Source organism: Phreatobacter sp. (genome assembly GCF_022843985.1).
Taxonomy (GTDB): domain Bacteria; phylum Pseudomonadota; class Alphaproteobacteria; order Rhizobiales; family Phreatobacteraceae; genus Phreatobacter.
On sequence record NZ_JALHMP010000015.1, the window covers coordinates 1 to 55921 of the forward strand.

General features: G+C 67.9%; 55 protein-coding genes and 1 pseudogene (1 of these 56 cut by a window edge). 19 read left to right on the forward strand and 37 right to left on the reverse strand.

Annotated elements, in window-relative coordinates:
* A pseudogene (locus Q0C57_RS11875) lies at nt 1-433 on the reverse strand (hypothetical protein); the annotation flags it as partial.
* 197 nt (nt 434-630) lie between these two features.
* Between Q0C57_RS11875 and otnK the strand changes: the two are divergent.
* The 6 genes from otnK (at nt 631) to Q0C57_RS11905 (ending at nt 8685) form a co-directional block, all read left to right on the forward strand.
* Nucleotides 631-1887 (forward strand): 3-oxo-tetronate kinase, encoded by a 1257-nt coding sequence (gene otnK, locus Q0C57_RS11880; RefSeq protein WP_296576637.1) that lies wholly within the window; start codon nt 631-633, stop codon nt 1885-1887.
* Complete coding sequence (locus Q0C57_RS11885) at nt 1884-2528, forward strand: aldolase (RefSeq protein WP_296576639.1); 645 nt, start codon at nt 1884-1886, stop codon at nt 2526-2528. The genes otnK and Q0C57_RS11885 overlap by 4 nt, the downstream gene beginning before the upstream one ends.
* Nucleotides 2529-2535: 7 nt before the next feature.
* Nucleotides 2536-3321, forward strand: coding sequence for a TIM barrel protein (locus Q0C57_RS11890; protein ID WP_296576641.1), 786 nt, complete (start codon nt 2536-2538; stop codon nt 3319-3321).
* A 221-nt stretch (nt 3322-3542) separates the two neighbouring features.
* Nucleotides 3543-7073: an indolepyruvate ferredoxin oxidoreductase family protein gene (locus Q0C57_RS11895; protein WP_296576642.1), complete on the forward strand. Its 3531-nt coding sequence runs from the start codon at nt 3543-3545 to the stop codon at nt 7071-7073.
* Nucleotides 7074-7222: 149 nt separating this feature from the next.
* The gene (locus Q0C57_RS11900; protein ID WP_296576643.1) at nt 7223-8347 is read left to right on the forward strand and encodes a serine hydrolase; all 1125 of its coding nucleotides are present in this window, start codon (nt 7223-7225) and stop codon (nt 8345-8347) included.
* A 104-nt stretch (nt 8348-8451) separates the two neighbouring features.
* The gene (locus tag Q0C57_RS11905; protein WP_296576644.1) at nt 8452-8685 is read left to right on the forward strand and encodes a hypothetical protein; all 234 of its coding nucleotides are present in this window, start codon (nt 8452-8454) and stop codon (nt 8683-8685) included.
* Nucleotides 8686-8700: 15 nt separating this feature from the next.
* Here the strand turns inward: Q0C57_RS11905 and Q0C57_RS11910 are convergent, their stop codons facing one another.
* The 3 genes from Q0C57_RS11910 to Q0C57_RS11920 form a co-directional block, all read right to left on the reverse strand.
* Entirely contained in the window at nt 8701-9849 is a 1149-nt protein-coding gene (locus Q0C57_RS11910) for a GNAT family N-acetyltransferase (protein WP_296576645.1), read from the reverse strand.
* Entirely contained in the window at nt 9846-10697 is an 852-nt protein-coding gene (locus Q0C57_RS11915; RefSeq protein WP_296576646.1) for an isocitrate lyase/phosphoenolpyruvate mutase family protein, read from the reverse strand. The genes Q0C57_RS11910 and Q0C57_RS11915 overlap by 4 nt, the downstream gene beginning before the upstream one ends.
* Before the next feature lie 101 nt (nt 10698-10798).
* Complete coding sequence (locus tag Q0C57_RS11920) at nt 10799-12601, reverse strand: IlvD/Edd family dehydratase (protein WP_296576647.1); 1803 nt, start codon at nt 12599-12601, stop codon at nt 10799-10801.
* 183 nt (nt 12602-12784) lie between these two features.
* On the opposite strand from Q0C57_RS11920, the gene Q0C57_RS11925 reads away from it, so the two are divergent.
* Genes Q0C57_RS11925 through Q0C57_RS11935 form a run of 3 tightly spaced genes read left to right on the forward strand, consistent with a single transcriptional unit; the run spans nt 12785 to nt 14655 of the window.
* On the forward strand, nt 12785-13057 hold the full coding sequence (locus Q0C57_RS11925) for a hypothetical protein (RefSeq protein ID WP_296576648.1): 273 nt from the start codon (nt 12785-12787) through the stop codon (nt 13055-13057).
* On the forward strand, nt 13054-13443 hold the full coding sequence (locus Q0C57_RS11930) for a type II toxin-antitoxin system VapC family toxin (RefSeq protein WP_296576649.1): 390 nt from the start codon (nt 13054-13056) through the stop codon (nt 13441-13443). Before Q0C57_RS11925 ends, Q0C57_RS11930 begins: the two co-directional genes overlap by 4 nt.
* A gap of 30 nt (nt 13444-13473) precedes the next feature.
* A complete protein-coding gene (locus Q0C57_RS11935) occupies nt 13474-14655 on the forward strand; it encodes a pyridoxal phosphate-dependent aminotransferase (protein ID WP_296576650.1) in 1182 nt (393 codons plus the stop codon).
* Between the two features lie 172 nt (nt 14656-14827).
* Here Q0C57_RS11935 and Q0C57_RS11940 read toward each other — a convergent pair whose 3' ends face one another.
* The 5 genes from Q0C57_RS11940 to Q0C57_RS11960 form a co-directional block, all read right to left on the reverse strand.
* Nucleotides 14828-15331, reverse strand: a complete 504-nt coding sequence (locus Q0C57_RS11940; RefSeq protein ID WP_296576651.1) for a hypothetical protein — start codon at nt 15329-15331, stop codon at nt 14828-14830.
* Complete coding sequence (locus Q0C57_RS11945) at nt 15328-15885, reverse strand: permease (RefSeq protein ID WP_296576652.1); 558 nt, start codon at nt 15883-15885, stop codon at nt 15328-15330. The genes Q0C57_RS11940 and Q0C57_RS11945 overlap by 4 nt, the downstream gene beginning before the upstream one ends.
* A gap of 115 nt (nt 15886-16000) precedes the next feature.
* Nucleotides 16001-17059 (reverse strand): DUF533 domain-containing protein, encoded by a 1059-nt coding sequence (locus tag Q0C57_RS11950; RefSeq protein ID WP_296576653.1) that lies wholly within the window; start codon nt 17057-17059, stop codon nt 16001-16003.
* Between the two features lie 91 nt (nt 17060-17150).
* Entirely contained in the window at nt 17151-17780 is a 630-nt protein-coding gene (eda, locus tag Q0C57_RS11955; protein WP_296576654.1) for a bifunctional 4-hydroxy-2-oxoglutarate aldolase/2-dehydro-3-deoxy-phosphogluconate aldolase, read from the reverse strand.
* A 79-nt stretch (nt 17781-17859) separates the two neighbouring features.
* On the reverse strand, nt 17860-18372 hold the full coding sequence (locus Q0C57_RS11960) for an Lrp/AsnC family transcriptional regulator (protein ID WP_296576655.1): 513 nt from the start codon (nt 18370-18372) through the stop codon (nt 17860-17862).
* Nucleotides 18373-18496: 124 nt separating this feature from the next.
* Between Q0C57_RS11960 and hppD the strand changes: the two genes are divergently transcribed.
* Nucleotides 18497-19627: a 4-hydroxyphenylpyruvate dioxygenase gene (gene hppD / locus Q0C57_RS11965; protein ID WP_296576656.1), complete on the forward strand. Its 1131-nt coding sequence runs from the start codon at nt 18497-18499 to the stop codon at nt 19625-19627.
* Nucleotides 19628-19844: 217 nt separating this feature from the next.
* On the opposite strand, the gene Q0C57_RS11970 is transcribed toward hppD, so the two are convergent.
* From Q0C57_RS11970 to leuC, 12 genes are all read right to left on the reverse strand, one after another.
* Complete coding sequence (locus Q0C57_RS11970; protein WP_296576657.1) at nt 19845-20846, reverse strand: oligopeptide/dipeptide ABC transporter ATP-binding protein; 1002 nt, start codon at nt 20844-20846, stop codon at nt 19845-19847.
* Nucleotides 20843-21826, reverse strand: coding sequence for an ABC transporter ATP-binding protein (locus tag Q0C57_RS11975; RefSeq protein WP_296576658.1), 984 nt, complete (start codon nt 21824-21826; stop codon nt 20843-20845). Before Q0C57_RS11975 ends, Q0C57_RS11970 begins: the two co-directional genes overlap by 4 nt.
* Before the next feature lie 6 nt (nt 21827-21832).
* Nucleotides 21833-22789: an ABC transporter permease gene (locus tag Q0C57_RS11980; RefSeq protein ID WP_296576659.1), complete on the reverse strand. Its 957-nt coding sequence runs from the start codon at nt 22787-22789 to the stop codon at nt 21833-21835.
* Nucleotides 22790-22797: 8 nt separating this feature from the next.
* Nucleotides 22798-23781: an ABC transporter permease gene (locus tag Q0C57_RS11985; RefSeq protein WP_296576727.1), complete on the reverse strand. Its 984-nt coding sequence runs from the start codon at nt 23779-23781 to the stop codon at nt 22798-22800.
* Nucleotides 23782-23874: 93 nt separating this feature from the next.
* Complete coding sequence (locus tag Q0C57_RS11990) at nt 23875-25443, reverse strand: ABC transporter substrate-binding protein (protein ID WP_296576660.1); 1569 nt, start codon at nt 25441-25443, stop codon at nt 23875-23877.
* A 174-nt stretch (nt 25444-25617) separates the two neighbouring features.
* Nucleotides 25618-25920, reverse strand: coding sequence for a cupin (locus tag Q0C57_RS11995; protein WP_296576661.1), 303 nt, complete (start codon nt 25918-25920; stop codon nt 25618-25620).
* Nucleotides 25917-26375, reverse strand: coding sequence for a hypothetical protein (locus Q0C57_RS12000; RefSeq protein WP_296576662.1), 459 nt, complete (start codon nt 26373-26375; stop codon nt 25917-25919). Before Q0C57_RS12000 ends, Q0C57_RS11995 begins: the two co-directional genes overlap by 4 nt.
* A 142-nt stretch (nt 26376-26517) precedes the next feature.
* Entirely contained in the window at nt 26518-27906 is a 1389-nt protein-coding gene (locus Q0C57_RS12005) for a serine hydrolase (RefSeq protein ID WP_296576663.1), read from the reverse strand.
* A gap of 137 nt (nt 27907-28043) precedes the next feature.
* The gene (gene rlmN / locus Q0C57_RS12010) at nt 28044-29303 is read right to left on the reverse strand and encodes a 23S rRNA (adenine(2503)-C(2))-methyltransferase RlmN (RefSeq protein WP_296576664.1); all 1260 of its coding nucleotides are present in this window, start codon (nt 29301-29303) and stop codon (nt 28044-28046) included.
* A gap of 77 nt (nt 29304-29380) precedes the next feature.
* On the reverse strand, nt 29381-29911 hold the full coding sequence (locus Q0C57_RS12015; RefSeq protein WP_296576665.1) for an invasion associated locus B family protein: 531 nt from the start codon (nt 29909-29911) through the stop codon (nt 29381-29383).
* Nucleotides 29902-30456: an invasion associated locus B family protein gene (locus Q0C57_RS12020; RefSeq protein ID WP_296576666.1), complete on the reverse strand. Its 555-nt coding sequence runs from the start codon at nt 30454-30456 to the stop codon at nt 29902-29904. Before Q0C57_RS12020 ends, Q0C57_RS12015 begins: the two co-directional genes overlap by 10 nt.
* A gap of 332 nt (nt 30457-30788) precedes the next feature.
* Nucleotides 30789-32198: a 3-isopropylmalate dehydratase large subunit gene (gene leuC / locus Q0C57_RS12025; RefSeq protein WP_296576667.1), complete on the reverse strand. Its 1410-nt coding sequence runs from the start codon at nt 32196-32198 to the stop codon at nt 30789-30791.
* Between the two features lie 142 nt (nt 32199-32340).
* On the opposite strand from leuC, the gene Q0C57_RS12030 reads away from it, so the two are divergent.
* A complete protein-coding gene (locus Q0C57_RS12030; RefSeq protein WP_296576668.1) occupies nt 32341-33159 on the forward strand; it encodes an alpha/beta hydrolase in 819 nt (272 codons plus the stop codon).
* Here Q0C57_RS12030 and argF read toward each other — a convergent pair.
* From argF to Q0C57_RS12060, 6 genes are all read right to left on the reverse strand, one after another.
* On the reverse strand, nt 33156-34073 hold the full coding sequence (gene argF, locus Q0C57_RS12035; protein WP_296576669.1) for an ornithine carbamoyltransferase: 918 nt from the start codon (nt 34071-34073) through the stop codon (nt 33156-33158). The two genes, Q0C57_RS12030 and argF, sit on opposite strands and share 4 nt — an antisense overlap.
* Nucleotides 34070-35266, reverse strand: a complete 1197-nt coding sequence (locus Q0C57_RS12040; protein ID WP_296576670.1) for an aspartate aminotransferase family protein — start codon at nt 35264-35266, stop codon at nt 34070-34072. The genes argF and Q0C57_RS12040 overlap by 4 nt, the downstream gene beginning before the upstream one ends.
* Before the next feature lie 215 nt (nt 35267-35481).
* Nucleotides 35482-36732 carry an organoarsenical effux MFS transporter ArsJ gene (gene arsJ / locus Q0C57_RS12045; protein WP_296576671.1) on the reverse strand — a complete coding sequence of 417 codons (1251 nt, stop codon included), beginning with the start codon at nt 36730-36732 and terminating at the stop codon, nt 35482-35484.
* Nucleotides 36732-37775: an ArsJ-associated glyceraldehyde-3-phosphate dehydrogenase gene (locus tag Q0C57_RS12050; RefSeq protein ID WP_366937827.1), complete on the reverse strand. Its 1044-nt coding sequence runs from the start codon at nt 37773-37775 to the stop codon at nt 36732-36734. Before Q0C57_RS12050 ends, arsJ begins: the two co-directional genes overlap by 1 nt.
* A gap of 29 nt (nt 37776-37804) precedes the next feature.
* Complete coding sequence (locus Q0C57_RS12055; protein WP_296576673.1) at nt 37805-38158, reverse strand: metalloregulator ArsR/SmtB family transcription factor; 354 nt, start codon at nt 38156-38158, stop codon at nt 37805-37807.
* 52 nt (nt 38159-38210) lie between these two features.
* Nucleotides 38211-39185, reverse strand: a complete 975-nt coding sequence (locus tag Q0C57_RS12060; RefSeq protein ID WP_296576674.1) for an alpha/beta hydrolase — start codon at nt 39183-39185, stop codon at nt 38211-38213.
* Nucleotides 39186-39585: 400 nt separating this feature from the next.
* On the opposite strand from Q0C57_RS12060, the gene Q0C57_RS12065 reads away from it, so the two are divergent.
* The gene (locus Q0C57_RS12065) at nt 39586-40119 is read left to right on the forward strand and encodes a GcrA family cell cycle regulator (RefSeq protein WP_296576675.1); all 534 of its coding nucleotides are present in this window, start codon (nt 39586-39588) and stop codon (nt 40117-40119) included.
* A 105-nt stretch (nt 40120-40224) separates the two neighbouring features.
* Here Q0C57_RS12065 and Q0C57_RS12070 read toward each other — a convergent pair whose 3' ends face one another.
* Both Q0C57_RS12070 and Q0C57_RS12075 read right to left on the reverse strand, forming a co-directional pair.
* Nucleotides 40225-41199, reverse strand: a complete 975-nt coding sequence (locus Q0C57_RS12070) for a nickel/cobalt transporter (protein WP_296576676.1) — start codon at nt 41197-41199, stop codon at nt 40225-40227.
* Nucleotides 41196-41843 (reverse strand): DUF1007 family protein, encoded by a 648-nt coding sequence (locus tag Q0C57_RS12075; protein ID WP_296576677.1) that lies wholly within the window; start codon nt 41841-41843, stop codon nt 41196-41198. The genes Q0C57_RS12070 and Q0C57_RS12075 overlap by 4 nt, the downstream gene beginning before the upstream one ends.
* Nucleotides 41844-42035: 192 nt before the next feature.
* On the opposite strand from Q0C57_RS12075, the gene Q0C57_RS12080 reads away from it, so the two are divergent.
* The 3 genes from Q0C57_RS12080 to Q0C57_RS12090 all read left to right on the forward strand — a co-directional run bounded on the left by Q0C57_RS12080 (nt 42036) and on the right by Q0C57_RS12090 (nt 44785).
* The gene (locus Q0C57_RS12080) at nt 42036-43268 is read left to right on the forward strand and encodes a M20 family metallo-hydrolase (protein ID WP_296576678.1); all 1233 of its coding nucleotides are present in this window, start codon (nt 42036-42038) and stop codon (nt 43266-43268) included.
* 65 nt (nt 43269-43333) lie between these two features.
* The gene (gene dapB, locus Q0C57_RS12085; protein WP_296576679.1) at nt 43334-44140 is read left to right on the forward strand and encodes a 4-hydroxy-tetrahydrodipicolinate reductase; all 807 of its coding nucleotides are present in this window, start codon (nt 43334-43336) and stop codon (nt 44138-44140) included.
* Nucleotides 44141-44161: 21 nt separating this feature from the next.
* Nucleotides 44162-44785 carry a 2,3-bisphosphoglycerate-dependent phosphoglycerate mutase gene (locus Q0C57_RS12090; protein ID WP_296576680.1) on the forward strand — a complete coding sequence of 208 codons (624 nt, stop codon included), beginning with the start codon at nt 44162-44164 and terminating at the stop codon, nt 44783-44785.
* Nucleotides 44786-44799: 14 nt separating this feature from the next.
* Here Q0C57_RS12090 and Q0C57_RS12095 read toward each other — a convergent pair whose 3' ends face one another.
* A complete protein-coding gene (locus Q0C57_RS12095; protein WP_296576681.1) occupies nt 44800-45282 on the reverse strand; it encodes a nuclear transport factor 2 family protein in 483 nt (160 codons plus the stop codon).
* Between the two features lie 250 nt (nt 45283-45532).
* Between Q0C57_RS12095 and Q0C57_RS12100 the strand changes: the two genes are divergently transcribed.
* Nucleotides 45533-46387, forward strand: a complete 855-nt coding sequence (locus Q0C57_RS12100) for a transketolase (protein ID WP_296576682.1) — start codon at nt 45533-45535, stop codon at nt 46385-46387.
* A 10-nt stretch (nt 46388-46397) separates the two neighbouring features.
* Nucleotides 46398-47474, forward strand: coding sequence for a transketolase C-terminal domain-containing protein (locus tag Q0C57_RS12105; RefSeq protein WP_296576683.1), 1077 nt, complete (start codon nt 46398-46400; stop codon nt 47472-47474).
* A gap of 204 nt (nt 47475-47678) precedes the next feature.
* On the opposite strand, the gene Q0C57_RS12110 is transcribed toward Q0C57_RS12105, so the two are convergent.
* Complete coding sequence (locus Q0C57_RS12110) at nt 47679-48650, reverse strand: phosphoribosylaminoimidazolesuccinocarboxamide synthase (protein WP_296576684.1); 972 nt, start codon at nt 48648-48650, stop codon at nt 47679-47681.
* A gap of 150 nt (nt 48651-48800) precedes the next feature.
* Between Q0C57_RS12110 and Q0C57_RS12115 the strand changes: the two genes are divergently transcribed.
* Nucleotides 48801-49322: a DedA family protein gene (locus tag Q0C57_RS12115; RefSeq protein WP_296576685.1), complete on the forward strand. Its 522-nt coding sequence runs from the start codon at nt 48801-48803 to the stop codon at nt 49320-49322.
* A gap of 24 nt (nt 49323-49346) precedes the next feature.
* On the opposite strand, the gene Q0C57_RS12120 is transcribed toward Q0C57_RS12115, so the two are convergent.
* The 6 genes from Q0C57_RS12120 to Q0C57_RS12145 all read right to left on the reverse strand — a co-directional run bounded on the left by Q0C57_RS12120 (nt 49347) and on the right by Q0C57_RS12145 (nt 53483).
* Nucleotides 49347-50153 (reverse strand): creatininase family protein, encoded by an 807-nt coding sequence (locus Q0C57_RS12120; RefSeq protein WP_296576686.1) that lies wholly within the window; start codon nt 50151-50153, stop codon nt 49347-49349.
* Nucleotides 50154-50202: 49 nt separating this feature from the next.
* Entirely contained in the window at nt 50203-50592 is a 390-nt protein-coding gene (locus Q0C57_RS12125) for a RidA family protein (RefSeq protein ID WP_296576728.1), read from the reverse strand.
* A gap of 2 nt (nt 50593-50594) precedes the next feature.
* The gene (locus tag Q0C57_RS12130; protein WP_296576687.1) at nt 50595-51059 is read right to left on the reverse strand and encodes an Lrp/AsnC family transcriptional regulator; all 465 of its coding nucleotides are present in this window, start codon (nt 51057-51059) and stop codon (nt 50595-50597) included.
* Nucleotides 51060-51188: 129 nt separating this feature from the next.
* Entirely contained in the window at nt 51189-51521 is a 333-nt protein-coding gene (locus Q0C57_RS12135; RefSeq protein WP_296576688.1) for a hypothetical protein, read from the reverse strand.
* A 104-nt stretch (nt 51522-51625) separates the two neighbouring features.
* Entirely contained in the window at nt 51626-52216 is a 591-nt protein-coding gene (locus tag Q0C57_RS12140; protein WP_296576689.1) for a GNAT family N-acetyltransferase, read from the reverse strand.
* Between the two features lie 121 nt (nt 52217-52337).
* Nucleotides 52338-53483 carry a type III PLP-dependent enzyme gene (locus tag Q0C57_RS12145; protein WP_296576690.1) on the reverse strand — a complete coding sequence of 382 codons (1146 nt, stop codon included), beginning with the start codon at nt 53481-53483 and terminating at the stop codon, nt 52338-52340.
* Nucleotides 53484-54183: 700 nt separating this feature from the next.
* Here Q0C57_RS12145 and Q0C57_RS12150 point away from each other — a divergent pair.
* Nucleotides 54184-55921, forward strand: the 5' portion of a protein-coding gene (locus Q0C57_RS12150) for a cation:proton antiporter (RefSeq protein WP_296576691.1). Its footprint extends 92 nt past the window's final position; 1738 of the gene's 1830 nt are visible here — the first part of the coding sequence; the start codon lies at nt 54184-54186; its stop codon lies off the right edge, out of view.

The window sequence follows — 55921 nt, forward strand, 5'->3', positions numbered from 1 at the left end:
GGGCGGGCGGCGCAGGCGGCGCCGGATCGGCCGTTGCCGGCTGCGGCGCGCCGCCGGCGGTCTCCGGAGTCTCGGTTTTGGCCAGGACTGTTTCGTCCCCGTTCCCCTCGCCCTGTTTCGGCATCGCATCACCTTCGGCCCCGGCCGCCGCCTGTTCCGCCGGTCGCGCCGGTTCGCTGCGTGCGGCCGGCGTGGGCGCCGGCGCGACGGCCGAGGTGATCGCCGCCTCGGCGGCGGGCTTGGTGATGCGCGGGCGCGCCGGCCGGTCGGCACGGTCCGGCTCGCCCGATTGACGCTCCATTGCATCCAACGCCTCGGCGAAGGACGAGGTCGCCACCGGTTGGCGCCCGGACTGGCCGGCACGCAGAGCCGATGCGCTCTGCTGCGTGCTCGTGATGGAAGAAGCCGATGACGCTGCCACGAAATGCCCCATGCGATCGAAAACGACCCGCCTTCGGGATCAGCAAGGCCCGGGCCAGCGGACAGAGCGCGGAAAGGTCAGCGATTCCAATGCCGGAGCGCCGGGACCCGACGACGCGTGCGGGGAAAAGCCTGCCCTGCGCGGCAAGAATTGCCGGGTCGGTTTCAAACGGTTAGAGGTGGGTACAAGAACCGATTCAGGGCGGACCCATGCTTCTCGGCTGTATCGCGGACGACTTCACCGGAGCCAGCGACCTCGCCAACACCCTGGCGAAGGGCGGCATGGCCACCATGCAGTTCGTCGGTATCCCCGCCGGTCCCGCCCCGGCGGACTGCGAGGCCGGGGTCGTCGCCCTGAAGAGCCGCACCATCCCCCCGGCCGAGGCCGTCGCCCAGTCGCTCGCCGCCTGTGACTGGCTGCTGGCGCAAGGCGCGCGGCAGATCCTCTTCAAATATTGCTCGACCTTCGATTCGACGCGAGAAGGCAATATCGGCCCCGTCGCCGAGGCACTGATCGACCGCCTCGGTGCCGATGTGGCGGTGGTCTGCCCGGTCTTTCCGGCCACTGGCAGGACGCTGTTCAACGGCCATCTCTTCGTCGGCGGGGTCCTGCTGAGCGAGAGCGGCATGCAGAACCATCCGCTCACCCCAATGAGCGATCCGGACATCCGCCGCTGGTTGCGCCACCAGACGAAGGGTGACGTCGGGCTCGTTCCCTTCGCCACCGTCCGGAAAGGTTCCGCTGCGATCCAGGCGGCGCTTGCCGCCGAAGCTGCCGCCGGCCGCCGCCTCGCCGTCATCGACGCGGTGGGCGACGAGGACCTCACCGCCATCGGCGCGGCCATCGAAGGCGCGAAGCTCGTCACCGGCGGCTCGGGCATCGCCCTCGGCCTGCCGGAGAACTTCCGCCGGCAAGGCCTGCTCTCCGGCCGCGGCACCGGCTTCACGCCGGGCCATGGCGCCGCCGCGGTGATCTCCGGGTCCTGCTCCAACCAGTCGCGTGCGCAGGTGAAGGCCTATACCGCCCGCCACCCCGGGCTCGCCGTCATGCCCGACGATGTCATGAGCGGCGCCATGACCGTGCAGAAGGCCTTCGACCACCTCATGGCGCGCATCGGCCACGCCCCCATGGTCTATTCCTCCGCCGATCCCGCCGAGGTGAAGGCGGCGCAGGAGCGCTACGGCAAGGACGCGGTTGCCGGCGCCATCGAGGGCTTCTTCGGCGAACTCGCGGTCATGCTGGCCGATGCCGGCGTCGCCCGGCTGGTGGTCGGCGGCGGCGAGACCTCGGGGGCCGTGGTCACCGCCCTGGAAGTCGATCGCTTCCACATCGGCCCGGAAATCGATCCCGGCGTTCCAGCCCTCGCGGCAGAGGGCCCGCGTCCCATCCGCCTCGCCCTGAAGAGCGGCAATTTCGGTGCCCTCGATTTCTATGACAAGGCGCTCGCCGCCCTCGGTGACGCATGAATGCCGGGGAGGCCGCGGCCCGCCAGGGCCTGGTGCGCTGGGGCCGGTCGCTGTTCGACCGCGGCCTGACACCCGGATCCTCCGGAAACCTCAGCGTCCGCCTCGACGACGGCTATCTGTTCACGCCCACCAATTCCTGCCTCGGCTTCCTCGATGCCGAGCGGCTGTCGAAACTCGACGGTGAGGGCCGCCATGTCGGCGGCGATCCGCCGACCAAGGAACTGCCGCTGCATTTCGCCTTCTACGAATCGCGCCCCACGGCCCGTGCGGTGGTTCACCTGCATTCCACCCACGCCACCGCCCTCTCCTGCCTCGCCGACACCGACCCGGACGACGCCATCCCGCCGATCACGCCCTATGTGGTCATGCGCGTCGGCAAGGTGCCGGTCGTGCCCTATACGCGCCCCGGCTCGGCCGATGTCGCGCCGCTCATCCGCGCCAGGGCGTCGGACCATCCCGCCATCCTCCTCGGCAACCATGGCCCGGTGGTCGCCGGAACCAGCCTGGAGGCGGCCGTCTTCGCCATGGAGGAACTGGAGGAGACGGCGCGTCTCGTCCTCCTCACCCGCGGCATGAAGGTTCGCCACCTCGCATTACAAGAGATCGCCGACCTTGAGGCGACGTTCAAACTGAGGGGATAGGACAGACATGCCGCGCTTTTCCGCCAATCTCGGCTTTCTCTGGCAGGGCATGCCGCTCCTCGACCAGATCGAGGCCGCCGCCCGCGCCGGCTTCCGCGCCGTCGAGATGCACTGGCCCTACGACACCGACCCCAGGGCCGTGCGCGCCGCCTGCGAGCGCCTCGGCCTGACCATGCTCGGCGTCAACACCGTGAAGGGCGACACGGCGAAGGGCGAGAATGGCCTCGGTGCCCTCCCCGGCCGCGAGGCGGAATTCCAGGCCGCCATCGACCAGGCCATCGCCTGGCAGGTCGCCGCCGGCGGCACGGCGATCCATGCCATGGCCGGCATGGTGAAACCGGCCGACCGGCCCGCGGCCACCAGCGTGCTCGTCGACAACCTGTCACGCGCCGCCGACAAGGCCGCCGCCCACGGCATCACCCTCCTGCTCGAGCCGCTCAGCCCGCGCGCCGCACCCGGCTATTTCTATGCGACCCTGCGCGGCGCCGGCGAGATCATCGCCCGCGTCGGCAAACCCAACGTCAAGATCATGTTCGACGTCTTCCATGTCGGCTGCGCCGAGGGCGACGTCCTGACCAACCTGTCGGCCTGGTGGCCCCATATCGGCCATGTCCAGATCGCCGCCGTGCCGAGCCGCGCCGAACCGGACGAGGGTGAGATTCACTTCCCCTCCATCTTCAAGGCCCTGGACGACAAGGGCTATGCCGGCTGGGTCGGCGCCGAGTACCGCCCGCGCGGCGACACCGATGCCGGGCTGGCCTGGGTCGAGGCGCTCGGCATGCGGCTGGGCTGAGCCGCTGCCCATCTCGCAGGCGCGAACACATCTTGTGCAACGCAGCAAAATCGCCTTTGGGCTCAAGCCGTTGCGCAATCTCGTTGCGCCCGCACTGACGAGAACGAAATCGACAGAACCATTCTAATGTGACAGCGTTCTTGACCTAAGAAGGGCGGCATCTGCCGCCCTCCCCATCCTGATTGCACGGCGAACAGCCGGCAGATCCAGAGGAGCGCGCGATGGCGAAGGTTCCCCCCACATCCGCCGATCTCGCCAATGCCATCCGGTTCGACGATGTCTCGCTCGACGACAAGTATGATCTGACCAAGGAGCGGGTCTTTCTCACCGGCGTGCAGGCGCTCGTTCGCCTGACGCTGATGCAGAAGGAACGCGATCGCCGCGCCGGGCTCAACACGGCGGGCTTCGTCTCCGGCTATCGCGGCTCGCCGCTCGGCGGGCTCGACCAGGCCTTCTTCAAGGCCCAGCGCAACCTTCTCGCCAGCGATGTGATCTTCACGCCCGGTCTCAACGAGGATCTCGCCGCCACCGCCGTCTGGGGCACCCAGCAGGCGGAGATGCGCGGCGAGGGCAAGTTCGACGGCGTCTTCGGCGTCTGGTACGGCAAGGGACCGGGCGTCGACCGCTCCGGCGACGTCTTCCGCCACGCCAACCTCGCCGGCACCTCGCCGAACGGCGGCGTTCTGGCGCTGATGGGTGACGACCACACGGCGGAATCCTCCACCGTCGCCCACCAGTCGGAATTCCACTTCGTCGATGTGATGATGCCCATCCTGAACCCCGCCGGGGCCCAGGAAATCCTCGATTACGGTCTCTACGGCTGGGCCATGTCGCGCTATGCCGGCGTCTGGACAGCGCTGAAATGCATGAAGGACACGGTCGAATCGACTGGTGTCGTCGACGGTGCGGTGGACCGCGTTAGCATCGTCCTGCCGGGCGACGAGGACTTCGTCATGCCACCCGGCGGCGTCTCCATCCGGCCGAACGACGACCGGCACGAGCAGGAGATGCGCCTGCACATGTACAAGCGGGCCGCCGCCCTCGCCTTCATCAAGGCCAACAGGCTCAACCGCATCATCACCTCCGGCGGTCGCCAGCCGAAGATCGGCATCATCACCACCGGCAAGAGCTATCTCGACGTCCGCCAGGCCTTCGACGAGCTCGGCATCGACGAGGTCAAGGCCAACGATCTCGGCATCCGCCTGTTCAAGATCGCCTGCCCCTGGCCGCTGGACCCGGCCGAGCTGCGTGCCTTCGTCACCGGTCTCGATCTCGTCATCGTCGTCGAGGAAAAGCGCTCGCTCATCGAGGTTCAGGTCCGCGAGGAGCTCTACGGCCACATCCACCAGCCCATCGTCATCGGCAAGAAGGACGAAAAGGGCGAATGGCTCTTCCCGGTTCACGGCGCTCTGGATTCCAATGACGTCGCCATCTGCATCGGCGAGCGTGTGCTGAAACATGTCGGCCACAACGACCAGGTCGCCGCCAATGTCGCGCGCCTGAAGGGGGCCCAGGACATCCTGAAGACCACCCCGGTGATCGCCACCCGCATCCCCTATTTCTGCTCGGGCTGCCCGCACAACACCTCGACCGTGGTCCCCGAGGGCATGCGCGCCTATGCCGGCATCGGCTGCCATTACATGGCCCTTTGGATGGACCGGAACACCGAGGGCTTCACCCAGATGGGCGGCGAAGGCGCCAACTGGGTTGGCGAGGCGCCATTCTCGAAGCGCGGCCACGTCTTCCAGAACATCGGTGACGGCACCTACAACCATTCGGGATCGCTGGCAGTCCGCTTCGCCGTCGCCTCGAAGGTCAACATCACCTACAAGATCCTCTTCAACGATGCCGTCGCCATGACCGGTGGCCAGCGCCACGAGGGCGGCCTGACCATGCCGATGATCGCGGCGCAGATGCGCGCCGAGGGCGTCGAGCGCATCGCCATCGTCACCGACGAGCCCGACAAATATGCCGGCCACGGCATCGCCTTTCCGACCGGGACCTCCATCGACCACCGTGACGACCTCGACCAGGTCCAGCGCGAGCTGTCGGCGGTGCCCGGCGTCTCCGTGCTGATCTATGACCAGACCTGCGCTGCCGAGAAGCGGCGCCGCCGCAAGCGCGGCACTTTCCCCGATCCGGTCAAGCGGGTCATCATCAACGAGGCCGTCTGCGAGGGCTGCGGCGATTGCGGCGTCGTCTCCAACTGCGTCTCGGTCCAGCCGCTGGAGACCGAGTTCGGCCGCAAGCGCACCATCGACCAGTCGTCCTGCAACAAGGACTTCTCCTGTGTGAAGGGCTTCTGCCCGAGCTTCGTGACGGTGCACGGCGCCGAGCCGAAAAAGGGCCGCGCCATGGCGGTGGAGGCCGATATCTCCGCCCTGCCCGAGCCGGTCCTGCCCACCATCGAGCACACCTACAACGTGCTGATCGAGGGAGTCGGCGGCACGGGAATCGTGACGGTTGGAGCCATCCTCGGCATGGCCTGCCACCTGGAGAAGAAGGGCGTCGGCCTCATCGACATGGCCGGCCTCGCCCAGAAGGGCGGCGAGGTCTTCTCGCACATGCGCATCGCCCGCGTGCCCGAGGACATCCACTCCATCCGCGTCCATGCCGGCTCCGCCGATCTGGTCATTTCCGGCGACATCGTCATCGCCGGCGGCAAGAAATCCCTCGCCGGCATGAAGTCCACCACCAAGGTCGTGGTGAACACCGTGGAGAGCATGCCGGGCCAGTTCACCCGCGACGCCAACTTCTCGCTCCCCTCCGAGAGGCTGAAGCGCGCCATCATCTCCCATGCCAGCCGCGAGACCACTCATCTGGTCGATGCCCAGCGCCTCGCCACGGCGCTGATGGGCAATTCCATCGCCACCAACCTCTTCCTCGTCGGTTATGCCTATCAGATCGGTGGCCTGCCGCTGTCCGCCGCCGCCATCGAACGGGCGATCGAGCTCAATGGCGAGGCGGTGAAGATGAACATCACCGCCTTCCGCTGGGGCCGCCTCTGCGCCCATGACCGCGCCGCCGTCGAGGCTCTGGTCGCACCGGTGACCCGGCCGAGCGGCGTGGAGAAGCTGTCAACCTCGCTCGAAGAGGTCATCGCCCGCCGCGTCGAGCAGCTCACCCGCTACCAGAATGCCGCCTATGCCGCGCGCTATGCGGCGCTGGTCGAGACCGTCCGCAAGGCCGAGGCCGAGAAGGCCGCCGGCAAGCAGGGCCTGACCGAAGCCGTCGCCCGCTATCTCTACAAGCTGATGGCCTACAAGGACGAATATGAGGTCGCCCGTCTCTACACCGACGGCAACTTCCTCAAGCAGGTGGCCAAGACCTTCGACGGCCAGAACCTCACCTTCGAGTTCCACCTCGCCCCGCCCTTGCTGGCCAGGCCCGACCCGACCACGGGCGTGCCGCGCAAGATCAGCTTCGGGCCCTGGATGATGACGGCCTACCGCGTGCTCGCCTCCCTCAAGGGCCTGCGCGGCACCGCCTTCGACATCTTCGGCTACACCCACGAGCGCCGCACCGAGCGGCAGCTGATCAAGGACTACGAGGCGTTGGTCACCGAGATCGTCGCGAAGCTGACGCCCGACAACCACGCCCTTGCCGTCGGCCTTGCTGCCATCCCGGAGAAGATCCGCGGCTTCGGCCACGTCAAGGCGCGTCATCTGGACGTGGCCAAGAAGGAGGAGGAGGCCCTGCTCGCCGACTTCCGCGCCGGCCCGAAGCCGGAGGTGAAGCTCGCGGCGGAGTGAGGCCTGGGCCGCCTGACGACCTGCACGAAGGACGCACTTCCCTGATGCAGCCGTCCACCGCAGTGCAAGGCACCACCCCGGCGGGCCGCTACCGCACCTCCCTGTTTCATGGCAAAGACAAAGTTCTGCCCGTCGCATCCGGATCCGCCATGACCCCGACCTTCATCCCCTCACCCGTCGCCGCCGGCTGGGAAAGCGCCACGCCGGCCGAACTCGGCTTCGACGCCGCGAGGCTGACGGCTGCCACCGCCTTCGCTGAAACGGCCGAGAGCCCCTGGCCGATGAGCCTCTACTATCCCGACGGCCGCTATGTCGGGATCGTCGAGTGGAACGAGACCGGCCCGTGGAGCGCCATCGTCGGGCCGGTCATTCCGCGCGGCAAGCCGGCCGGGCTCGTCGTCCGGGGGGGCAAGGTGGCGGCCACCTGGGGGGACGTCTCGCGCGTCGACATGACCTTTTCCATCGCCAAGAGCTATCTCGCCATTCTCGCCGGCATCGCCTCCGACGACGGCCTCATCGCCATCGACGATCCCGTCTCTAAGACGGTCGACGGCCCGCATTTCGCCAGCGCACACAATGCGCGGATCACCTGGCGCCACCTGCTGCACCAGTCCAGCGAATGGGAAGGCGTCATCTTCGACAAGTCCGACCAGGTCGACCACAACCGCCAGATCGGCGCCGGTGCCGACAACAGCCGCAAGGGCGAGAAGCGGGCGCTGCAGGCCCCCGGCAGCCATTACGAATACAACGACGTGCGCGTGAACGTCCTCTCCTACGCCCTGCTGCGCCGTTTCGGCCGCCCCCTGCCCGAGGTGCTGAAGGAGCGGATCATGGATCCGATCGGCGCCTCCGAGACCTGGAAATGGCACGGCTACGAGACATCCTGGGTCGAGATCGACGGCCGCCGGGTCCAGTCGGTCCCCGGCGGCGCCCATTGGGGCGGTGGCATCTTCATCTCCGCCCTGGACCATGCCCGCCTCGGCATGCTGATCGGCCGCAACGGCGCGTGGAACGGCCGCCAGCTCCTGTCCCGGACGTGGATCGCCGACATGCTGACGCCCTCCCCCACCAATGCGGATTACGGCTATCTCTGGTGGCTGAACCGCGGCCGCAGCCGCTTCTCCAACGCGTCGGAGTCCAGCGTCTTCGCGCTCGGCGCCGGCTCCAACATCATCTGGGTCGATGCGGAATCCGACATGGTGGTGGTCGCCCGCTGGATGGACCAGACGAAGTTCAATGCCTTCTTCGGCCATGTCATGGAGGCGCGGTCCTGACCGGCGCGCCCAGGTGCGCGGCATTTTCCCACACCACCGCTTGATCCGCGTCTGATTTCGCGCCACAACATGCGGCGATTGCACGCGCGTCGACAGGACCACCGATGGCCGCAGCCGGGACGACCAACTGGACCAACATCGCCAATGTGCTCGGCGCAACCGTCATTGTCGGCTCCGAGGCGGTCGGCGCCGGCGGCGCGACCGGCTGGGCGATCGCCAGCCTGCTGAAGCTGGGTGACCAGGCGGTCCTGGTTGCAACCCTTATGGGCGTCGCCGTCGGCCTCGTGGCGACCGTGGCGTTCTTCCGCTCGGCCCACCGGGTCGAAAGGTTCCGCTGAGGCCGGCTCTCCGCCTCAGGCGTAATCCTTTCGCATATACTGGACCTTGCGGTCCTCCATCGCCTTCACGGCGGTGGGCACGAAGCCCCGGCGCGCATACCATGCGATCCGCTGCGTCAGCTTGGAGTTGGTGTAGAGCACCACGTAAGACGCTCCCAGATCCCGCAACCGCCGCTCGGAAAAGCGCAGGATGGCGTCGCCGTAGCGCTTGCCGTGATGGCGTGGATGAACCGCCAGTGAGACGATGACAGGATCCTCGGCCATCTCGAGGACAGCGCAGGCGGCGAGCGCGCCGTTCTCCTCGGCCACCCAGATCTCCTGGGTCGCGATGGATGCGGCATAATCCGCCATCCGCGGGAACGAGACATTCCCGGTCAGTTCCTCGTTCGGCAGATAGGCCGCCTCCTTGAGCGCGGTGATGGCCGGCACGTCGCGCAGCGTCGCCCGGCGCAGCCTGAGGCCACCCGCCTCGGCCGTCGTCTCGTTCATCACCGCGAGGCTGATCTTCTGCCGGCCTCCGGCGTCGAAATTGGCGGGCGCGAGCCAGCGCGTGAAGGCGAGCCGCCGCTGCGGCCATTCGCAGTCCAGCATCGCGTACCAGGCCGTATCGCGATTGGCGCCCTTGGCGATCATGTGCTGGCGGAACAGGCCCTCGAAGGTGAAGCCGAAGCGCACAGCCGCCTTTTTCGAGGGCTCGTTGAGGTCGTTGCACTTCCACTCGTAGCGGCGGTAACCGAGCGTCTCGAAGACGTAGGTCATCATCAGGAACTGCGCCTCGGTGGCCGCCGGCGTCCGCTGCAGGGCGGGCGTGTAGAGGATCGAGCCGACCTCGATGACGCGGTGCGTCGTGTCGATGCGCATCAGCGACAGCCAGCCGATGGCCCGGTCGTCCCGGTCGGCGATGGCCCAGTAGACGGGATCCGTGGTGCCGGCAGCGATGGCGGCCACATGCGCGGCGAAGGCCGTCTTGTCGGGATAGGGGCCGGAGAAGAGATAGGCCCATTGCCAGGCCGCTTCCGGTCCATGCGACAGCGCGTAGAGCCCGTCCGTATCGCGCGACGGATCGAGCGGGCGGAGGCGGCAATAGTGACCTTCCATGACCACGGGGGTCGGGCGCGGCGCCGGCGTCGGATCGACGGCGAAGCCGAAGAGGGGGGCGTTCAAGGGCGATCCTCCGGACAGGCCTTGGGGGAATGGGTGCGGAAGAAGCTGTTGAGGGCGCCGAAGGGCTCGGCAGTGGCCAGGGCGTCAAACCTGCCCTCGGCGGCGAGGTCCCGCGCAGCCTTGAGGAAACCGCCCCAGGCGGCGCGCGCCAGCGCCGAGCCGACGGAGATGCGGCGCACGCCGAGCGCGGCGGCATCCGCGACGGTCAGTCCGATGGGCGCGGAGATGAGCAGGTTGACAGGCTTCGGCGCCACCGCCGACACCACCTCGCGGATCTGATCCGGCGTCCGCAGCCCTGGCGCATAGAGCACGTCTGCGCCGGCCTCCGCATAGGCCACCAGCCGCTTCAGCACCGTCGACTGGGCCTCCGGCAGGCCGAAGAGATGGGCCTCGCAGCGCGCCGTCAGCAGCACGCCAGTGCCCTTCAGCGCATCGGCGGCAGCCCGGATCCGCGCCACGGCGAGGTCGAGGGGATAGATGACCTCTTCGGTGCTCTCGCCGTGATCCTCGATCGAGAGACCGGCAACGCCCGTCGCCGCGCAGAGCCGGCAACTCTCTGCGACCCCTTCGGGATCGCGCGCATAGCCGGATTCGAAATCGGCATTCACCGGCAGGTCGGTGGCCGTCACGATCTCGGCGATATGGGCGAGCGCCATGTCGCGCGGCACCGCCCAGTCCGTGTCGGGAAGGCCGCGCGAGAAGGAGAAGCCCGACGAGGTTGTCGCCAGGGCCTTGAAACCGAGATGCTTCAGCATCATGGCCGTGCCGATGTCCCAGGGATTGGGAATGACAAAGCAGCCGCTCTCATGGAGGCGGCGGAAGGCAGTGCGTTGCGGCGCGGCATCCATCGGACGATCTCCCTGGGCCCGGAATGCAAAAGTCGCGCGGACGGCGCCGCGCGACAATCGCGTTTTTCGTGATGGCAGGGATCGCTGGAGGCGATGGGACCTCAGTGATTGTCCCGCGGAATGCCCCGTTTCTGCGCGATCTTCTGGTATTTCACCGCCGGCTTCAGCACCATGCCGTCGGAGAGCTGGCTGACCATCGAGCGCTGGATCTCCTGCCAGGGCGTCTGGCTTTTCGGTACCTTGAACCCGCCATTGGCCTTCAGCTCGGCCATGCGGGCGGCGAACTCCTCCTCGGAAATGAGGATGTTGGCCGAGCGCTTCTTCAGGTCGATGCGCACCCGGTCGCCGGTCTTCAGCACGGCGAGACCACCATTGGCGCCTGCCTCGGGCGAGGCGTTGAGGATGGAGGGCGAGCCCGACGTGCCGGACTGGCGGCCATCGCCGATGCAGGGCAGGTCGCGGATGCCCTTCTTCAGCAGGGCGGCCGGCGGCTGCATGTTCACCACCTCGGCCGAGCCGGGATAGCCGAGCGGCCCGACGCCGCGCACGAAGAGCACGCAGGTCTCGTCGATGGCGAGCGCCGGATCGTCGATCCGGTGGTGATAGTCCTCGGGCCCCTCGAAGACGATGGCCCGGCCCTCGAAGGCATCCTTGTCCTTCGGATTGGACAGGTAGCGCTTGCGGAAGTCTGCCGAGATGACGCTCGTCTTCATGATCGCCGAGTCGAACAGGTTGCCCTTCAGGACGATGAACCCGGCATCCTTCACCAGCGGCTTGTCAAAGGGGCGGATGACATCCTCGTCGGTGATGACGGCGCCCTGGACGTTCTCGGCCATGGTCTTGCCGTTGGCGGTGATCGCGTCACCGTGGATCTTGCCGGCCTTGAGGAGCTGATTCATCACCGCGGGCAGGCCCCCGGCGCGGAAATATTCCTCGCCGAGATAGGCGCCGGCCGGCTGCATGTTGACCAGCAGCGGCACCTCGTGGCCGACCTTCTCCCAATCGTCGATGTCGAGCTTGACGCCGATATGTTTGGCGATGGCGTTGATGTGGATCGGCGCATTGGTCGAGCCGCCAATGGCCGAATTGGCCACGATGCAGTTCTCGAAGGCCTTGCGGGTGAGGATGTCGGAGGGCTTCAGGTCCTCCCAGACCATCTCCACAATCCGCCGTCCCGTCGCGTAGGACATCTGGCCGCGCTCGCGATAGGGCGCGGGAATCGCCGCACAGGAGGGCAGCGACATGCCAAGCGCCTCGGCGAGGCCGTTCATGGTCGAGGCCGTTCCCATGGTGTTGCAATGGCCTATGGAGGGCGCCGACTTGGTGACGACGTCGATGAACTCCTCATAGGTGATCGTCCCGTCGGCCTGCAGCTTGCGCGCCTCCCAGACGACCGTGCCCGAGCCGGCGCGCTTGCCGTTCCACCAGCCGTTGAGCATCGGCCCGCCCGACAGGACGATGGCGGGAATGTTGACCGTCGCCGCCCCCATCACCATGGCCGGCATGGTCTTGTCGCAGCCGGTCAGCAGCACGCAGCCGTCCAGCGGATAGCCATAGAGGATCTCGACCAGCGAGAGATATTGCAGGTTACGGTCGAGTGCGGCGGTCGGGCGCTTCAGCGTTTCCTGGATCTGGTGGACCGGGAACTCCAGCGGAATGCCGCCGGCATCGCGGATGCCGTCCTTCACGCGCTGGGCAAGCTCGATATGGTGGCGGTTGCACGGCGAGATGTCCGAGCCGGTCTGGGCGATGCCGATGATCGGCTTGCCCGAGCGCAGCTCCTCCACCGTCAGGCCCCAGTTGACCGTGCGCTCCAGATAGATCGCGGTCATGCCGGGATTGTCGGGATTGTCGAACCACTGCTTCGACCGCAGGTTCTGGGGCTTCATCTTCCGGCGGGCCATGCCCTTACTCCCATGTTGCGCTGCAAAGCATTCAAATCGATTGAAGTGCTTGCCGCGTCGTCGTTTCACCGGATTTGACCGCGACGCCCGGCGGATTGCAACGGCAAAAGCGGCGGATGGGACATACGGCGAAGGGCAGCATATGATATGCTGCCGAAGCATATGCTTCCGAAGGAGGGCATGATGGCCATTACCCTGCGCAACAAGCCGCTGGAGGAAAGGATCAAGCGGATTGGTCGGCAGCGGGGCCTCGGGCCGTCCGCGGTCATCGCCCGGGCCATCGAGGCTTTCGAAAAGGCACCAGCGGAAAAGCTCTCTCCGGAAGAAATCGCCAGGCGAGAGACGATACTTGACGCCATCATCGCCCGGGCGCGTGCGGAACTGACTGACGAAGACCGCGCGGCCATGAAGGCGGTCGAGGACGACATGTACGACGAATTGGGGCTTCCCAAATGATCGTCTGCGATACGTCGGCGCTTGTCGCGATCTTGCAGGGTGAGCCGGAGGCGGAATCCTTGCGGTCGGTTCTGTCCGTCTCGGGAGACCTTTCGCTCGCCGCAGCATCCTATCTTGAGGGGGCGATGGTGGCACATCGACAGGCATTCGCGCGGGCCAATCTTGATGTTCTCGTAAAGTCTTTCGCCATGACCTTCATCCCCCTGGACGAGGCCGTCGCCCGCCGCGCCGCCGATGCCTTCGCCCGCTACGGCCGCGGCACCGGCCACCCGGCCGCCCTCAACTTCGGCGACTGCATCAGCTATGCGACGGCCAAGCACCTCGATTGCCCGCTGCTGTTCAAGGGCGATGACTTCCGGCATACGGATGTGAAGGTCGCCCTGTAGCGCGGCCGTGACGCCACCCGGAAACGTCCCATGACCCTCAAGACCGTCGCCAATTTCGATCGCATCGGCGAGGAAAACGCCTTCGCCGTCCTCGCCCGCGCCACCGCCCTGATGCGCGCCGGCAAGGATGTCATCAATCTCGGCATCGGCCAGCCGGATTTCGCGACGCCGGAGAACATCACCGACGCCGCCATCAAGGCCATCCGCGACGGCCATCACGGCTACACCCCGGCCAACGGCATTCTGCCGCTGCGCGAGGCGGTGGCCGCCGATCTCGACCGCCGCTTCAAGGTCTCGGTCTCACCCGAGGAGGTGATGATCGTCCCCGGCGGCAAGGTCACCATGTTCATGGCGATCCTGATGTTCGGCGAGCCGGGCGCGGAGATCCTCTATCCCGATCCCGGTTTCCCCATCTACCGCTCGATGATCGAATATACTGGCGCGACGCCGATCCCCGTGCCGATCCGCGAGGAGAACGGCTTCGCCTTCTCCGCCGACGAACTCCTGTCGCTGATCACCCCGAACACCCGGCTCGTCATCGTCAACTCGCCGGCGAACCCCACCGGCGGCGTCACGCCAAAAGTGGAGATCGACAAGCTCGTCGCCGGAATGGCGCGCTTCCCCGACGTCGCCATCATGTCCGACGAGATCTATGACCAGATGGTCTATGACGGCGAGGAGCATGTCTGCCTCCTCTCCTATCCCTCCATCCGCGACCGCACGATCCTGCTCAACGGCTGGTCCAAGACCTATGCCATGACCGGCTGGCGCCTCGGCTATTCGGTCTGGCCGGGCAAGCTTTACGACTATGCGCGCAAGCTGGCGGTGAACTCCTTCTCCTGCGTCAACGCGCCCGCGCAGTTCGCCGCGCTGGAAGCCCTCACAGGCCCGCAGGATGCGGTGGGAAAGATGGTCGCCGAGTTCGATGCCCGCCGGAAGCTCGTCGTCGAGGGGCTGAACAGGCTGCCCGGCGTCTCCTGCATCGTGCCGAAGGGCGCCTTCTACGCCTTCCCCAACATCAAGGAGACCGGCTGGAAGGCGAAGCCGCTGGCCTCGGCCCTGCTCGAGGATGCCGGCGTCGCCACGATCGGCGGGCCGGATTTCGGCGTCCACGGCGAAGGCTATATCCGCCTGTCCTACGCCAATTCGTCGGAGAACATCCTCAAGGCGTTGGACCGCATGAAGGGGTTCCTGGAGCGGCGCAACAGCTGATGTCAGCAGTCCGGACGTGCGGCTCCGCAAGCCGCTGTCCGGCGTCCACCGCCCCATTCGTCATGGCCGGGCTTGTCCCGGCCATCCACGGCTTGAACACCGCAGCTGGAAAAGAAGTCGTGGATGCCCGGCACAAGGCCAGGCAAGACGAGGCACGTGGCCGCGCGGGGCCCTACCCCCGCCCCGTCAGCAGCATCACGCCCCAGGCGGTGAGGATCGGGAGCGGCAGGGAAGCGGCGACCCGCAGCCACACGACCCGCGTCGGCATGACCGGCAGTTCCCAGACGATGAGCCTCTGGAAGGCGAAGAGCGCCCAGGCGGTCACGTAGGTCATCACCGCGAGGTAGCTGGCGCCACTTTTCAGCGCCGAGGCGCCGATGGCAAAGCCGATGACCGGTCCGCCGGGCGTCACCGCCCCGGCGACGGTCGCCAGCAGCAGGCCGGTGAAGCCCGAGTCCGGACCGAGCCAGGAGCGCACCACATCCTGGGGCAGCAGGGCGGCGAGAAACCCCGCCCCGATCACGCCGATGGCGAGGCGCGGGATCAGGTAGAGGAAATCGAGCACACCGCTGCGGCTCGCCTCCTTCAGCACCGGAACCCCCTTGCGCCAGGCGACCAGCGCCAGCACGGCAGTGATCACCCAGAGCGACAGGCTGACGATGAGGGTGGCGCTCATCGCGGCCCTCCGGGAACGAGGCGCGCCAGCCCATGCGCCAGGAGGCCGGCGACGATCGGCAGCGGCAGCGACACCAGCATCCGCGTCGTGACGAAGTCGACGCCGAGGAACGGCGCCTCCCAGATGATCGCCCGGTTGAGGCCGATCAGCGTCCAGCTCGTGACGAAGGCCACGGCCGGGCCGACGCCCGCTCCGACGGCGAGCAGCGCGCCGGCAAGCGGGTAGATGGTGAAGGGCCCGCCCGGCATGATGGCGCCGATGGCGGTGGCGATGACAAGGCCGGTCAGCCCGGAATCCCCGCCGATCCAGCGCGAGACGAATTCGCGCGGCAGCACGGCTGCGACGAAGGCGCCGATGAGGCAGCCGGCGAGCACCTTCGGCAGGATGTCGAGGAAGAGCCAGGAATCCTCGACCAGGATCGCCGTGACCCCGGGCCAGCCGTCGCGCCGGTAGACGAGGACCGCACCGGCCAGCACAAGCGCCAGCACGAACAGCGTCGAGCCGTCGATCAGGTTGCGGGGCTTCTTGGCGGAGGGGTCGGGCTCAGATGACAAATGCGGGGCCGGGCATGGAGGCGGACGAGGCCCGACGGCGGGCCGGGTCCGACCATAGGGCCCGCTCCGATGCGCCGGAACCATCGCTCCGGCGCATCAGGCGTGCATGGTCCGTTCAGACCGCGGCGGCGGCTTTGGCCTCGGCGGCAGCCTGGTCGAGATGGGCGGTGAGCGACGCCTCGAGACCGAGCAACCGTGCGAAGTCGCGGAGGAACTGCGCCTCGGCGGCGGTATCGACATTCATGCCGAGATGGGCGGCAATATAGGCCTGCGCCTTCATCTCGTCCGTGGTGCAGGAGGCCGCGATGATCTTCATGCTCACCGGAGCGGCGAGGACACCGTCAAGGAAGCTCTTCTCGGCCTGGCCGAGGCCCATCGAATCGAGCTGGCCGACGATCATCGCCCGCTCGTCGGGGCTCATCTCACCATCCGCATAGGCCGCCGCCACCATGGCGCGGAGCAGGATCTCGGCCGTGTCCTCGATCGTGCCGCCCGCCTCCGCATAGCCACCCGGCGCCTGGCCCATGCCGAGCAGCGACGTCACATCGTTGATCGTGCCCTGCACGACGGGCTTGCCCTGCTGGAAGTTGCGCAGCGCGACATAGGCGAGGCCACCGATCGCCGCGAGGCCACCGACCTGCACCGCTGTCCCGGCGATCTTGCGGCCGGCCCCGGTTCCCAGCAGCAGCCCGGCCAGCGTCCCCGCCGCCGCACCGCCGGCGAAACCGCCGGCATTCTTCTGCAGCACCTCCGTGGCCTGGCCGAGAAGGCCTCCAAGGCCACCACCGCCGCCACCGCCCTGGCCCTGGGCGCCGCGCAGGGTGCCCATCAGCTGGTCGAGGAGATTGCCGCCGCCGGCACCGCCGGGCGCGGGGGCACCTGGCACGGCATTGGCAGCCGAAGGCGTTCCGCCCGAGCCCTGGGCATTGCCCAGGGCCGCGCCGAGCTGGTCCATCAGGCCACCGCCGCCCTGCCGGCCCGCGGCGGGCGTGCCGCCACCGAGCCCGCCGAGCAATCCGCCGAGGCCTCCCAGGCCGCCCGCGCCAGACTGTCCGGCGGCGCCCGGCTGGCCCTGCTGCGCCATCTCCGTCAGCTGGCCGAGAAGGCCTCCCGCGCCGCCCTGCTGCCTGCCACCGGCGAGGACCGAGGTCAGAATCTTGGAAATGTCGGTCAAAGGTTTTCTCCCTGGAAGACTGCCGTCACTTATGCATCGGCCTTGACGCAGCAAGTGCGACAAGTGAGCCGATTTGATGTCGGCGGCCAGATCAGGGGCGCAGGGATCGCGCCGCCCGCGCCAGAACCGTGATGCGGTCGAAGTCGCCGGCTGCCAGCGCATCGTCCGGGACGATCCACGATCCGCCGACGGCCCCGACATTGGCCAGCGCCAGATAGCTGGGCGCCCTGGCCGCATCGATGCCGCCGGTCGGGCAGAAGACCAGCCCGGGCAGCGGCCCCGACAGGCTCTTCAGGAAGGCGGCGCCACCCGAAGGCTCGGCCGGAAAGAATTTCAGCGCGGCGAAGCCGCGGGCGGCGAGGGCCATGGCCTCGGTGACCGTGGCGCAGCCCGGCAGGACCGGGATCGGCACGGTGGCGAGAGCATCGGCCAGCGCCGGCGGCGTGCCGGGGGAGACGAGGAAGCGCGCTCCTGCCGCCGTCGCCACCTGGATGTCCTCCATGCGCGTGATGGTGCCCGCCCCCACGACCGCCTCGGGCACCTCGCGCGCGATCTCGCGGATGGCGTCGAGCGCCTGGGGCGTGCGCAGCGTGACCTCGATGACCGGCAGCCCGCCTGCGACCAGCGCGCGCGCGAGCGGCACGGCCTGCCGCACGTCCTTGACCGTGAGGACGGGAATGACGGGAGCGAGGGCGAGCAGCGGTCGTGCATCGGGGAGCATGGCAGGTCTCCAGTGGTGTCCCGGCAGCCCTAGCATCCTCCATCGCCTCCGGTCACGCCCCCCGGCAAGGCGCCACAGCTCACCGCGCCGGTGCGGCGGCGCCCGGCCCGCCCGGACGCGACAGCAGCGGCAGCCGGGACTGGTCCTTCAGCGTCTCCAGCACGATCGACGAGCGCACCCGCGCCACGCTCTCGTGGGGCAGCAGTTCCTCGTTGACGAGGGTGGAGAGGCCCTTCAGGTCGCGCACAACCAGCTTGAGCAGATAGTCGGCATCCCCCGTCATCGCATGGGCCTCCTGGACCTCCGGCATGGCGCGCACGAGATCGCCGAACCGCTTCGCGTTCAACCCCGAATGGGTGGCGAGCGACACGAAGATATAGACCGTCACGCCGAAGCCGAGCCGGGCGGCGTCGAGATCGGCGCGGTAGCGGCGGATGAGCCCCTCCTCCTCCAGCCTTTGCCGCCGCCGCGACACCTGGCTCGCCGACAGGCGCACGATCTCGGCGAGTTGCTGGTTGGTCCGTGCGCCATCCTCCTGCAAGGCGTCGAGCAGGCGCAGGTCGAAGCCGTCCACCGAGATAATTTCGTTCATCTGATCAGACAACCATGCATGGTTCATGCAGACAAGAGGCGAAGGCGCCCGATCTTCTCACGCTCCTTGCGCTGCGATTGCACGATACTCGCCCTCGACATCGACCCAGCCAGAGGATGATTCCATGGGCCCGTTCCCCCACGAAGCCCCGCCCGCCGCGATCAGCGAGCAGAACCCGATGGGCACCGACGGCTTCGAGTTCGTCGAGTTCGCCCATCCCGATCCCACGGCGCTGAAGACCGTGCTCTCCCTGATGGGATTCCAGGCCGTCGCCCGCCATCGCTCGAAGGACGTCACCCTGTTCCGCCAGGGCGACGTCAACTACATCGTCAATGCCGAGCCCGACAGCTTCGCGGCGGCCTTCGCTGCCGAGCACGGGCCCTGCGCCTGTGCCATGGCCTTCCGGGTCAAGGACGCGAAATATGCCTATGAGCGGGCCATCGCGCTGGGCGCCGAGCCCTATATCGGCAAGGTCGGGCCGATGGAACTGTCCATTCCCGCGGTCAAGGGCATCGGCGGCTCGCTGCTCTATTTCGTCGACCGTTACGGCGACAAGGGCTCGATCTATGACGTCGACTTCGTCTGGACCGGCGAGCGCGATCCGCACCCCGAACAGGCGGGCCTCTACTATCTCGACCACCTCACCCACAACGTCCACCGCGGCCGCATGGACCATTGGGCCGGCTGGTACGAGACGCTCTTCAACTTCCGCGAGATCCGCTTCTTCAACATCGAGGGCAAGCTCACCGGCCTGATTTCCCGCGCCCTCACGTCGCCCTGCGGCAAGATCCGCATCCCGATCAACGAGAGCCTCGACGACAAGAGCCAGATCGAGGAATATCTCAAGGAATACAAGGGCGAGGGCATCCAGCACATCGCCTGCGGCTCGCGCGACATCTATGCCACGGTCGAGGCGCTGCGCGCCAACGGCCTGCCCTTCATGCCATCGCCCCCGGCCACCTATTACGAGAAGATCGATGCCCGGGTGCCCGGCCACGGCGAGCCGGTCGATCGCATGAAGGCCACCGGCATCCTCATCGACGGGGAAGGCGCGGTGGCGATCGGCGAGAAGGAGGGCCGCATGTCGCGCGTCCTGCTGCAGATCTTTTCCGGCACCGTGCTGGGTCCGATCTTCTTCGAATTCATCCAGCGTAAGGGTGACGACGGCTTCGGCGAGGGCAATTTCCGCGCCCTCTTCGAATCCATCGAGGAGGACCAGATTCGCCGCGGCGTCATCGGCGGCAAGGCGGCGTGAAAGCGCGTCCGGGCAGCTGTGCTCGGGCTGTTCGCCCGTCAGCGACCTGAACATGGCAGGGGGAGGAAGTCGTGGATGCCCGGGACAAGCCCGGGCATGACGGAGGTTCCCGAGCGACCTGCTGAGAACACCTGACACCCTGATCGCGTCATGCCCGGGCTTGTCCCGGGCATCCACGACTTTTCCTTCAGGACCGGAGACCTGCGGCGCCGACCCCTCAGGCCGCCAACCGCCCCTCGGTCACGGCGTGGCAGGCGACCGTGCCGAATTCATCCGTCACCGAGGCCGGCACCTCGCTGCGGCAGCGGCCATTGGCGAGCGGGCAGCGCGGGTTGAACGGGCAGCCCGAAGGCGGCGTGATCGGATTGGGGATCTCGCCCAGCACGGGCTTGCGGGCGCGGCCCGTCATGTCGAGGTCGGGAACCGCATCGAGCAGCATGCGCGTATAGGGATGGCGCGGTGCCGCGAAGAGCTGCCGGCCCGGTGCCACCTCGACCAGGCGGCCGAGATACATGACGCCGATCCGCGTCGCCATGTGCCGGACCACCGCGAGATTGTGCGAGATGAACAGGTAGGTCAGCCCGAACTCGTCCTGCAGGTCGCGCATCAGGTTGAGGATCTGCGCCTGCACCGAGACGTCGAGCGCCGAGGTCGGCTCGTCGCAGACGATGAATTCCGGACGCGAGGCGAGCGCCCGGGCGATGGCGACACGCTGGCGCTGGCCGCCGGAGAATTCGTGCGGATATTTCGCCCCGTCGGCAGGATCGAGGCCGACCGTCTTCAGCAGCCTGCCGACCTCCGCGTCGATGGCGCGGCTTTCGCTCATCAGGCCGAAGGCGCGGATCGGCTCGGCGACGATGCGGTCGACCCGCCAGCGCGGATTGAGCGAGGCATAGGGCGACTGGAAGATCATCTGGATCTTGGAACGCAGCGCCTTCCGCCGGACCGGGTCGTCGGTCTTGGCCATGTCGACGCCCTCGATCACCACCGAGCCGGCGGAGGGAGGCAGCAGGCCGACGACCATATTGGCGACCGTTGACTTGCCCGATCCGGATTCGCCCACCAGCGCGAAGGTCTCGCGGCGGCCGATGGTGAAGGAGACGTCCTGCACGGCGCGCAGCAGCCGGCGCTCCTCGCGCTCCAGCACGCGGTTGAGCCAGGGCTTCGACACGTCGAAGGTGCGCGACAGATTGCGGACGGTGACGAGCGGCTCGCTCATGCGGCTTTCTCCGCGCCGTCGGCATAGAGCCAGCAGGCGACCTCGGTGGTGCCGACCGGTATCGGCTCCGGCCGTTCCGTGAGGCAACGGGCGAAGACCTTAGGGCAGCGCGGGTTGAAGGCGCAGCCCTGCGGAATGGCGGTGAGCCGCGGCATGGAGCCGGGGATCTGCACCAGCCGGTCGGCGGTGGCGTCAAGCGAGGGAATCGAGCCCATCAGCCCTTCCGTGTAGGGATGGCGCGCGCGCTTGATGACGTCCTGCACCGGGCCGATCTCGGCGATCCGTCCGGCATACATGACGGCGACGCGATCGGCCGTCTCGGCGATCACGCCCATGTCGTGGGTGATCAGCATGACGGCGGTGCCGTGCTCCTTGCAGAGGTTCTTCAGCAGCGTGATGATCTGCGCCTGAACCGAGACGTCGAGCGCCGTCGTCGGCTCGTCGGCGATGACCAGTTCCGGCTCGGCGCAGAGCGCCAGGGCCAGCACGACACGCTGGCGCATGCCGCCGGAGAACTGGTGCGGATAGGCGTCGATCCGCTTGTCGGGCGCGGGAATGCCGACCTCGGTGAGCAGGTCGATGGCGCGGGCCCGGGCCTGGGCACTCGTCAGCCGCATATGGGTCTGGATCGTCTCCATGAGCTGCTCGCCGACCGTGTAGAGCGGATTGAGCGAGGTCAGCGGGTCCTGGAACACCATGCCGATGCGCTTGCCGCGGATCTGGCGCATCGCCTCCGGGGCGAGATTGTCGATCCGCTCGCCCTTGAGCCAGATCTCGCCACCGGCAATGCGGCCCGGCGGCTCCAGAAGGCCGATGACGGCGGCGCCGGTCATGGACTTGCCGGCGCCGGATTCACCGACGACGCCCACCACCTCGCCGGGAGCGATGTCGAAGGAGATGCGGTCCACGGCGGTCAGCGTGCCACGGCGGGTGGGGAACTGGACCACGAGGTCGCGGACGGAGAGGACAGGTGTGGTCATCGCCGCTCACCTCAGCTTCGGGTTGAGGGCATCGCGCAGCCAGTCGCCGAGCAGGTTGATGGACAGCGCCAGCAGCACCAGCGCCAGCGCCGGGAAGAACAGGATCCACCACTCGCCGGAGAACAGATATTGCTGGCCGAAGCGGATCAACGTGCCAAGCGAGGGCTGGGTCGCGGGAACGCCGACGCCGAGGAAGGACAGCGTCGCCTCCTCGATGATGGCGAGCGCCAGGTTGATGGTGGCGATGACGAGGACCGGCCCGGTGACATTCGGCAGGATATGGCGGGCCATGATGAAAAAGGCCGGCCGTCCCATGACGCGGGCGGCCTGCACATATTCCTTGTTGCGCTCGACCATGGTGGAGCCGCGCACGGTGCGGGCATATTGCGCCCAGTTAGACAGGCCGATGGCGACGATCAGCACCCAGATCGCCATCTGCTCGTGCTGCGAGGGCGGGATGAGGCCGCGCGCCACGCCGAAGAACAGGAGCGCGATCAGGATGGCCGGAAACGACAGCTGGATGTCGGCGACGCGCATGATGATGGCGTCGGTCCGCCCGCCGACATAGCCGGCGAGAAGGCCGAGGCCCACCCCCATCACCACCGAGAAGGCGACGGAGGAAAAGCCGACGAAGAGCGAGACGCGCGACCCGTAGAGAATGGCCGAGAACAGGTCGCGGCCTTGGTTGTCGGTGCCCAGGAGATAGACGGTGTTGGTGCCCATCCCCGCTTCGCCCGGCTTGGTATAGGCGTCGAGCAGATTGAGCGCGGCGGGGTCGAAGGCGTCCTGCGGGGCGATCCAGTTGGCGCCCAGCGAGGCCGCCAGCAGGATCACCGTCATCGCCGCGGCGATCATCGCCACCGGCGAATGGCGGAAGCTCCAGGCGAGGTCGGAATCCCAGGCGCGTGCCAGGCGGGCCTTCAGGGTGATGCGCGGCTTGGGCGTGTCGTCGATCGCGGTCATGGCGGGCCTCAATGCGCCGATGCCGGACCCGCGCCGCGAAGGCGAGGATCGAGCGCGAAATAAAGCAGGTCGACCACGAGATTGGTGACCACGAAGACGAAGGCGACGAACATCAGGTAGGCGGCCATGACGGGAATGTCGACGAACTGGACGGCCTGCACGAAAAGCGCGCCGAGGCCCGGCCACTGGAAGACGCTCTCGGTGACGATGGCGAAGGCGATGACGCCGCCGAGCTGCAGGCCGGCAATGGTCATCACCGGCACCATCGTGTTCTTCAGCGCGTGGCGGAACCAGATGGTGCGCTCGGGGACGCCGCGGGCGCGGGCGAATTTCACATAGTCCGTGCGCATCGTCTCGAGCATCTCGGAGCGGACGAGGCGCATGATCAGGGTGAGCTGGTAGAAGCCGAGGGTGAGGACCGGCATGACCAGCGATTTCAGCCCCGACGTGGTCAGCAGGCCGGTCGACCACCAGCCGATCTTGACGACGTCGCCGCGCCCGAAGGAGGGCAGCCAGCGCAGTTCCACGGCGAACAGCCAGATCAGGCCGATGCCGATCAGAAAGGTCGGCAGCGACACCCCGATCAGCGACACCGACAGGATCATGTGGGAGAGAAGGCCGTTGCGGTTGATGGCGGTGTAGACGCCGAGGGCAATGCCGACGACGAGCGCGAACAGGGCTGACAGCAGCGCCAGTTCGACGGTGGCCGGAAGCCGCTCGGCCAGCAGGTCGGCAACCGGCCGCCCCTGCCGGTAGCTGACACCGAACTGCAACTGGGCGGCGTTGGAGACGAAGCGGGCGAACTGGACCGGGAAGGGATCCATCAGGCCGAGATCGCGGGCGAGCTGTTCGCGGTCCTGGAGCGTCGCCTCCTGCCCGACCAGGTTGGAGACCGGATCGCCGATGAAGCGGAACATCGAAAAGGCGACCAGGGCCACGGCCAGCATGACGAGGACCGCCTGGGCGAGGCTCTTGACGACATAGGCGATCATGAGGGGCGACCGGTTGACGCGAAAATCAAGAATGAAAAGCAGCAAGGCCCCTTCCCATTGGCGGGAAAGGGCCTCGCGGTCATGTCGGAGAGATCAGGAGCCGGCGAAGCGGAACAGCTTGAACCAGGCGCCCGCATCCGGATGCACCGGCACCTCGATGCCGCCGCGCGCCGCGTGGCTGATCGACTGCATATGCAGCGGGATGTAGATGGCCTGATCGCGCAGCTGCTTCTGGATGTCGGCGAGTTCGGCATTACGGCGGGGAACATCCGCCATGGTCTGCAGGGCCAGCATCCGCGCATCCAGGGCCGGGTTGGAATAGCGCGTGCCGTTCCAGGTGCCGTTGTTGGCGGTGCGGGTGTGGTAGAGGAAGGTCAGGATATATTCCGCGTCATAGGTCGGGATGCCCCAGCCGACGAGGAAGAAGTCCAGTTCCTGGCGCTGCAGTTCGGGGAAGTGCTGGGCTGCCGGCTTCGCCACCATGTTGGCGCGGATGCCGATCTGGCCAAGCATGGCCACCACCGCCTGGCAGATGTTCTCGTCCGAGACATAGCGGTTGTTGGTGCACTGGAGCGTCACCGAGAAGCGGGTGTTGCCCTCGGCGGCCCGACGGGGATAGCCGGCCTCATCGAGCGCGCGGTTGGCCGCGGCGGGGTCGAAGCGCGGGATGGCGGCGAGTTCGGCCGAGTAGCCGGAGATGAAGGGCGAGCCGATATAGCCGATGGGCTGGCCCTGACCACGCATGACGACGCGGGTGATGGCCTCGCGGTTGACCGCGATGTTGATGGCGTTGCGGACCCGCACGTCGGCGAAGGGGTTCCTGCCCTTGATGTCCGAGGACTTCAGCTCGGCATCGCCCACGTTGAAGCCGAGGAAGATGACGCGGTTCTCGGGGCCCGTCGTGACGCGGATGCCCTGGCTCTGCTGCAGGCGCGCGATGTCCTGCACCGGCACGTCATGGACCACGTCGACCTCGCCGGAGAGCAGTGCCGCGATGCGCGTCGCGTCCTGCTGGATCGGCACGACGATCAGCTCGGTCACCTGCATCGGGAACTGGCCCTTGCCCCAGTAGCCGGGGAACTGGCGCATCACCGTGCGCACGTCCGGCTCGCGCGAGACGAGGGTGAAGGGGCCGGTGCCCATGGCATTGCGGGTGGCGCCGTTCTCGGCCCGCTCGCGGATGTTCTGCGGCTCGAGGGCGTTGTTCTTCTCCGCCCAGGCCTTGGACATCATGAAGATATTGGTGAGGTTCTCGACCAGGAGCGGGTTCGGCGCCTTGGTCTTGATCCGGATCGTGTGGTTGTCGACCTTGGTGACGCTGTCGATCGAGGTCAGCAGGCCGCGATAGTCGGAGGTGGGACGGCGGGCGCGGTCGAAGGAGAAGATGGCGTCATCGGCGGTGAAGTCGGACCCGTCATGGAACTTGACGCCCTGGCGGAGCTTGAACTCCCACACCGTCGGATCGTCGGGAAGAATGCGCCACTCGGTGGCGAGGGTGGCGACGAGCTTGCCGTCATAGCCGCGGATGACCAGCGGCTCGTAGATCTGGTGGACGAGATTCGACGTCGGGCCGATATTCGCCGACATCGGATCGAGGGTCTGGGCATCGACCGAGCGCGCCCACCGGACGGTCCGCGCTTCCACCGTGGTCACGAATGTCACGGCGGCAATCATCGCGCCCGCAAAGAGCTTCATTCCAAAACGCATAGTTCACCTCTCTGAAGAGTGCCGGTTCTGGGACCGGATTCTGCCAGCGATGATAGACAGTGGCGCCCGGGCTGTCACCGCATAGTCACGGACGAAATGTCGCGTTGACAGCTCGGGGCAATACTGCCGTCAGGACGGCTTGATCTCGATCTCGATGAAGGCGAAGTCGCGGCCGGTGATGTTGACGATGTTGTGGTTGACGCCCTCCTTGCGGAAATAGGGCTCGTGGGTCTTCATCTCATATTCGCCCGAGGTGCCGTCGCCGAGCTCGGCGATCAGCCTGCCGTCGGAGAGCGGCACCACCACATAGTCCCAGCCATGGGTGTGCCAGCCGGTCTCGGCGCCGTCGGAAAAGTTCCAGCGCGTCACCTTGACCTTGTCGTTGTCGATGAGGAGTTGCGGGTCGGCGGGAGGACGGCAGGTGAAGGTCATGGATGGGTCCTTTCGATGCGCTGCAGGCCGGCGCTGCGGCCGGCCACGAACCAGTAGACGAGACCGCCGGCAAGGCCCGCCACCACCGCCACGAGGACTTTCGTGAGCGTGATGGACGGCTCATCGCCGAGGATGGGATCGGGGGCCTCCTGCGGCGCCCGGGCATAGACCCAGGCGAGGGAGGCGACGGCCCCCAGGAGACCGAGGCCAAGGTGAAAGGCAAGCGCCCGCCAGCGCATGGCTTCGGCGACGAACTGGATGAGCAGCAGCGGCCAGAACAGTCCGGCGGCCAGGAACGTGTAGAAGCCGATGGCCACGGCGCCGGCAACGAGATCCGGCATTCGCCCCTGGTTGAGGTCGAAGACGACGACGATGGCCGCCGCGAGCGCCAGGGCCAGCAGGAATCCGGCTGCAACGCGCAGGAGGCGCAGGGCGTAGAAGGCGAAGCGAGTCATGCCGACGAAACTAGTCGCCGCCGGCCGCGTGCGATAGCGGCCAGCGGCATGCCCGCCGTGCTCGGCGGGACATGAAGGGCCCGCTCCCCGCCGGGGAGAGGTGCCTGTCGCGATGCCCGGCCTGGCCGAAACGCCGGCGTCCTTACCTCACCACCGCCCCGTAGAGCAGGTTCTTGAACAGCATGCGCGTATGCACGCGATGCGACGGGCCCTGCGCCATCAGGATCCCGACGATGCCCTCGCGCGGATCGATGGTGAAGCTGGTGCCCCAGGCGCCGGCCCACATGGCGTCACCGGTCGAGCCCGGCGCCACCGCGAACCCGTCCTGCCGGCGCACGGCGAAGCCGAGGCCGAAGCCGTAGCCCGGACCGGTCGAGGCGGCCGTGGATCCGCCCATGCCAATGAGATGGTCGGCCAGCATGAACTCGACCCATTTCGTCGACAGAAGCCTGCGGCCCTCGAACTGGCCGCCGTTCAGGATCATCTGCGCAAACTTGAAATAGTCCTCGGCGGTGGAGACCATGCCGGCGCCGCCCTTGAAATACTGGCCGTGATCGGCCGGGTTCTCGAAGATGCGGTAGGCGGTCCACATGCCTGCCTTGGCCGGGTCGGAATCGAGCGCCTCGGCGAGGCGCGACCGGCGGCTCTCGGGAACGAACCAGCCGGTGTCGCGCATCTCCAGCGGATCGAGGATCATCTCCTTGATCAGCACGTCGAGCCGCTTGCCCGAAACCCTTTCGAGCAGCAGGCCGAGCACGTCCGTCGCGATCGAATAGTGGAAGGCCGTGGCCGGCTGGTGAACGAGCGGGATCTGGCCGAGACGGCGCAGCATCTCGTCGCCGGAGATATTGGCCGTGCGGGCCTCGATATTCTGGTCGTCGAGCAGCTGCTTGATCCGGGGAGACCGCTCCGAACCGGCATAGGTGAAGCCCGCCGTGTGGCGCAGCAGATCCTGCACGGTGATCGGGCGGGCGAGCGCGACGTCCTCGGTCGCGGTGGTGCCGTCGGCATTGCGCCGCTCGACCTGCACCTTCTGGTCCTTGAGTTCGGTAAGCCATGTGGCGATCGGGTCGGAGAGCTTCATCCGGCCCTGCTCGATCAGCATCACCGCCGCCGCCGAGACGATCGGCTTGGTCATCGAGGCCAGCATGAAGATCGTGTCGCGCGTCATCGGCTGCGTCTTGGCCGCATCGCGGAAGCCGTGCGCCTCGAAATGGATGATGCGGCCACGCCGGGCGATGAGGGTCACGGCGCCCGGGAACATGGCGCGGTCGGCCTGTTCGCGCATGACCGGACCGATGCGCGCCAGCCGCTCGCGCGAGAAGCCCATCACCGTATCCTCGCCGCGGCCGCGCCGGCCCTCACGGTCGGGGCGGCCCTGACCGCGATCGTCGCGCTCGAAGCGCCAGCCCTGTCCGGGACCCTGCCCGGGACCGGGCTGGGCGAAAACGGGGAAAGGCGTGGCGGCAAGACAGGAAAGAGCCAGGGCGAAGGCCCCGGCCCGCACGGGCGGCAGTCCTTGGAACGGCATGGGATCCTCCCGGGATCATGGTGGGCTCGGCCGGTCTTGTGTCGCCGGTTGTCGAAAGCTCACCACCCACCCGGAGGAGGGTCAAGCGCGTGCCTGCGGCGGCTGCCGCGCGGCATGCGCATGCGAGGGATAATGGCTCAGTCCACCATGCTCATGGCGCGGAAGGCGTCCTGCTCGGCCTTCGACATCAGCACCGCCTTGTCCTTGGCGCGCAGGCGCTCGGTCTCGCTCTTGAGCTGGCCGCAGGCGGCGAGAATGTCGCGACCGCGCGGGGTGCGCACCGGCGAGGAATAGCCGGCCTCGAAAACGACCTCGGAGAAGCGTTCGATCTGCTCCCAGTCCGAGCACTCGTATCGGGAGCCGGGCCAGGGATTGAACGGGATGAGGTTGATCTTGGCCGGGATGCCCTTCAGGAGCCGCACCAGCCGCCGCGCATCGTCGATGGAATCGTTGACGCCCTTCAGCATCACATATTCGAAGGTGATGCGGCGGGCATTGGACGCCCCGGGATAGTCGCGGCAGGCGTCGAGCAGTGCGGCGATCGGATATTTGCGGTTCAGCGGCACGAGTTCGTCGCGCAGGTCGTCGCGCACCGCATGCAGGGAGATGGCGAGGGCGACGCCCGTATCGGCGCCGACACGGCCGATCTCCGGCACGACGCCCGAGGTCGACAGCGTCACGCGGCGCTTGGAGAATTGCAGGCCGTCCGGGTCAAGAAGGGTGAGCAGCGCCCCGGTGACATTCTCGACATTGTAGAGCGGCTCGCCCATGCCCATGAAGACGATATTGGTGACGAAGCGCCCGCCGTCGGTCGGCACGAAGGCGCCCTCCGGCGGCTCGGCACCCGGCCAGTCGCCGAGCTGGTCGCGGGCGACGACCACCTGGGCAACGATCTCCGCGGCGGTGAGGTTGCGCACCAGCTTCTGCGTGCCCGTATGGCAGAAGGAGCAGGTCAGCGTGCAGCCGACCTGGCTCGAGATGCAGAGGGTGCCGCGGTCGCGGGTCGGGATATAGACCGTCTCGATCTCGTGCCACTTCTCGCCCGCCATGGAGGGCGGGATGCGCATCAGCCACTTGCGGGTGCCGTCCTGCGACACCTGTTCGGCGACGACCTCGGGTCGATCGAGCGTGTAGGTCTCCGCCAGCGCGGCGCGCAGGTGCTTGGAGACGTTGGACATCTCCTCGAAGGTCTTCGCCCCGCGCTGGTAGATCCAGCCCCAGAGCTGGGAGACGCGCATCCGTGCCTCGCGTCCCTCGATGCCGATGGCGGCCAGCGCCGCCTTCAGGTCGTCACGTCCCATGCCGACGAGCGAGGGCTTCGCCGGCAGGGCGCGGGGGCCGGAGGCGGCAGCGGGCTTCTCGACGGGGGCGGCATTCGCGGGATCGGGCGTCGGCATCGGGTCGGGTTTCCTGGCAAGCGCGGGCCTATAGCACGAAAGCCGCGCTTCACGCAGCCTTTCACGCGCCGGTCGCGTCAGCTGGTCGCCGGGGGGTCGGCGCATTCCCGGCCCGCCCGCGCCAGAGCCTCGGCGAACCCTGCGAGGGCATAGGTGTCGGTGGTTTCCTCCCCGAGGACCGACATCGACCGGATCTGCATGTGCGCGTTGCCCTGCATCGCCGCCACCAGCCGGGCCTCGTCGGCGAGATCCCCGATCCAGGCTCCGACGGCGTCACCGGCAAGCGGAAAGGTTTCGCCGCCGACCGACAGCATCGCTCCGGTGGTGACCTCGAAGCCGAACTCGACGGAGAACTCGTCACGGACCCGGTCGACCGGCCGGGTGGTGACGAAGACGAAGGCGGGGCCCCTCACCGCGCCTTCCGGCCGCCGCGCCTGCGGCCGGGCGGCGGCATAGCAGTGCCGGCCACGATTGGTCTCGGCGACGATGACGGACCAGTCGGCATGGCGGGCGACGGTGCGGGTGGTTCCGCTCGGGCGATCTTCGGCCGCGGCGAGGCCGATGCTGCAGGCGAGCGTCAGGAGGGCGCCTGCAGCCCTCAGCGGCATTCCTGCGCCACGCGGTCGAGCGCCTGGGCGAGACCGTTGAGCGAATAGGTGTCCGTCGTCACGTTGCCGCGACCCGAGGTCGACCTGACGGTGAGCTGCGAGCCGCCCCGCATCGCCTGGACGAGACGGCCCTCCTCGGCGGCATTCTTGATCCAGGCACCGTTGGCCTGGGTGTAGAGGGCGAAATTGGCGGTACCGATCGTCGCGGTCGCATCGCCGCGCAGCGGGAAGCCCAGGGTGAGCGAGACCTCGTTGCGGACGTTTTCGCCGGGCCGCGAGGTCAGGAAGAAGAAGGCGGGGTCGCGCTGCAGATTGGCGGGAGCGCGGGTCTTCGGCTGCGAGGCGGCGTAGCAGACCTTGCCGCGCTGGGTGCCGGAGGTGAAGACGCCCCAGTCACCGAACTGGGCCACCGCCGATCCCTGCTGGGCGCCGCCGGCGGCGGGACGGGCGGCCTGGGCCTGCTGCCGCTGCTGCGCACCGGCACTGGTGACGGTCAGGGCAACGGCCGAGAAGGCCAGGACGGAGAGGATTTTGTTGCAGCGCATCGCAATACTCGGCTCTGGAAACGGGCGAACGGGAACGGCGGCCCCGCCGGACTTGCCCCTTAGGTGTCGAAGATCAGGGTAAACAGGCGGTTAATTTGCGGGCGAATCCATGGCGAATAGCCCTTCGAACAGCACTTACCGACCCTGACGTCGCTCTCCTTGGGGTAACTTACGTCGAAACGGGGCAAGACTAGGGCGGAGGTCCGTCGCGGCCGGGCGCATGCTGAGTCGGGCCGGCCGCCGACGCGCCGGACAGCGCCGATGGTCCTGACCGGCTGCGAGGGTTGCTCTCACCCGGGACAGAGCCAGCCCGGGTGATCCGTCCGCAAAACTCAGCCCCAGGTCCTGATATCGACGAAGTGGCCTTCGATCGCCGCCGCCGCCGCCATGATCGGCGAGACCAGATGGGTGCGGCCCTTGTAGCCCTGACGCCCCTCGAAATTGCGGTTCGAAGTGGAGGCGCAGCGCTCGCCCGGCTGCAGCCGGTCGGGGTTCATGGCCAGGCACATGGAGCAGCCGGCCTCGCGCCATTCGAAGCCGCTCGCGATGAAGATCTTGTCGAGGCCTTCCTGCTCGGCCTGTTCCTTCACCAGGCCCGAGCCCGGCACGATCATCGCCGAGACCGTGGAGGCCACCTTCTTGTCGCGGACGACGCGGGCGACCTCGCGCAGGTCCTCGATGCGCGAATTGGTGCAGGAGCCGATGAACACCTTGTCGAGGCGGATGTCGGTGATCCTGGTGCCCGGCTTGAGGCCCATATAGTCGAGCGCGCGCCACTTGGAGCTGCGCTTGTTCTCGTCCTCGATCGCGTCCGGATCCGGCACGACACCGGCGATGGAGATGACGTCCTCGGGGCTGGTGCCCCAGGTGACGATCGGCGGCAGGGCATGGGCATCGAGCACCACGGTGCGGTCGAAATGCGCGCCCTCCTCGGAGTAGAGCGTCTCCCAGTATTTCTGGGCCATGTCCCAGGCCATGCCCTTGGGCGCCTTCGGCTTGCCCTTGAGATAGGCATAGGTCTTCTCGTCCGGCGCGATCAGGCCGGCGCGGGCGCCGCCCTCGATCGACATGTTGCAGATGGTCATGCGGCCTTCCATCGACAGCGCGCGGATCGCCTCGCCGGCATATTCGATGACCGAGCCGGTGCCGCCGGCCGTGCCGATCTCGCCGATGATGGCGAGGATGATGTCCTTGGCGGTGACGCCGTCCTTCAGCTGCCCGTCGACGCGGACGAGCATGTTCTTCGCCTTCTTCTGGATCAGCGTCTGGGTGGCGAGCACATGCTCGACCTCCGAGGTACCGATGCCATGAGCGAGGGCCCCGAAGGCGCCGTGGGTCGAGGTGTGGCTGTCGCCGCAGACGATGGTCGTGCCCGGCAGGGTGAAGCCCTGCTCCGGCCCGATGACGTGGACGATGCCCTGGCGGATGTCGGCCGCATCGTAATATTCGATGCCGAAATCCTTGGCGTTCTGGGCGAGGGCCTCCACCTGGGTGCGGCTCTCCTCGTCCTTGATGCCGAACTTGCGGTCCGGGGTCGTGGCGATGTTGTGGTCGACCACGGCCAGCGTCTTCTGCGGCGCCCGCACCTTGCGGCCGGTCGTGCGCAGCCCCTCGAAGGCCTGCGGGCTGGTCACCTCATGGACGAGATGGCGGTCGATATAGAGCAGGCAGGTGCCATCATCCTGCGTTTCGACCACATGGTCGTCCCAGATCTTGTCGTATAGCGTGCGCGGCGCGGCCATGGCGGACCTCCCGTTCTGAAAAGGTGGCGGGTCTCATAGCCTTGAATGGTTCCGGAGAGAAGAGGCGTCAAGCCGGACGCATGACAGGGCGGCGGAAGGGACCGGCGGCTGCGGCCACCGGCCAGGGGGAGGGAGCAAACGGATGACGCCGCCGCACCGCACCCCGGGCCTCGCCTCCCCGTCCCCGGAGATTCCGCCGCCGCCGCTGCGCTACCTGGCCATGGAACTGCGGTCCGTCGTGGAACTCGGGGAACTGGGTCTCCGGCACCGAACCCTCGGCGACACGCCACGCGGGGATGGCCATCCCGTTCTCGTCATCCCCGGCCTGATGTCGTCGGACCTGGCGTCGCTGCCGATGCGGCGCTTTCTCGCCCGCCGGGGCTATGCGGCCTATGGCTGGGGCTTCGGCATGAATCGCGGCCTGCGCGGCACGCTGGAGAGCGATCTCGCCGATCTGCTTGGCGCCATCGCCGGGCGCCATGGCCGCAAGGTCAGCCTCGTCGGCATCAGCCTCGGGGGCATCTATGCCCGCCAGCTCGCCAAGGTCTTCCCGCACCGGGTGCGTTCGGTCGTCACCCTCGGCAGCCCCTTCGCCGGCGGGCCCCGGTCGACCCATGGCTGGCGGGTCTATGAATGGGCCTGCGGCCGGTCCGTCGACACCCGCGACCAGCACATGGGCGGGCCGGTCCGCCCGCCGCCGCCCGTCCCGACCACCGCCATCTACAGCCGGACCGACGGCATCTGCGCCTGGCAGAGCTGTATCGAGCCCGGCGGACCGCTGGCGGAAAGCATCGAGGTGACCGGCAGCCATATCGGCCTGCCGCACAATCTCCAGGTCCTGCGGATCCTCGCCGACCGTCTTGCCCAGCCGGAGGGCGTGTTCAAGCGCTATCCGACCGCTGATCCCGTGGCCGAGGGCGAGGCCCGGACCGCGCCGGACCGGACCCATCCGGCGCGCTAGACCCCGAAGCACCAGGCCAGCACGCCCTTCTGCGCATGCAGGCGGTTCTCGGCCTCGTCGAAGACGACGGACTGGGGCCCGTCCATGACCTCGTCGGTGACCTCCTCGCCGCGGTGGGCGGGCAGGCAATGCATGAAGATGGCGTCGGAATTGGCTGCGCTCATCAGCTGCTTGTTGACCTGATAGGCCTTGAGGAGGTTGTGGCGGCGCCCGGCATCCTCGTCGCCCATCGACACCCAGCAATCCGTCACGATGCAGTCGGCGCGATCGGCCGCCTGGTAGGGATCGGAGGTCCAGGACACGTCGCCACCCTCGCGCTGGGCCGCGGCGATGACCTCGCGGCGGGGCGCCAGATCCTCGGGCGTCGCGATGTTGAGCTTGAAGCCGAAGCGCGGCGCGGCCTGGATCCAGGAAGCGAGCACATTGTTGGTGTCGCCGGCCCAGGCCACCGTCTTGCCGCGGATCGGGCCCTTCTTCTCCTCGAAGGTCATGATATCCGCCATGATCTGGCAGGGATGCGACAGCTTGGTCAGGCCGTTGATCACCGGCACCGTCGCCGCCTCGGCCAGTTCGCGCACCGCATTGTGGTCGAGCATGCGGATCATGATCGCGTCGACATAGCGCGACAGCACCTTCGCCGTGTCCGAGATGGTCTCGCCGCGGCCGAGCTGCATTTCCGCCCCGGTGAGCATGATCGTCTCGCCGCCGAGTTCGCGCATGCCCACGTCGAAGGAGACGCGCGTGCGGGTCGAGGGCCGCTCGAAGATCATCGCCAGCACCTTGCCGGCCAGCGGCCGGCCGGCCTCGGGCGTGCGGCGCACGCTCTTCAGCGCGCTGGCCTTTTGCAGAATGGCTTTCAGCTCGGCCCCGCCGAAATCGGCGAGGTCGACGAAATGACGGGGCGCATGGGTCACTCGGCCGCTCCCTTGACCATCTGCGCCTCGAGACTGATGGCCGCCTTGTCGAGCATGCCGACCGCCAGATCGATCTCCGCATCGGAGACCACCAGCGGCGGGATGAGACGGATGACATTGTCGCCCGCCGGCACGACGAGCAGACCGGCGCGCCGCGCCTCGGCCGTCACGTCGCCGTTGGGGACGACGCATTTGAGACCGGTGAGCAGGCCGGCGCCGCGCACGCCCTCGAAGACCTTGGGATGCTGGTCGACGAGGCCGGCGAGCTTCTGCTTGAACAGGAGGGCCTTGCGCTGCACCTCCGCGAGGAATCCGGGCGCGAGGACGACATCGAGCACGGCATTGCCCACCGCCGCCGCCAGCGGATTGCCGCCGAAGGTCGTGCCATGGGTGCCGGGGGTGAACACCGCGGCGCATTTCTCCACCGCCAGCACCGCACCCATGGGGAAGCCGCCGCCGATGCCCTTGGCGATCGCCATGATGTCAGGGGTGACGCCCGCCCATTCATGGGCGAAGAGCTTGCCGGTCCGGCCGACACCGGTCTGTACCTCGTCGAAGATCAGCAGCAGGCCATGGGTGTCGCAGAGCTCGCGCAGATAGCGCAGCTCCTCGTACGGCGCTTCGCGCAGGCCGCCCTCGCCCTGGATCGGCTCGATCATCAGCGCCGCCGTATCCGGGCCGATCATCGCCTCCAGTGCCGCATGGTCGCCGAAGGGCACCTGGTCGAAGCCTTCGACCTTCGGGCCGAAGCCCTCCAGATATTTCTTCTGGCCACCGGCGGCGATGGTCGCCAGCGTGCGGCCGTGGAAGGCGCCCTCGAAGGTGATGATGCGGTAGCGGTTCTCCTCGCCGCGGACGGCGTGGTACTTGCGCGCCATCTTGATGGCGCCCTCGTTGGCTTCCGCGCCCGAATTGCAGAACAGCACCGAGTCCGCGAAGGTCGCCTCGATCAGCCGCTTCGCCAGCCGCTCGGCCTCCGGCACATTGTGCAGGTTGGAGACGTGCCAGACCTTCTGGGCCTGCTGCACCAGCGCCTCGACGAGATGGGGGTGCGAATGTCCCAGGGAATTCACCGCGATTCCGGCGCCGAAATCGAGCACGCGTCGCCCGTCCGCCGTCACCAGCCAGCAGCCCTCGCCCCGCTCGAAGGCGAGTTCGGTCCGTGCATAGTTCGGCATCAGCGGCGTGATCACTTCGACCTCCCGTCGAAACTCCCGGAAACCCAGAAAAAAACGGCCGCCCCGAAGGGCGGCGCGCCGAATTCTATGCGATCAGGGGGGCGGAAAGTCAAGGTTCGCACCCTCCCCCGCATGCTGCGGCGCAGTGGTTCCGGCTAAGCTTCACAGGGGCTCGGCTATCGCCCGCGGCCCGCAAAGCCATGACGGGGTCGTGCGAAGCCGAAGGCCGGTCAGGAGGGCGGCACCTCGCGGGTCACCGGCAGGGCGAGCGTCACCAGCCAGCAGGCGGCGAGCATGGCGGCAGACCCCGCGAGGCAGCCGAGGATGCCGCCCGTCTGGAACAACAGTCCCGACAGCAGCGTGCCGGCGAAGCGGCCGGCGGCATTGGCCGCATAGTAGAAGCCGACATCCTCCGCCGCCTTCTCGGAGCCCGCATAGGCCAGGATGAGATAGGAATGGACGGAGGAATTGACCGCGAAGGCGAAGCCGAAGACGCAGAGCCCTGCGACGAGGACGAGGTCCGGCCGCGGCGGCTGGACGACGAGGCTCGCCGCGATGATCACCGGCACCAGCATGAGGCCGAACGACCAGAGCCGCGCGGCCGGAACCTCGGCGGACAGACCGTCCGGGCTGCGCTTGACCAGCGCCGGCGCCGCGGCCTGCACCAGGCCGTAGCCCACCGTCCAGACCGCGAGGAAGGCGCCGACCATCGCAAAGGTCCAGCCCGCGGCATAGAGGAAGACCGGCAGTCCCACCACGAACCAGACATCGCGGGCACCGAACAGGCCGATGCGCGCCGCCGCGAGCAGGTTGACGCCGCGGCTCTTGCCGAAGAGCTCGCGTGCCGTGCCGCTCGCCCTGGCCTTGCCCATCATCGGCGGGAGCGACAGCACGACGCCGATCAGCACCAGCCCGAGGGCCGCCGCCATCAGCCACAGCGCCAGGCGGAAGCCGAAGGCCTCGAGCAGCACGCCGCCGAGGAAGAAGCCGGCGCCCTTCATGGCGTTCTTCGAGCCGGTGAACCAGGCGACCCAGCGGAACAGCCGGCCGTCCGCGCCCTCTCCGGCGTTGCGCGCCTCCTTCTCCGTGACCTTGATGGCCGATTTCGAGGCGGTCTTCGTCAGGTCCTTGGCGACGCCGCAGATGCCCTGCGCGGCCACCACCCAGGCGACGAGGAAGGCCGCCTCCCAGCCCGGCGACATGGCCGAGAGCAGGAGAAAACCGGCGATCTGCGTCGAAAGGCCGACCGTCAGCATCCGCGTGATGCCATAGCGGGTGGCGAGCCACCCCCCGACGAAATTGGCGACGATACCGGCCGCCTCGTAGAGCAGGAACAGCAGCGCCAGTGTGAAGGGCGAATAGCCGAGCTTGAAGAAGGTGAAGAGGACGAGCATGCGCAGCGCGCCGTCCGTCAGCGTGAAGCCCCAATAGGCCGCCGTGACGATGGCATAGTTGCGCAGGCCGGCGGAGATCGCGGCCATCAGATCCCGATCCGGGCCATGTGGGTGGCGAGATCGACCATGCGGCAGGCATAGCCCATCTCGTTGTCGTACCAGGCATAGACCTTCAGCATGACGCCGTCGGTCACCAGGGTTGAAGGCCCGTCGACGATGGCCGAGCGGGTGTCGCGGGCATAGTCGGCCGAGACCAGCGGCAATGGCTCGAAGCCGAGAATGCCGGCCAGCGGTCCTGCCGCCGCCGCCTTGAAGAGATCGTTGACCTCGGCCGCACTGGTCGGCCGCTTCACCTGGAAGACGCAGTCCGTCAGCGAGGCGTTGAGCACCGGCGCACGCACCGCGTGGCCATCAAGCCGGCCCTTCAGTTCGGGATAGATCAGCGCGATGGCGGTGGCGCTGCCGGTGGTCGTCGGCTGCAGCGACAGCATGGCCGAGCGTGCCCGGCGCAGGTCCTTGTGCGGCGCGTCGACGACGACATTGGTATTGGTCGGGTCATGGATGGTGGTGATCTGGCCACGCTCGATGCCGATCGCCTCATGGACGACCTTCACCACCGGCGCGAGGCAGTTGGTGGTGCATGAGGCTGCCGTGACGATCGGATGTTTCGCCGGTTCATAGAGATGCTCGTTGACCCCGACGACGACATTGAGGACCGAGGGGTCCTTAACCGGAGCGGCAACAATGATGCGCTTGGCGCCGCGTTTCAGGTGCCCCTCCAGCGTCGCGGGGGTAAGAAACTTCCCCGTGCATTCCAGCACGACATCGACGCCGAGATCGCCCCAGGGAATATCGGCGGGCGCGGCATGGGCGGAAAAGCTCAGGCGCCTGCCGCCGATGGTCACGGCGTCCTCGCCGTCGGCGGCGATGGCGCCGCGCCAGCGCCCCTGGACGCTGTCGAATTCGAGCAGATGGGCCGTGGTGGCCGCGCCGCCCTTGATCTCGTTGAGATGGACGATGTCGAGCCGGTTGCCGGCGCGCGGATCATCGGCGCCGCGCCCCGCCGCCCCCATGGCCGCCCGCAGCGCCAGCCGCCCTATGCGGCCCATGCCGCTGATGCCGACCCGCAGCGCCGGGGTCGCCTGGTCGTCTCTGTCAGTCATGACACGTCCACTTTGGGAGAGCAGGGGGGCGTCAGGCCCCGGATGATCGGCACGCAGATCTCCGGCCGCCCGCCGCAGCAATCCTGCACCAGGTGCAGCGTCATGGCGCGGAAGCGATCGAGATCGGCGCGGTAGAGGATCGAGCGGCTGTGCCGCTCGCCATGGGCGAGGCCAGCCCGCACAAGCACGGCCAGATGGCTGGACAGGGTGTTCTGCGGCACGGCCAGCAGGGCGGCCAGTTCGCCGGCGGGGATGCCCGCGGGCTCGCGCGCCACCATCAGGCGGAAGGCGGCGAGCCGCGTCGGTTGGGCGAGGGCCGCCAAGGCCGCGATGGTTTCGCTATCATCCATATATCGGGAAATAACGAAATGATACGACGGGACCGTGACAGTCTCGGGTGTGTCAGGCCCAGCCCTGGTCCCTGAACCACGTCCCGAGGCTGGAGGCCACATCGGAATGCAGCGGTCCCGACAGGCCGGGATCGTCGGGACCGGATACTGGCTTCAGGTTGTGGCTGGCCCCTGCCAACAGCGCCACCCGGTAAGGCCGGCCCCGCTCCGCCGCCCTGCGGATGAGGGCCGCCTCCAGCGCCGGCACGTCGCGATCCGCGAGAACCTGGACGTCGGCGCTGCCGGACAGCACCAGGATCGGGCAGGGGCAGCGGCCGGCAAGGTCGGCCGGGTCACGGCTGGCAAATCCTTCCCAATAATGCCGGAGATAGGGCGGGTAGAGCGCGGCGAGTCCCGGATGGATGGCTTCGGGATAACCCTCTCCCGCGACCAGGCGCGCCAGGATGCGGTCGTTCTCTGCAAGGATCGCCACGACTGCCGTCTCCGGTGCCCCCTGCTGGCGCGCCAGCCTTGCGATCTGGTCGCGTAGGACGGCAGCGATCGGGCGCCCGGTTGTGGCGGCAAGGATCAGCATCGCCGGATGCGCAAGGCCGCCCGCGGCAAGGTCCAGTGCGATCAACCCGCCCTCGCTATGTCCCAGAATGCCAACACGGGCGCGATCGACCCCGGGCTGCCCGGCGAGCATGGCGAGGGACCGCTGCGCATCGCCGACGAACCTGTCCCAGCCCACGAACACCGCGAGGTCGGGCTCCGCCTTCGGCAGGCTCGCGGCAACGGCTCCCATGCCGCGCTTGTCACAACGCAGGCTGGCGATGCCGAAGCCAGCGAGCAGGTGTGCCAGATCCTTCAGGAGGTCGGTCACCAGATGCGGGCGCTGGTTGCCGTCGCGGTCGGTTGGCCCGCTGCCCTGGATCAGCAGCAAGGCGGGCGCGCGTCCGCCGCTGGCGGGCAAGGTCAGCGTTCCGGCGAGCGGCGCTCCCGCGGCGCCCTCCCAGGTCAGTTCGTTCTCGGTCGCCAGAAACGCCAAAGCGGCACCATCCTGCGCAGCGTAGGAACAGGTTCGACGCGCCTTTTGCGCCGCCGACCGGATACCAATCCCCATGCCGTTAAAAGATCCGGCAAGAGTGACTCAAAAACAACACCATCCTTAAGGTCTTGGTAAGACTCAACCATCGGTACGCCCCGGTCGCTGGCGGGGCTGTGGACGGATTCATCAGAGGCCCGACGCGCTTGGGGAAAACGAAAGCGAGATTCCCCGGACTCTTGCCGCCGATTCAATCAATAGCGTAGTGTCCGGCCGTCGGCATACGACATCTCGTGCGGCGGACCTTAGTGACAAGGTATTGGCAGTGCAACGACGCCTTTTGCGAGGCGGCGAGCGCTTGCGGATTCCGGCGGCCCGCAGCCTTCCAGGAGGAGACAGGAACATGCAGCAGTTGCAGTGGACCGACGAGCGGGTGGAGCTCCTCAAGAAGCTCTGGAACGACGGTCTGAGCGCCAGCCAGATCGCCGGCGAGCTCGGCCAGGTGACCCGCAATGCCGTCATCGGCAAGGTCCATCGTCTCGGCCTGTCGGGCCGCGCCAAGGCCCCCTCCTCCAGCACCCCCCGCGCCCGCAAGGCGCCGCGCACGGCCCCCTCCGCCCCGCCGCGTCCGTCCATGCCCGCCTCGCGCTCCAACCTCGCCTTCAAGCCCCGCCCGGCGCCGGACCTGGTGCCGGAATCGGAAGTGGCGCGGCTGCCCGAGGTCGACAATGTCGTGCCCATGGGCGAGCGCTGCACCATCATGGAGCTGAAGGAATATTCCTGCCGCTGGCCGATCGGCGAGCCCGGCAAGGACGATTTCCGCTATTGCGGCGCCCGCTCCGGCACCGGCATTCCCTATTGCGCCTATCACGCCCGCATCGCCTATCAGCCGGTCGCCGACCGCCGCCGCGACCGCAAGCAGGTGGGTGGGCGCTGACGGGCTGAACCCTTGAGGCGGCGGGCCTTGCACGACCCAAGAAAAGCGATGAACCCCAACGAGCCCTCTCCCCTCCGGAGAGGGCTTTTTTCTTGGGCCGCGCCGTCAGAACGGCATCATGCGCTCGACCACGAGATAGCCGCTCAACAGGCCGATGCCGAAGAAGACGACCACGCCGGCGGCGGCGAGTTCGGCAGCGCTCAAGAACAGCGTCGCCATGCCGGTCCGCGCCGCGGCGAGGCGCACCGCGAGCCCCTTGGCCCCCGAGGCGAGCGCCGCGATGGCCGCGACCGTGATGGCCGTGCCGACGGCCATGGCGAAGGTCGCGGCGACACCCGCCTGCACGATGCCCTGAGACAGCGCGAAGACCAGGATGAGCACGGCGCCGGTGCAGGGCCGCAGCCCGACGCTGACGATCACCGCCAGCGCCTCGCGCCAGGACTGGATGCGGGCCACCTGTTCGGCGGCCGGCAGATGGACGCAATTGTCGTCGCAGCCCATGCCCGCCACCGGCCGGTTGAGGCGCCAGGAGGCGAGGCGCGCGAGGAAGGCCCGCCCCTTCTGCCAGGTCAGCCGCAGGCCGATGACGATGATCAGTCCGTAGGCGACGATCTCCACCCAGTTGACCACCCGGCTCATGGTGCGCGCCGTGACGCCGAGGATCGCCGCGAGGAACCCCACGAGGGCGATGGCGGTCAGCGCCTGGACCAGCGAGGACAGCGCCGCCAGCGCCACGCCGCGCCGGATGGTGGCGCCGTTGGCGACGATATAGGACGAGATCACCGCCTTGCCGTGGCCGGGACCGGCGGCATGGAAGACCCCGTAGAGGAAGGACAGCCCCACCAGCGTCCAGAGGGCGCCGGCCTGTCCCGTCCGGATGCCGCGCACCGCCGCCGACAGCTGCCGGTAGAATTGCGCCTGCTGCTCGATGATCCAGCCGAAGGGACCGCCGGGAGCAGGCGGCCTTGCGCCGCCGAAGGCCGACGGCGGCGCCTGCGCCAGGGCCGGCGCGAGGGCCCAAAGGCCACCGACGACGATCAATGCGGCGAGGACCGCGGCCGCACGGCGCCCTGGCGTCACGGGCAATTCACCGTGAAGCGTCCGGCAAATTGCTGGCCAAAGTTCGAATTGGCGCCGAGCGCCTGGAAGAAGCTCTCCGAAAGCGTGCCCACGGCGAGATTGCTGCCCTTGGGCGGCGTGTAGTCGAGCCGGCAGCCGGCGGGGGCCGCCATGAGGCGCATCGGCTCGCCGTCGGCCGGAACGAAGGCGACGAAATAGTCGGGATCATAGACCTCGACGGTCAGCGGCCGGCCCGCTGCCCGGAACGGGGTCACCAGCGGCACGGTGAAATGCAGCCGGAGCTTGCCGCCGACCACCTCGGACCAGGCATCGCGCACGGCGCCGAAGGAGACGAAGCGCCGCTCGTGGCGCAGCACGGTGAAGAACTTCTGCTGTCCCAGATGCTCGACATTGACCTGGGTGAGCTCGGCGAGCTCCTCGCGGCTGAACTGGCCATCGCGGTTCTTGTCGAGGCCCTGGGTGGCGAAGCTCGAATACATTTCGTCGAAGGTCCAGACATGCTGGAAGGCCGTCACCTGTCCGCCGGCGTCATGCAGCAGCAGCGTTTCGGTCTCCACCTGCACATGCGGATGGGCGGCGGCGGGCCGGGACGCGGCACCCGCCAGGGCCAGGACGCAGAGGGCGAGGAGACGGAGTGACGGCACGGCGAACCCTGTTGTTCGGTCACACCAGTGATAAGGCGGGGAAGACGGCCAAGATATGGCGGCCGTCATGGTTAACGCGGGGTTGAGATCGGTTGCGAGCGCACGACCTGTGCGTCGGCCCGTCTTGCTCGGCGCGGTGGCCGGTGGAATGGTCGCGTCTCCTGATCGCCTGATATCGCCGCGAGGACCACCATGCGCGCCAACCTGACCATCGACAGCCGCCGGCTCTGGGACATGCTGATGGAGACGGCGGCGATCGGCGGCACCCCCAAGGGCGGCATCAGGCGCCTGTCGCTGTCCGACGAGGACCGCCGCGTGCGCGACTGGTTCCGCCGGGAATGCGAGGCCCTCGGCTGCACGGTGCATCTCGACACCGCCGGCAACATGTTCGCCCTGCGCCCCGGCAAGGACATGACGAAGAAGCCCATCGCCATGGGCAGCCATCTCGACACCCAGCCGACCGGCGGCAAGTTCGACGGCATCCTCGGCGTGCTCGGCGGCCTCGAAGTGCTGAAGACCCTGCACCAGGCCGGCTACGAGACCAATGCGCCGCTGTGCCTGGTCAACTGGACCAACGAGGAGGGCGCCCGCTTCTCCCCCTCCATGGTCGGCTCGGCCGTCTATGCCGGCGCCTACAGCCAGGCGCAGATGGATGCGGTGACTGACAAGGACGGCATCACCCAGGGCGCGGCGCTGGAGGCCATCGGCTATCGCGGCAGCGACAGGCCCGGCGCCCTCGCCTTCCAGGCCTATTTCGAGATCCATATCGAGCAGGGCCCCATCCTCGACGAGGAGGACCTCTCGGTCGGCATCGTCACCGGCATCCAGGCCATCAAGTGGTTCAACTGCACCATCACCGGGCGGGAGAGCCATGCCGGCACCACGCCCATGGCCTATCGCCGCGACGCGCTCGCCGCTTTCGCCGAGGCGGCCGGCGAGATCCGGCAGATCGCCATCGACCACGGCGGCCTCGCCACCATCGGCATCGTCTCCGCCTATCCCGGCTCGCCCAACATCATCCCCGGCGAGATGCGCTTCACCCTCGACATGCGCCACCATGCGGACGCGGTGCTCCAGACCATGGTGACCGCCGCCAAGGCGGCCATCGCCGCGGCGGCGACGCGCCATCACGCCACCCACGACGTCCAGCCGCTGCAGGATTCGCCGGCCCAGCCCTTCGATCCCGCCTGCATCGCCGTGGTGAGGGCCGCGACGGAGAAACTCGGCCTACCCGCGCGCGAGATCACCTCCGGCGCCGGCCACGACGCCATGTATACGGCGCGCGTCTGCCCGACCACGATGATCTTCGTGCGCTGTGCCGAGGGCCTCAGCCACAACGAGGCGGAAAGCGCCACGCTCGAGGATTGCGGCAACGGCGCCCAGGTCCTGCTCGAGGCGGTGCTCGCCTATGATGCGCGGGGCTGACCCCGCGCTTTCCATCGCGGAGCGCTGCTGCTAGACCGCGCCAGCAGCGACCAAGAGGTCATTCCATGTCGGACATGCGCGTCGTCATCGCCGGGGCGGCCGGCCATATGGGCCGGGTTCTCGTGCGTCTCGTCCAGGAGACGGCGGGCTTGAAGCTGGTTGGCGCCATCGAGCCGGCGGGGCATGTCGCCATCGGCGAGGATGCCGGTCTGCTCGCCGGCGTCGGCCGGACCCTGGTTCCGGTCTCGTCCGACACCGACGCGGCCCTGGCCCAGGCCGACGGCATCATCGATTTCACCATCCCGCGCGTCTCGGTCGACATTGCCGGCATGGCCGCCAAGCATCGCAAGGTCCATGTCTGCGGGACGACGGGCTTCTCCCAGGCGGAGAACGACGCCATCGCCTCGTCCGCTCGCATCGGCACCATCGTCAAGTCGGGCAATTTTTCCCTTGGCGTGAACCTCCTTGCCGCGCTGGTGAAGCGGGCCGCCGAGGCCCTCGACGAGGATTTCGACATCGAGATCGTCGAGATGCACCACAACCGCAAGATCGACGCCCCCTCGGGCACGGCGCTGATGTTCGGCGAAGCGGCGGCCAGCGGCCGCAGCATTGACCTAGCCGCCCGGTCCGATCGCGGCCGCGACGGCCAGACCGGCGCGCGCCGGCGCGGTGACATCGGCTTCGCCGCCCTGCGCGGTGGATCGGTCGTCGGCGAACACTCGGTGATCTTCGCCGGCCCCGCCGAGCGCATCGTCATGAGCCATCTCGCCGAGGACCGCGCGCTCTTCGCCCGCGGCGCGCTCAAGGCCGCGCTCTGGGCGCAGGGCAAGCCTGCCGGCCTCTATTCCATGGCCGATGTCCTCGGCCTCTGACCCCTGACAGGATCGCACATCATGACCGAACGGCTTCTCGTGCTCACCCGCCATGGCGAGAGCGAGTGGAACCTGAAGAACCTCTTCACCGGCTGGAAGGATCCGGGCCTGACGGCGAAGGGTGTCGAGGAGGCCAGGACCGCCGGCCGCGGCCTCAAGGCGCTCGGCCTGACCTTCGACGTCGCCTATACCTCGGCCCTGACCCGCGCCCAGGACACGCTGAAGCTGATCCTCGACGAGATCGGCCAGCCCGGCCTGCCGACCATCCGCGACTTCCGCCTCAACGAGCGCGACTACGGTGATCTCTCCGGCCTCAACAAGGCCGAGACGGCGGCCAAATACGGCGACGAGCAGGTCCATATCTGGCGCCGCTCCTACGACGTGCCGCCGCCGGGCGGCGAGAGCCTGAAGGACACGGTGGCGCGCGTCCTGCCCTATTACGTCGCCGAGATCCTGCCGCGGGTGATGCGCGGCGAGCGCGTGCTGGTCGCCGCCCACGGCAATTCGCTGCGCGCACTTGCCATGGTCCTCGATCGCCTCGACGAGAAGACCATCTCGATGCTGGAACTGAAGACCGGCGTGCCGCTGATCTACCGCCTCAACGCCGATACCACGGTCGCATCGAAGCAGGTGCTGGAAGGCTAGGTCGGCTGGCGCCCCTACGACACCTTGAGTCCGGCCTGGAGCACGGGTGCCCGCGAATCGGCTGGCGCAACCTGCGCCCGGCCGGTGGTGATCGCCATGGAAGCGGAATCATAGAAGCATCGCATGCTCTGGATCAGCCGGCCGCGGAAGCGGACGAGATCACAGCGTTCGCTGTCGATCACCCGGCCGTTCGCCCGGAACATGAGCGAGGAATGCCAGTGCACGAAGGCGTCGTCCCCCTTGGCAACGATCTTCTCGATCAGGAATTCGCGCACCTCGAAAACCCTGTGGAAATGGCCCAGCACCTCGGTCAGGCCGGCAATGCCGATGCGCAGGCCGGCATGGGGGTTCAGCACCGGATTGCCGACCAGGGTGAACTCGCAATCCTCGCAGAACAGCGAGGCGAGGGCGAGCGTGTCGCCGCGCGCCCAGGCCGAATAGCCGACCTTCAGCTTCTGTTCGAGAGCAATATCGTCGGTGACGAGATGCAGCGTCATGACGTGCCTTATGCACAATAGTTCTTGCGATTTTATGGTGGCTGTCCGCGGCAAATCAACGGCGGCCGCGGAGGATGTTGATGACGCGGCGACGGTCCCGCCGACAGGCGATGGCGTTCTTGCGGAGGCCCGACGGACACAGGACCTGGACTGGCGGGCAGGAGGTGGAAGGCGAGGCTTGCAGGGTCCCGCGCTTATGACCTAGGCTCTCTCATAAATCGATTAAAAAGACCAGCCTGGGAGAAATGCCATGCCGTCGCGCGCCGTGCGCAACGTCGACCGCTCGCTCATTCGCGACAAGGCCAGGCTCATCCGCCGCGAGACCGTGCGGCTGACCGACATCTGCGGCTCCGGCCATTACGGCTCGTCCTTCTCCATGGCCGAGATCGTCGCGCTGCTCTATTATCAGCTTCTCCATGTGAAGGCCGGGGATCCCCGCTGGGCCGACCGCGACCGCTTCACCATGGGCAAGGGCCATGCCGCCATCGGCCTCTTCCCGGTGCTCGCCGATCTCGGCTTCTTCCCCACCGAATGGCTCGACACCTACAGCCGCATGGGCTCCTTCCTCGGCGACCACCCCGAGATGAAGAAGGTTCCCGGCATCGATTTCTCGTCGGGATCCATCGGCCACAACCTCTCGGTTTCCGTCGGCATGGCGCTCGGCGCCCGGCTGAAGGGCTCGCCCGCCCGCGCTGTCTGCCTCATGGGCGATGGCGAGATGAATGAGGGCCAGATCTGGGAGGCGGCGCAGGCCGGCGCCCATTACGGCCTCGACAACCTGATCGGCATTGTCGACATCAACGGCGCCGGCTCCGACGGCGACCCGCAGCAGACGCTGCGCTCCGAGCCCCTCAAGGACAAGTGGGAAGCCTTCGGCTGGAACACCATCGTCCTGAAGGACGGCCACGACATCGACGCGACCTTCGACGCGCTGAACCGGGCGCTAAATGCCCCGGACGGCCGCCCGGCCTGTGTCCTCGCCTATACGGTCGCCGGCAAGGGCGTCTCCTTCATGGAAGGCACCTGGCAATGGCATCTCGGCTTCCTCGGGCCGAAGGACATCGAGCGTGCCTATGCCGAGATCGAAGCCGGCGAGATCGGGTGAGGAGACGGGCATGAGCCAGAGCGACAGATACCGCGCCAATCCCCCCGCCCCCGGCATGGCCTACATGTCGGCCGAGCTGAAGAAGACCATCGACCTCTCCGAATCGACCGTCACCGACGATTTCGACGAGCGCTCCTGGGACATGGTCGTCTCCCTCGGCCTGTCCCGGCAGCTGACGACCGGCAGGACCCTGATCGAACTCGCCGAGGCCGGCCATGACGACATTGTCGTCTGCACCGCCGATCTCGGCCGGCCGACCCAGGTCATCGGCTTCGGCCAGGCCTATCCGGACCGTTATTTCAACTTCGGCATTGCCGAGCGCAACATGATCGGCGCCGCCGCCGGCCTCGCCACCATGGGCCTGACGCCGGTCATCTCGAATTACTCGTTCTTCCTCGCCCTGATGGGCGTCGAGAACATCCGCAACGACATCTGCTACACCAACCTGCCGGTGAAGATGGTCGGCACCCATTCCGGCATCGCCATGGGCTTCTACGGCACCTCGCACCATTGCTGCGAGGATATCGGGGCGCTGCGCGCCATTCCCAACCTGACGCTGATGGCGCCCTGCGACGGCCATGCCCTGTCCTCGGCGCTGCGGACCAATATCAAACATCCCGCCCCGATCTATTTCCGCGCCGGCCGCGGCCGCGAGGCCGTCGTCTACGACAGGGAATTCGACTTCCGCATCGGCGGGTCCAACACCCTGCGCGACGGGCGCCACGCCACGGTGCTCGCCATCGGCAATCTGGTGAAGGCAGGCCTCGACGCCCACGACATCCTGAAAGCCGAGGGGATCGAGATCACCGTCGTCGACATGTATTCGATCCGGCCGCTCGACCTCGAGGCGGTGCGCGCCGCCGCGAAGCGCGGCCCGATCATCTCGGCGGAGGAGGCGAACGTCACCGGCGGCTTCGGCGCGGCCATCGCCGAGGTCATCGCCGAGGAGGGGCTCGGCACCCGCCTGACCAAGGTCGGCATGCCCGATGCCTATGCGGTGCTCGGCCCGCCGACCCACCTCTACCGCCACTATGGGCTCGACGGCGAGGGCGTCGCCGCGGCGGTGCGCAAGGCGCTGAAGGCTTGAGCTGAAAGCTCAGGGCCTCTGGGGGAATGGCCCCACCCGCACCCTCCCCGCGCTGCGCGCGGAGTGGGGACTTCGACGACGGGCGAGTCCCTGAGACGGTCGTGCCTGGCCCCACCGCCGTCGAACGGGCCGGGACGCAAAGGTCCCCCTCCCATCGCGGAGCGAGGGGAGGGTGCGGGTGGGGCATTTCCAGCCCCTCGCCCCTCAGAAATACCCGGCGAGGTTTTTCCGGATCCGGTCGATCACCCGACCCGCCTCGGGGCGGATGTCGAAGCGCTGGCCGGTGATGGTCTCGAAGGCCTCGATATAGACCGCGGCCGTGGCCACGATCACGTCGGCGGGGATTTCCGGGATGGCGTCCTTGTAGGGATCGCAGCGCGCCACGACCCAGTTGCGCACGAAGTCCTTGTCGAAGCTCTCGGGCTTCTCGCCCGCGGCGAACCGCGCGGGATAGCTGTCGGCCTTCCAGTAGCGGCTCGAATCCGGCGTATGAATCTCGTCCGCCAGCACGATGCGGCCGTCGCGGTCGGTGCCGAACTCGTACTTCGTGTCGACGAGAATGAGGCCGCGCTCGGCGGCGCGCTTCTGGCCCCGCGCGAACAGGGCGAAGGCATAGGTTGTCAGAGTCTGCCACTGCGCAGGGGTGACCAGCTTCTGGTCGAGGATCTGTTCCGGCGACAGCGGCGCGTCATGGCCCCCGTCGAAAGCCTTCGACGTCGGCGTGATGATCGGCTGCGGCAGGCGCTGGTTGTCCTTCAGCCCGTCGGGAAGGGTGATGCCGTACATCTGCCGCTCGCCCTTCTTGTACAGCGTCAGGACGGAGGTGCCGGTGGTGCCGGCGAGATAGTCGCGCACGACGATCTCGACGGGCAGGATGTTGAGGCGCTGGCCCACCACCACGTTCGGGTCGGGATAGGAGAGGACATGGTTCGGACAGATGTCCGCCGTCTCCTCGAACCAGTAGCGTGCCGTCTGGGTCAGCACCTCGCCCTTGAAGGGGATCGCCGCGAGAATGCGGTCGAAGGCGCTGATGCGGTCCGTGGCGATGATGACGCGGCTGCCGTCGGGCAGGTCGTAATTGTCGCGCACCTTGCCGCGGTAGTGGTTGGGCAGTTCGGGGATGGTCGCGTCGTCGAGGACGCGATGGGCGTTCGCCCTCAGCTTCACCAGATCCATGGCCGTCGATCTCCCCGCGAACCGGTCCCTCCTTATCGTCTCGGCGGGGCCGGCGTCGACGCCCGAGACCAATTGTCCACCGCCGACGGCTTGACCGGGGGGGCGTCATCGTCTTCGCTCCGGCGTCGCTCTTTCCCAAGCGTGAGATGTATGGAAGCCTACGTCACCCCGGTCATCGAGTTCGTCAAAGCCAACCAGGCTTGGGCTCCCGCCATCATCTTCGCGCTGTGCTTCGCCGAGTCCCTGGCGGTGCTGTCGCTGGTCGTTCCGGCCTGGGCGATGATCGTCGCCTTCGGCCCGCTGATCGGATCGGCCGGCATCCCCTTCTGGCCGATCCTGGCGGCGGCCGTCCTCGGTGCGACGCTGGGCGATGCCGTCTCCTACTGGTTCGGCTATGTCTTCAAGGACCGTATCGCCAAGATCTGGCCGCTCTCCCGGCATCCGGAAATCCTGCCCAAGGGCCAGGCCTTCTTCGACAAATGGGGCGTCTGGGCGATCTTCATCGGCCGCTTCTCGGGACCGCTGCGCGCCTCCGTTCCGCTGGTGGCGGGGATGCTCGCCATGCCGCAATGGAAATTCCAGATCGCCAATGTCCTCTCGGCCATTCTCTGGGCGGGCGCCCTGCTGGCGCCCGGCAACATGCTCGGCCAATATCTGAAGGTCCTGCACTGACCGGCTTCCCGATGGCAGGCAGACTCAGGCCAGCGTCGCCGTGCCCAGATGCTCGACCGGGAAGGCGTGGACGTCCTGCAGCAATTCGACGAAGGCGCGCGCGGTGAATTCGGTCAGTTCGCGCCCGCTCGCCGGCGTGGCGGCAGCCGCATTGCCCATGGCGCCGGCGGTGGAGAGGTCCTCGCTCAGCCAGCCGAAGGCGATGCGCTGCGTCGCCCTGAGGTGCCGGTAGCGCTGCTCCATCAGCACGGCGGCGGAGACGAAGTCGCGGGCCTTGGCCATATGCACGAGGTCGCGGCGGAAATGCAGCATCTGCGACGTCTCGATGGCGCCGCCGTGGATGCCATGGACGTGCTCGGCCTCCGGGAACAGCCCCTCCGGCGCACCCAGCCGGTGCCAGGAGCACTGGACGACGAACATGCCGTGGCGGCGGCGAAGGTCCCGCGCCACGATGTCCATCGTCGCGACATTGCCGCCATGGGAATTGGCGATGACGAGCTTGCGCAGCCCGGTTCGCGCGATGCTGTCGCCGATCTCGTTCAGCAGCCGGATCTGCGTCTCGGCGGACAGGGTGATCGTCCCGGGAAAGGCGGCGTGCTCGTCCGACTTGCCCATCCACACCGTCGGCAGGAAGGTGACCGGCAGCCCCTTCGGCAGGATGGCGCGCACGGCCTGCCCATTGCCATCGGCAATGACGGTATCGACGGAGACCGCCAGATGCGGGCCGTGCTGCTCCATCGCTGCGATCGGCAGGACGGCGATCCACGATCCGGTCTCTCCCGACCGGAACTCCTCCGTGGTCATGTCGCCCCAGAGCTGTTTCGGCAGCATCGCGCCCTCCCGCTCGTCTCCCCGACCTGATTCGCGCCGGTCCTGATCCCTAGCCGGCCCTGGCCGCCACCACCTCGACCTCGACCTTGAATTCGGGCCTGGTGAAGCCCGAGACGATCATCAGCGTCGAGGCCGGCGGCGGGCTGGCGACGTGGCGATCGCGCGAGGCCATGTAGCCCGCCATATGCGCCCGGTCGGTGACGAAGGCATTGATGCGGACGATGTCGCCCATGTCCATCCCGGCGGCAGCGAGCATATGGCCGATCGCGGCGAAGCACAGGTCGGCCTGCGCCTCCACCGCCTCGGGAATGACGCCGTCCGGGGCGAGGCCCAGTTGTCCCGAACAGAACAGCATCCGCGTCCCCGCCGGCACGACGACGGCGTGCGAATATCTGGCGAAGGGGGCCGGCATGGCGGCCGGCGTCAGTTTCTCGAGCATGGTCATGTCTTGCCCATCTGGATCGGCAGGGCCGTCGTCTGCTTGATCCGCTCCATGGCGAAGCGCGACGTGACGTTCTTCAGCGGCATCTGGGCGATCAGGCGCTTGTAGAAGGCGTCATAGGCGTCCATGTCCGCCACCACGACGCGCAGCATGTAGTCGACGTCGCCGGCCATCCGGTAGAACTCCATCACCTCCGGCATGGCGGCGACGAGTTCAGCGAAGCGGCCGAGCCAGGCCTCGGAATGGTCGGAGGTCTCCACCGACACGAAGACGGTCAGCCCGAGCCCGAGTTTCTTCGGGTCGAGCAGGGCTACGCGCCCCTTGATGATGCCCTCGGCTTCGAGCTTCTGGATGCGCTTCCAGGCGGGCGTGGTCGACAGGCCGGACCGTGACGCGACTTCCGCGATGGAGAGCGAAGCGTCCGTCTGCAAAACGGAGAGAATGCGGCGGTCCGTGTCGTCCATCCCTGGGCATCCCTTCACTGGGAATTGATCTTGCCACGAGGTTTAGACGGTCCCGCGCGCCATGGCGAGCGAGACAAGGGTCTTATACACGCCTGCCGGGTACGCGCCGCGACAAGCGACGGCGCGACCTCAGTTGCCGGCGTAGAAGGCGGCCGGCCAGGGCCAGTTCACCATATAGGCCGGCGCGCCCCAGAAGCGGTCGCGACCCGGCTTGCCGCGCATCGAGCTGGACATGGCCACCAGATCGCCGTTCGAGGTGAAGGGCGCGAAGAGCATGTCGGGGCGCGCACTCATGCGGTCGCCGGGGAAGGTGACCTTCGGGGTCACCAGCCAGCTCGGCCGCGAGACGCGCACCTCGGGGGGCGCGTTGCGACGCTGCTGGGCCTCGGCCTGCTGCACGGCCGCTTCGACGGCGAAGACGGCCGTCACTGCGACGAGGCCGATGGCGAAATTGCGGATCATGAGGTCCTCCCGATGCGTTGGCGAACTCTAGCCTTACGCCGCGTCCGGGTCGAGAGCATGCCGGCCACAGATTGAAGAACTGTGACCGGCAGGCATCGCACGCCTCAGGCAGCGCGGCGCCAGGCTTCGGCAAGGTCCAGATCTTGCAAGCGCGGCACGTCCCTGCCCGTCGGGCTGACGAGGCCCCGGGCGCCGTCCAGTGCGCCGGGAACCAGGTCCAGCCCGAGAAACCGCGACCGCTCCACCGGTCCCGGCATCCACAGGCGCTCCATCCTCGCCGCCGCGAAGCCGAAACGCCGGTAATAGGGTTCGTCGCCGACCAGGATGATGGCCCGGTGGCCCTCGTCCCGTGCCCGCCCGATCGCCTCCCGCATCAGCAGGCCGCCGATGCCGGACGAACGGATCGCGCCGTCCACCGCGAGCGGCCCCAGCAGCAGCGCGGGGCGATCGGGTCCGAGCGTCACGTTCCACAGGCGCACCGTACCGACCAGATGCTTGCCGGCAGTCGCCACCAGGGCGAGCCGGTCGGCCGGTAGTCGCCCCTCGCGCAGGCGCTCGGAGGTCTTCTCGGACCGGTCGGCGCCGAAGGCGGCGTCGAGCAAAGTCTCGCGCGCGGCGATATCGCGAAGCTGCTCGTCGCGGACGACGATGGGATCGGCGAGAACGGGATCCTTGAGGGAAACATGCACGGTCATGGCCGTGGTCCTTCTCTGGCGAGAGAGTGACGACAGCCCTCGTGCCGGGCGAGAGCCACGGCCGGTCGGGACGGTTGCTGGGCGGGGAGCCCGCCCGGTCACCCGGGCGGGAGGAGGAGCGTCAGATGCAGACGCTCGCCAGCGGCGCGAAGCCGTTGAAGCCGACCGTCGAATAGGTCGTGGTATAGGCCCCGGTCGCCTCGATCAGCACCTTGTCGCCGATCGAGAGCGACACGGGCAGGTCGTAGGGCTTCTTCTCGTACATGACGTCGACCGAATCGCAGGTCGGTCCAGCCAGCACGCAGGGGGCCGTCGCGTCGCCGTCTCGCTCCGTGCGGATCGGATAGCGGATCGCCTCGTCCATGGTCTCGGCGAGACCGTGGAACTTGCCGATGTCGAGATAGACCCAGCGCACCTCGTCCTCGTCCGACTTCTTCGAGATGAGGACGACCTCCGACTCGATGATGCCGGCATTGCCGACCATGCCGCGACCCGGCTCGATGATCGTTTCCGGGAGGCGGTTGCCGAAATGCTTGGTCAGCGATTCGAAGATGGCCGCGCCATAGGCTTCCGCCGCCGGCACGTCCTTGAGGTACTTGGTCGGGAAGCCACCGCCCATATTGACCATCTTCAGCTCGATGCCGCGCTCGGCGAGCGTGGCGAAAATCGAGGAGGCCGTGGTCAGCGCCTGGTCCCAGGCGCCCATGTTCGTCTGCTGCGAGCCGACATGGAACGACAGGCCATAGGCCTGCAGCCCGAGGCGGTGGGCATGTTCCAGCACGCGCGGCGCCATCTCCGCCGCGCAGCCGAACTTGCGCGAGAGCGGCCATTCGGCGCCCTCGCAGTCCTGCAGGAAGCGGCAGAAGACCTTGGCGTCCTTCGCGCCGATCAGTGCGGCCTGACGGGCGATCTTCTCGACCTCGGCCTCGCAGTCGACGGCGAACAGGCGCACGCCGTACTGCAGGGCGCGCGCGATGTCCTTTTCCTTCTTGATGGTGTTGCCGAAGGAAATGCGCTCGGGCGCGGCGCCGGTCGCCAGGGCCTGCTCGATCTCGACCACGGAGGCGCAGTCGAAGCAGGACCCCATCTCGGCGAGCAGGTTGAGGATTTCCGGGGCCGGATTGGCCTTCACCGCGTAGAAGACGCGCGTGTCGGGCAGGGCCCGGGCGAATTTGGTGAAGTTCTCGGCCACGACCTCGAGATCGACGACCATGATCGGGCCATCGTCGCGGCGGTTGCGGAGGAATTCGCGGATACGGTCGGTCATGTGATGTCCCCCCAGCCCTCTCTCGCGAGGACCAGCAAAGGGTTGAACCCATGGGCGGCGTTCGCTTCGCGGGTCCGCTGTGGAGACGGAACACCGGTGACGTCGGCAACCCGATGACGTTCGCCGAGACATCTCTTCCGCGGCCGGGCTGGACACCCGTCAGCGAGACAAAGACGCCTTCGATTGGATTGGGGACATCCCGCTCCGCACGGCCGGCAAGAAGAACAAGCCTCTTCGGTAGCTGGCTCTGGACACCAGCTGAGACCAAAAAAGCCCGATCGTCGTTGCTTCAAGTCGCGTCCCCTGCGGAGGGCAGGGTTCGCCGGTTTGCCTCCGGCTGCCGGTTAGGTATCGAAGACCCCGCGTCTTGCGACGCCCCTGGAACACGGCCCGGCAGGTCCCGGCGCATTCCCAAGTCTTCGGGCGGCTGTCCGGCCTCTTGTCCGGATGCCCACCAACCGGCACGCAACCACAGGCACGTGCGAAATTGGGCAGCGCCGTAGATAGCAGATTTCGCCCCCGGCGCAAGCGCTTTCCCTTTTCCAGGGGCAAGAAAATTTGCGTGACAGGCCATCGGGTTAACACCCTCCGCATTTCGCCGGCGAAGGGTCGTCGCCGTGGACAGAATGCCGCATCCCTCGCTATGAGTTCTTTCGCCGTGGGCCCTTGCCGCCCGCGCCTGACAAGGAACCGGAGACGCATGGCTGCCGCGGTCGAACTCGCCGCCTACAAGGATGTGCTGATCATCCTGGCTTCCACGGCGGTGACGGTGCCGCTGCTCAAGCGCCTGGGGATCAGCCCGGCCCTCGCCTTCCTCGGCATCGGCGTTCTGGTCGGCCCGACGGCGCTGGGCGGGTTGACCGGAACCTTTCCCTGGCTGAGCTGGATCACCGTCTCCGACAGCAAGCAGATCGCCACCTTCGCCGAACTCGGCGTCGTCTTCCTGCTCTTCCTGATCGGCCTCGAACTGTCCTACGAGCGCCTGACACGGATGAAGCGCCTGGTCCTCGGGCTCGGCTCGCTGCAGGTCGTGGGAACGGCGACCGTCATCGCCTTCATCGCCTGGTGGCTCGGCCAGCCGGTGGCCGCCGCCCTGCTCGTCGGCGGCGCCCTCGCCCTGTCCTCCACCGCGGTGGTCGTCGAGCACCTGGCGGAACAGAAGCGCCTGACCAGCACGAGCGGCCGCACCACCTTCGCCGTCCTGCTGATGCAGGACCTCGCGGTCATTCCGCTCCTCTTCCTCATCGGCGCCCTGTCGCAACGCCAGGAGGGTTCGGTGGCCCTCGGCCTGGCCATGGCCGTCGGCCAGGGCGCCATCGCCGTTCTCCTGGTGGTCGCCGTCGGCCGCCGGGTCCTGCGCCCCTTCCTGCGCCAGGTCTCGGCGCTGCACGAGCCGCAGGTCTTCATGGCGGCCGCCATCCTGATCGTCGTGGGAACCGCCGTCGTCACCGCCGCCTTCGGCGTCTCCATGGCGCTCGGCGCCTTCGTCGCCGGGCTCCTGCTCGCCGAGACCGAGTATCGCCGCGCCATCGAGGCGACGCTCCAGCCCTTCAAGGGCATCCTGCTCGGTGCCTTCTTCTTCTCGGTCGGCCTGTCCATCGACCTCGGCGCCCTCGCCGGTGCCCCCCTGGCCTATGCGCTCGCGGTCGGGGCGCTGATCGCCGTGAAGATCGCCATCATCGTGCCGCTGGTGCGCGCCTTCGGCCAGAGCTGGCTGGTGGCGATCCGTTCGGCCCTGCTGCTCGGCCCGGCTGGCGAATTTGCCTTCGTCACCATGGGCCAGGCCACCGCTGCCGGGGTCGTCAGCGCCGAGACCGGCGCCTTCATCATCACCATGACCGCCATCAGCATGGCGACCGTCCCGCTGCTCGACCGCTGCGGTGGATGGATCGCCGACCGTTTCGCGGTCAAGGCGCCGCCCGATCCCGAACTGAAGGTCGGGCCGCCGGCCGCCGCCGGCAAGCGCGTCATCGTCGTCGGCTATGGCCGCGTCGGCCAGCTCGTCTGCGAGATGCTGGCCCGCCACCAGGTGCCCTATCTCGCCGTCGACAGCGATCCGCGCGAGATCGCCCATCTGCGCCGGCAGGGCCACGACGTCTATTTCGGCGATGCCAACAGCGAGTTCTTCCTCGAGCAATGCGGCATCCGCGACGCCGCCTCCCTCGTCCTCACCCTGCATACGGCCGGGGCCCTCGACGAGATCGCGCAGATCGCCCGCGCCCTCAATCCCGGCCTCACCATCATCGCCCGGGCGCGCGATGCCGACCATGCCAAGCAGCTCTACAGCCTCGGCGTCACCGATGCCGTGCCCGAGACGATCGAGGCGAGCCTGCAATTGTCGGAGGCGGTGCTCTTCGATCTCGGCGTCCCCGCCGGCAAGGTCATCGCCTCGGTCCACGAGCGGCGCGACATCTTCCGCAAGGAGCTTCAGGAGGCCG

Bases quoted from the DNA above. Each gene is read 5' to 3' on its own strand.
- otnK (WP_296576637.1), top strand. From the start codon at position 631: ATGCTTCTCGGCTGTATCGCGGACGACTTCACCGGAGCCAGCGACCTC.
- Q0C57_RS11885 (WP_296576639.1), top strand. From the start codon at position 1,884: ATGAATGCCGGGGAGGCCGCGGCCCGCCAGGGCCTGGTGCGCTGGGGC.
- Q0C57_RS11890 (WP_296576641.1), top strand. From the start codon at position 2,536: ATGCCGCGCTTTTCCGCCAATCTCGGCTTTCTCTGGCAGGGCATGCCG.
- Q0C57_RS11895 (WP_296576642.1), top strand. From the start codon at position 3,543: ATGGCGAAGGTTCCCCCCACATCCGCCGATCTCGCCAATGCCATCCGG.
- Q0C57_RS11900 (WP_296576643.1), top strand. From the start codon at position 7,223: ATGACCCCGACCTTCATCCCCTCACCCGTCGCCGCCGGCTGGGAAAGC.
- Q0C57_RS11905 (WP_296576644.1), top strand. From the start codon at position 8,452: ATGGCCGCAGCCGGGACGACCAACTGGACCAACATCGCCAATGTGCTC.
- Q0C57_RS11915 (WP_296576646.1), bottom strand. From the start codon at position 10,697: ATGGATGCCGCGCCGCAACGCACTGCCTTCCGCCGCCTCCATGAGAGC.
- Q0C57_RS11920 (WP_296576647.1), bottom strand. From the start codon at position 12,601: ATGGCCCGCCGGAAGATGAAGCCCCAGAACCTGCGGTCGAAGCAGTGG.
- Q0C57_RS11925 (WP_296576648.1), top strand. From the start codon at position 12,785: ATGGCCATTACCCTGCGCAACAAGCCGCTGGAGGAAAGGATCAAGCGG.
- Q0C57_RS11930 (WP_296576649.1), top strand. From the start codon at position 13,054: ATGATCGTCTGCGATACGTCGGCGCTTGTCGCGATCTTGCAGGGTGAG.
- Q0C57_RS11935 (WP_296576650.1), top strand. From the start codon at position 13,474: ATGACCCTCAAGACCGTCGCCAATTTCGATCGCATCGGCGAGGAAAAC.
- Q0C57_RS11940 (WP_296576651.1), bottom strand. From the start codon at position 15,331: ATGAGCGCCACCCTCATCGTCAGCCTGTCGCTCTGGGTGATCACTGCC.
- eda (WP_296576654.1), bottom strand. From the start codon at position 17,780: ATGCTCCCCGATGCACGACCGCTGCTCGCCCTCGCTCCCGTCATTCCC.
- Q0C57_RS11960 (WP_296576655.1), bottom strand. From the start codon at position 18,372: ATGAACGAAATTATCTCGGTGGACGGCTTCGACCTGCGCCTGCTCGAC.
- hppD (WP_296576656.1), top strand. From the start codon at position 18,497: ATGGGCCCGTTCCCCCACGAAGCCCCGCCCGCCGCGATCAGCGAGCAG.
- Q0C57_RS11970 (WP_296576657.1), bottom strand. From the start codon at position 20,846: ATGAGCGAGCCGCTCGTCACCGTCCGCAATCTGTCGCGCACCTTCGAC.
- Q0C57_RS11975 (WP_296576658.1), bottom strand. From the start codon at position 21,826: ATGACCACACCTGTCCTCTCCGTCCGCGACCTCGTGGTCCAGTTCCCC.
- Q0C57_RS11980 (WP_296576659.1), bottom strand. From the start codon at position 22,789: ATGACCGCGATCGACGACACGCCCAAGCCGCGCATCACCCTGAAGGCC.
- Q0C57_RS11985 (WP_296576727.1), bottom strand. From the start codon at position 23,781: ATGATCGCCTATGTCGTCAAGAGCCTCGCCCAGGCGGTCCTCGTCATG.
- Q0C57_RS11995 (WP_296576661.1), bottom strand. From the start codon at position 25,920: ATGACCTTCACCTGCCGTCCTCCCGCCGACCCGCAACTCCTCATCGAC.
- Q0C57_RS12000 (WP_296576662.1), bottom strand. From the start codon at position 26,375: ATGACTCGCTTCGCCTTCTACGCCCTGCGCCTCCTGCGCGTTGCAGCC.
- Q0C57_RS12005 (WP_296576663.1), bottom strand. From the start codon at position 27,906: ATGCCGTTCCAAGGACTGCCGCCCGTGCGGGCCGGGGCCTTCGCCCTG.
- rlmN (WP_296576664.1), bottom strand. From the start codon at position 29,303: ATGCCGACGCCCGATCCCGCGAATGCCGCCCCCGTCGAGAAGCCCGCT.
- Q0C57_RS12015 (WP_296576665.1), bottom strand. From the start codon at position 29,911: ATGCCGCTGAGGGCTGCAGGCGCCCTCCTGACGCTCGCCTGCAGCATC.
- Q0C57_RS12020 (WP_296576666.1), bottom strand. From the start codon at position 30,456: ATGCGCTGCAACAAAATCCTCTCCGTCCTGGCCTTCTCGGCCGTTGCC.
- leuC (WP_296576667.1), bottom strand. From the start codon at position 32,198: ATGGCCGCGCCGCGCACGCTATACGACAAGATCTGGGACGACCATGTG.
- Q0C57_RS12030 (WP_296576668.1), top strand. From the start codon at position 32,341: ATGACGCCGCCGCACCGCACCCCGGGCCTCGCCTCCCCGTCCCCGGAG.
- arsJ (WP_296576671.1), bottom strand. From the start codon at position 36,732: ATGGCCGCGATCTCCGCCGGCCTGCGCAACTATGCCATCGTCACGGCG.
- Q0C57_RS12055 (WP_296576673.1), bottom strand. From the start codon at position 38,158: ATGGATGATAGCGAAACCATCGCGGCCTTGGCGGCCCTCGCCCAACCG.
- Q0C57_RS12065 (WP_296576675.1), top strand. From the start codon at position 39,586: ATGCAGCAGTTGCAGTGGACCGACGAGCGGGTGGAGCTCCTCAAGAAG.
- Q0C57_RS12080 (WP_296576678.1), top strand. From the start codon at position 42,036: ATGCGCGCCAACCTGACCATCGACAGCCGCCGGCTCTGGGACATGCTG.
- dapB (WP_296576679.1), top strand. From the start codon at position 43,334: ATGTCGGACATGCGCGTCGTCATCGCCGGGGCGGCCGGCCATATGGGC.
- Q0C57_RS12090 (WP_296576680.1), top strand. From the start codon at position 44,162: ATGACCGAACGGCTTCTCGTGCTCACCCGCCATGGCGAGAGCGAGTGG.
- Q0C57_RS12095 (WP_296576681.1), bottom strand. From the start codon at position 45,282: ATGACGCTGCATCTCGTCACCGACGATATTGCTCTCGAACAGAAGCTG.
- Q0C57_RS12100 (WP_296576682.1), top strand. From the start codon at position 45,533: ATGCCGTCGCGCGCCGTGCGCAACGTCGACCGCTCGCTCATTCGCGAC.
- Q0C57_RS12105 (WP_296576683.1), top strand. From the start codon at position 46,398: ATGAGCCAGAGCGACAGATACCGCGCCAATCCCCCCGCCCCCGGCATG.
- Q0C57_RS12110 (WP_296576684.1), bottom strand. From the start codon at position 48,650: ATGGATCTGGTGAAGCTGAGGGCGAACGCCCATCGCGTCCTCGACGAC.
- Q0C57_RS12115 (WP_296576685.1), top strand. From the start codon at position 48,801: ATGGAAGCCTACGTCACCCCGGTCATCGAGTTCGTCAAAGCCAACCAG.
- Q0C57_RS12120 (WP_296576686.1), bottom strand. From the start codon at position 50,153: ATGCTGCCGAAACAGCTCTGGGGCGACATGACCACGGAGGAGTTCCGG.
- Q0C57_RS12125 (WP_296576728.1), bottom strand. From the start codon at position 50,592: ATGCTCGAGAAACTGACGCCGGCCGCCATGCCGGCCCCCTTCGCCAGA.
- Q0C57_RS12130 (WP_296576687.1), bottom strand. From the start codon at position 51,059: ATGGACGACACGGACCGCCGCATTCTCTCCGTTTTGCAGACGGACGCT.
- Q0C57_RS12135 (WP_296576688.1), bottom strand. From the start codon at position 51,521: ATGATCCGCAATTTCGCCATCGGCCTCGTCGCAGTGACGGCCGTCTTC.
- Q0C57_RS12140 (WP_296576689.1), bottom strand. From the start codon at position 52,216: ATGACCGTGCATGTTTCCCTCAAGGATCCCGTTCTCGCCGATCCCATC.
- Q0C57_RS12145 (WP_296576690.1), bottom strand. From the start codon at position 53,483: ATGACCGACCGTATCCGCGAATTCCTCCGCAACCGCCGCGACGATGGC.